Consider the following 45,724-nt stretch of genomic DNA (forward strand, 5'->3'; position numbering starts at 1 on the left):
CGTGGTACCTGCGACAGAAGCGGTTAACTTCGCCCGCGTGTTAGCGCTGGCGGAGAAATATGATGCGCTCTACGCCGCCTTAGGCCTCCACCCGATAGCGATTGAACGGCATAGCGCAGAGAGTCTTGAACGGCTTGAAGCCTGCCTGGCGAAACGCGACGCTAAGCTGGTCGCGGTTGGGGAGATCGGTCTCGATCTCTATCGGGAAGATCCGCAGTTTGCGCGTCAGGTTTCTGTATTTGAGGCGCAGATGCGGCTGGCGAAACGCTACGATTTGCCGGCGATCCTCCATTCCAGACGCACTCACGACAAGCTGGCGATGCTGCTGAAAAAGCACGCTTTACCGCGAACCGGCGTAGTGCACGGTTTTGCCGGTAGCCTTCAGCAGGCGGAGCGGTTTGTGCAGCTGGGCTACAAGATTGGCGTTGGCGGTACCATTACCTATCCGCGCGCCAGTAAGACCCGCGGTGTGATCGCGCAGCTGCCGCTTTCGGCGCTGCTGCTGGAGACCGATGCGCCGGATATGCCGTTGAACGGTTTCCAGGGGCAGCCGAACAGGCCGGAACGGGCGGCTCGCGTCTTCTCCACCTTATGTGAGCTACGCTCTGAGCCCGCGGAAGAGATAGCGAATACCCTGATTGATAATACAAATGCGCTTTTTGCGCTTCCGTAGCGCTTTGCTGAGTGACCTGTGTCTCATTCCTGCCTTTTTATCTCATTGTTTTGCTTAAAATGTGTGAGCTGAAATGAGCATGATGGTTTCATGCCGTTATAATCGCGGGGTTTTAAGGCTGAACTCTCAATACACAGGGACTCTGTATGCAAATTATCATGGGACTTATCGGCATGGTGGTGCTGTTAGCCATCGCTGTGCTCCTCTCCAGTAATCGAAAAGCCATCAACCTGCGTACCGTCCTCGGCGCCTGGATTATCCAGGTGGGGATCGGCGCGTTAATTCTCTACGTGCCGGCCGGGCGCACCGCGCTGCTGGCCATGTCGAACGGCGTTGCCAACGTGATTGCTTACGGCAATGAAGGGATCGGTTTTATCTTTGGCGGGCTGGTTTCCGACAAGATGTTTGAAGTCTTCGGCGGCGGCGGGTTTGTTTTTGCCCTGCGCGTCCTGCCGGTCATCGTCTTCTTCTCGTCGCTGATCGCCGTGCTTTATTACCTCGGCATCATGCAGTTTGTTATCCGCATTCTCGGCGGGGCGCTGCGGGCGGTACTGAAAACCTCGCGCACGGAATCGCTCTCTGCCACGGCGAACATCTTCGTTGGCCAGACCGAAGCGCCGCTGGTGGTGCGTCCATATATCGCCACTATGACCCGTTCCGAGCTCTTCGCGGTGATGTGCGGGGGCCTGGCCTCGGTCGCGGGCTCCGTTCTGGCCGGTTACGCGCAGATGGGCGTACCGCTGGAATACCTGATTGCCGCTTCGTTTATGGCGGCGCCGGGCGGCCTGCTGTTCGCGAAGATTATCGTGCCCGAAACCGAGCAGCCCCGGGACAACCCGGCGATGGACAAAAACGACGCCGATCCGCAGGCGCCGGCGAACGTGCTGGATGCCGCCGCGTCCGGCGCGGCTTCCGGGATGCAGCTGGCGCTTAACGTCGGGGCGATGCTGCTGGCGTTTATCGCGCTGATTGCCCTGGTTAACGGTATTCTCTCCGGCGTGGGCGGCTGGTTTAACCATCCGGATCTGTCGCTGCAAATGATCCTCGGCTGGGTCTTCTCGCCGCTGGCGTGGGTGATTGGCGTTCCGTGGAATGAGGCCACCGTTGCCGGCTCGTTTATCGGCCAGAAGCTGATTATCAACGAGTTTGTGGCCTACATGAATTTCGGTGAATACCTGAAAGCCGACGCCGAGGTCGCAGCCGCCGGTTTGCAGGTGATTTCAACCCACACCAAGGCCATCATCTCGTTTGCCCTGTGCGGTTTTGCCAATCTGTCATCCATTGCGATTCTGATTGGCGGACTGGGCGGCATGGCGCCTAATCGCCGCCAGGAAATTGCCCAGCTGGGCATGCGGGCCGTGGCGGCGGGGACGCTGTCTAATCTGATGAGCGCCACGATAGCGGGCGTCTTCCTCGCGCTATAGCGCCGTCGTTAATCACGACCCTACCCCGCGGCACCGCCGCCGCGGGGAACTCTCCTCTGCGTGTTAAAATCCTATCATTTAATAATTATCTCTTTATCAATAACTCATGATGCATCTGGCATTTTTTCGCACAAAATGTCCGCGCTGATATCGAGGTTTACCGCACGGGTATGTTACAATAATAACATTTCCTCGATGCTGAGATTCCTGATTATGCTTAAAGAGAGTCTGGCCTTCGGGGAGCATGCACAGGGATTTATTATGTGATTCATATCACTCTACAGTAATGCAAATTAGTAATTAGTTTTCATTAACTGTGATGTATATCGAAGTGTAACGGCGAGGGGATGTTACAATAGTAACAGACTCGCAAGGTGAACCAACTTTAATACGGCAATACGCCGTCGGAGTATGAAATGACTGATTTAACGGCAAGCAGCCTGCGCGCGTTGAAACTGATGGACCTGACCACCCTGAACGATGACGACACCAATGAAAAAGTGATCGCGCTGTGCCACCAGGCCAAAACGCCGGTAGGGAATACTGCCGCAGTATGCATCTACCCGCGCTTTATCCCGATCGCGCGTAAAACGCTGAACGAGCAGGGTACCCCGGATATCCGGATCGCGACGGTGACCAATTTCCCGCACGGTAACGATGATATTGCTATTGCGCTGGCGGAAACCCGCGCGGCGATAGCTTACGGCGCAGACGAAGTTGACGTCGTATTCCCTTACCGCGCGCTGATTGCCGGCAACGAACAGGTGGGTTTTGACCTGGTGAAAGCCTGTAAAGAAGCCTGCGCGGCGGCAAACGTGCTGCTGAAAGTGATTATCGAAACCGGTGAGCTGAAAGAAGAAGCGCTGATTCGTAAAGCATCTGAAATCGCCATCAAAGCCGGTGCCGATTTTATCAAAACGTCTACCGGTAAAGTTCCGGTCAATGCGACCCCGGAAAGCGCGCGCATCATGCTGGAAGTCATCCGCGATATGGGCGTTCAGCAGAGCGTCGGCTTCAAACCGGCGGGCGGCGTGCGTAGCGCAGAAGACGCGCAAAAGTTCCTCGCTATTGCCGATGAACTGTTCGGTGCCGACTGGGCCGACTCTCGTCACTACCGCTTTGGCGCTTCCAGCCTGCTGGCAAGCCTGCTGAAAGCGCTGGGTCACGGCGATGGTAAGAGCGCCAGCAGCTACTAATACGTAATTTGCCTGACCTCAAGGCCGGATGCTGTCCGGCCTGTGGTTGGCCTTTGACTCTTTCCTCGGGAGGTTATCTTGTTTCTCGCACAAGAAATTATTCGTAAAAAACGTGATGGTCATGCGCTGAGCGATGAAGAGATTCGTTTTTTCATCAACGGCATCCGCGACAACACCATCTCAGAAGGGCAGATCGCCGCGCTGGCGATGACCATTTTTTTCCACGATATGTCTATGCCGGAACGCGTTTCGCTGACCATGGCGATGCGGGATTCAGGGACCGTTCTCGACTGGAAGAGTCTTAATCTCAATGGCCCGATCGTCGATAAACACTCTACCGGCGGCGTAGGCGATGTGACCTCGCTGATGCTGGGGCCGATGGTCGCGGCCTGCGGCGGCTATGTCCCGATGATCTCGGGGCGCGGTCTCGGGCACACCGGCGGTACGCTCGACAAGCTGGAAGCGATTCCTGGGTTCGATATTTTCCCGGACGATAGCCGCTTCCGTGAAATCATTAAAGATGTCGGCGTCGCGATTATCGGGCAGACCAGCTCTCTGGCGCCGGCGGACAAACGTTTTTACGCCACGCGCGATATCACCGCAACGGTGGACTCTATCCCGCTGATCACCGCCTCCATTCTCGCCAAGAAGCTGGCGGAAGGCCTGGACGCGCTGGTGATGGATGTCAAAGTCGGCAGCGGCGCCTTTATGCCTACTTATGAGCTTTCCGCCGCGCTGGCCGAAGCGATCGTCGGGGTATCCAACGGCGCCGGCGTGCGGACGACCGCGCTGTTAACCGATATGAACCAGGTGCTGGCTTCCAGCGCCGGTAATGCGGTGGAAGTGCGTGAAGCCGTGCAGTTCCTCACCGGCGAGTACCGCAATCCGCGGCTGCTTGAGGTGACGATGGCGCTGTGCGTCGAGATGCTGATTTCCGGCAAGCTGGCGCAGAATGACGCCGACGCGCGGGCGAAGCTACAGGCGGTGCTGGATAACGGTAAAGCCGCAGAAGTCTTCGGCCGGATGGTGGCGGCGCAAAAAGGGCCGAACGACTTCGTGGAAAACTACGATAAGTATCTGCCGGCCGCGATGCTGAGCAAAGCCGTCTATGCCGAAGGCGAAGGGTTTGTCGCCGAAATGGACACCCGCGCGCTGGGCATGGCGGTGGTATCAATGGGCGGCGGTCGCCGTCAGGCATCGGATCTGATTGATTACAGCGTCGGTTTCACCGACGTGGTTCGCCTCGGCGCGCGTATCGACGCGCAGCAGCCGCTGGCGGTTATCCATGCTAAAGATGAAAACAGCTGGCAGGAAGCGGCCAAAGCCGTGAAAGCGGCCATTAAACTTGACGATAAAGCGCCTGAAATGACGCCGACGGTCTATCGTCGTATCACCGAATAGTTATATACTGATCTGATCGCTTTTTTGCAGCGCAAAAGGTACGGAGAATAATATGAAACGTGCATTTATTATGGTGCTGGACTCATTCGGCATCGGTGCGACTGAAGACGCCGATCGCTTTGGCGACGTCGGTTCAGACACCATGGGCCATATTGCAGAAGCCTGTGCCAAAGGCGAGGCTGACAACGGCCGCAAAGGCCCGCTCAATCTACCGAATCTGACCCGTCTGGGGCTGGTTAAAGCCCATGAGGGTTCTACCGGTAAAATTGCCGCCGGTATGGACGGCAGCGCGGACGTTATCGGCGCCTACGCATGGGCGCATGAGCTCTCTTCCGGTAAAGACACCCCGTCAGGCCACTGGGAAATCGCCGGCGTGCCGGTTCTGTTTGACTGGGGCTACTTCCCCGAGCATGAAAACAGCTTCCCGCAGGAACTTCTGGATAAACTGGTTAAGCGCGCAAACCTTCCGGGCTACCTCGGCAACTGCCACTCTTCCGGTACCGTTATCCTCGACCAGCTGGGCGAAGAGCATATGAAAACCGGCAAGCCGATTTTCTATACCTCCGCTGACTCGGTATTCCAGATTGCCTGTCATGAAGAGACCTTTGGTCTCGATAAGCTGTACGAGCTGTGTGAAATCGCGCGTGAAGAGCTGACCGAAGGCGGCTACAACATCGGTCGCGTTATCGCGCGTCCGTTTATCGGCGACAAAGCCGGCAACTTCCAGCGCACCGGTAACCGCCACGATTTGGCCGTTGAGCCGCCGGCGCCGACGGTGCTGCAGAAGCTGGTCGACGAGAAAAAGGGCCAGGTTGTATCGGTGGGTAAAATCGCCGATATCTACGCCAACTGCGGTATTACCAAAAAGGTGAAGGCGACCGGCCTGGATGCGCTGTTTGACGCCACCATCAAAGAGATGAAAGAAGCGGGAGACGAGACCATCGTCTTCACCAACTTCGTGGACTTCGACTCTTCCTGGGGCCACCGCCGCGACGTTGCAGGCTATGCCGCAGGGCTGGAGCTGTTCGATCGCCGTCTGCCGGAGCTGATGGAACTGGTCGGGGAAGATGACATTCTGATCCTGACCGCCGACCACGGCTGCGACCCGACCTGGACCGGTACCGACCATACCCGCGAGCACATTCCGGTGCTGATCTATGGCCCGAAAGTGAAGCCGGGTTCGCTGGGTCACCGCGAAACCTTCGCCGATATCGGCCAGACCTTGGCAACGTACTTCGGTACGTCTCCGATGGAATACGGCAAAAACATGCTGTGATTATTTGCCCGGTGAGCCTCGCTCGCCGGGCCTTTTTTGTCGACCTGATTAGGCATAGCCGCCATCAGGTAAAACATTCAGAAGGATTTAACGATGGCTACTCCACACATTAACGCAGAAATGGGCGATTTCGCTGACGTTGTGCTGATGCCTGGCGACCCGCTGCGCGCGAAGCACATTGCAGAAACGTTCCTTGAAGATGTCCGCGAAGTGAATAACGTGCGCGGTATGCTGGGCTTCACCGGTACCTACAAAGGCCGCAAAATTTCCGTTATGGGTCACGGCATGGGGATCCCATCCTGCTCCATTTACGCAAAAGAGCTGATCACCGACTTCGGCGTCAAAAAAATCATTCGCGTCGGCTCCTGCGGCGCGGTGCGTATGGACGTTAAGCTGCGCGACGTGGTTATCGGCATGGGTGCCTGCACCGACTCTAAAGTTAACCGTATGCGTTTTAAGGACCACGACTTTGCGGCGATTGCCGACTTTGGCATGGTGCGTAACGCGGTTGACGCGGCAAAAGCGCTGGGCGTTGACGCTCGCGTGGGCAACATTTTCTCCGCTGACCTGTTCTATGCGCCGGACGGCGGCGAAATGTTCGACGTGATGGAAAAATACGGCATCCTGGGCGTGGAAATGGAAGCGGCCGGCATCTACGGCGTCGCGGCGGAATTTGGTGCGAAAGCGCTGACCATCTGCACGGTCTCCGACCACATCCGTACCCACGAGCAGACCAGCTCCGCTGAACGTCAGACGACCTTCAACGACATGATTAAAATCGCGCTGGAATCCGTTCTGCTGGGCGATAAAGAGTAATCATCTCTTTGGCCCTCTCCCTATGGGAGAGGGCCGGGGTGACCGCACGTTAGCGTACCGCGCCGGCAATCCATGCCGAGAGCTCCCGCAGCGCTTTCTCCTGCTCCGGGAAATCCACGAGTAATGCATCGCACTCCTGCTGCAGCATATCCGCGCGGTAGAGGCATCCCTGCAGCCTGGCGGCCAGCGCTTCCAGCGGCGCCGGGTTGAGGCTGTCGGTAAAAATCTGCGTGCGCGTGATATGGCCTTTTTCGACGTCGAAATGGAGCTCTACGCCGCCCCAGGTAAAACGTTCATCCAGCAGATGGCTGAAGGCCGGAGCCTGGCCAAAGTTCCACTCCCAGCTGCTCTGGCGGGCAAAGGTCGCGGCAAAATTCGGCAGGTCCGGCATTTTCTCCGGAGAGATCACTTCGGCCTCCACGCGCTCGCCGTAATGGGCGAAGAACGCCTCCTGAATCGCCTCGCAAACCTGCTGATGGGTAATGCCCGGCAGCAGCTCGACCAGATTGGCTACCCGTCCGCGCACGGAGGTAATGCCTTTGGCCTGCAGCTTCTTCTTATCGGGATTGAGGTAGTTGGCCAGGCGGCTTAAATCGGCGTTCAGCAGCAGCGTACCGTGGTGAAAGCCGCGATCCATCGTTTCGCGATAGGCGGAACCGGAGACCTTGCGGTCGCCTTCGGCGGTTTTGACCACCAGATCGTTGCGGCCCGAGGCTTCCGCCGCTACGCCCAGCGCATTCAGCGCCGTCAACACGATATTTGTGGAAACGGTTTTATCGTACTCCGGTTTGCCGGCCATAAAGGTAAAGCAGGTATTGCCCAGATCGTGGAATACCGCGCCGCCGCCGCTGCTGCGACGGGCCAGGCGCACGTTATCTTCTTCCATACGTCGGGTGTTGCACTCTTTCCACGGGTTCTGCGCGCGGCCAATGACCACCGTATCGGCATTGCGCCAGAGAAACAGCACCCGTTGAGTCGCGGGCATCTGGCGAAAAATAGACTCCTCAACCGCCAGATTGAACCAGGGGTCGTAAGAGTCGGAGAGCAGCAGGCGCAGCGTGGTCATGGCGATTTCCTTATTCTGATTCATCTTTATCTTCATCCTGCACCGGCTTATTGGCGGTGAGCAGGAAAGGCGATTGCTGCCAGCGGGTACGTTTACCCTGCAGCAGGGTGCGCGTCAGGACGACACCGATGGCCAGAGATAGCAGCAGCATCAGACGCAGGATATTGGTGGTATTATCGACCTGCTGCGCTTCGGTGGCCAGGGTATGGGTATCCAGCGTCAGGCGCAGGTAGCCGAGCGGGCCGTTTTTACCCTGAACAGGTTCGACGATTTGCTGGTTGAAGTAGCCGCCGGCTTTTTTACCGTCCAGCGCCAGCCGATCGCGTACCTCGACGCTTTCGCCGGAACGCGCCACCAGGTCGCCCTGTTCGTCATATACGCCGGCGTCGAGGATCCGGCTTTTATGGGTAAGCTGATCCAGCAGCTGGCTAATCCGCTTTTCGTCGGGCGTTTCGCTACGCATCAGCGGCGCCAGGTTGAGCGTGACCTGCTGGGCGAGCGTGCGGGCCAGCTCTTCCAGCTGCGGATTGCGCTGCTTCTGGCTGTTCTGGCTGAACCATGAGGCCCCCTGCATCAGGGCGACGAGGAGCGCGAGACAGATCAGAACAATCACCGCGCGATGCAGCCGGAATTTAAGTTTTGCGCGTACCATATTCCACCTTTGAAAATTTGCAGCTTAATGTTGCCAGAAGCGCTGGTTACAAGGTAGCCTCATGCGTTATTTTCCTCGCCTGAATGAAGTTATGTGGAGCCGTGATGCCAAACAGTTTGACCTGGTGCGACCTGCCTGAAGATGTTTCCCAGTGGCCTGGATTGCCGCTTTCCCTGAGCGGTGATGAGGTCATGCCGTTGGATTATCACGCCGGACGCAGCGGCTGGCTGCTGTATGGCCGCGGTCTTAACAAGCGTCGCCTGACCGAGTGGCAGCGCGAACTGGGGGCGGCCCTGGTGATTGTTGCCTCCTGGGCGGTTGACGACTATCAGGTGATTCGGCTGGCTGGTTCTTTAACGCTACGGGCGACCCGTCTGGCCCATGAGGCCGGTTTTGACGTCGCGCCGCTGGGTAAAATCCCGCATTTACGTACGCCGGGGCTGCTGGTCATGGATATGGACTCGACGGCGATTCAGATTGAGTGCATTGATGAAATCGCCAAACTGGCCGGTACCGGCGAGCTGGTCTCTGAAGTGACCGAGCGCGCGATGCGCGGCGAACTTGATTTTACCGCCAGCCTGCGCCAGCGGGTGGCGACGCTGAAAGATGCCGATGCCAATATTCTGCTGCAGGTGCGGGAAACGCTGCCGCTGATGCCGGGCCTGACCCAGCTGGTGCTGAAGCTGGAAACGCTCGGCTGGAAAGTGGCGATCGCCTCCGGCGGCTTCACCTTCTTTGCCGAGTATCTGCGCGACAAGCTGCATCTCGACGCGGTGGTCGCCAACGAACTGGAGATCATGGACGGTAAGCTGACCGGCAACGTTATCGGCGATATCGTCGATGCGAAATACAAAGCCAATACGCTGCGTAAACTGGCGGAAAAGTATGAGATCCCGCCGGCGCAAACCGTCGCCATTGGCGATGGCGCAAACGATCTGCCGATGATTAAAGCGGCAGGACTCGGCATCGCCTATCATGCTAAGCCCAAAGTTAATGAACTGGCGGAAGTGACAATCCGCCACGCTGACCTGATGGGAGTATTCTGTATTCTCTCCGGCAGCATGAATCAAAAGTAAGAGGTTAACGTGGCGAAAGCTCCAAAACGCGCATTTGTCTGTAATGAATGCGGTGCGGATTATCCGCGCTGGCAGGGGCAGTGCAGCGCCTGTCATGCCTGGAATACCATAACCGAGATGCGTATTGCCGCTTCGCCCCAGGTGGCAAGAAACGAACGTCTGTCAGGATATGCCGGTAATGCCGGCGTATCGAAAGTGCAGAAGCTCTCCGATATCAGCCTCGAAGCGCTGCCGCGCTTTTCGACCGGCTTTAAAGAGTTTGACCGCGTGCTCGGCGGCGGCGTGGTGCCGGGGAGCGCGATTCTGATCGGCGGCAACCCCGGCGCGGGTAAGTCGACTCTGCTGCTGCAAACCCTGTGTAAGCTCGCCGAAGGTATGAAAACGCTCTACGTCACCGGGGAAGAGTCGCTTCAGCAGGTGGCGATGCGCGCTCACCGTTTAGGCCTGCCGACGGCTAACCTCAATATGCTGTCAGAAACCAGCATTGAGCAGATTTGCCAGATTGCCGATGAAGAAAAGCCGCAGTTGATGGTTATCGACTCCATCCAGGTGATGCATATGGCCGACGTACAGTCGTCGCCGGGCAGCGTGGCCCAGGTGCGCGAAACGGCGGCCTATTTAACGCGCTTTGCCAAGACGCGCGGCGTGGCTATCGTCATGGTCGGCCACGTGACCAAAGACGGCTCGCTGGCCGGGCCGAAAGTGCTGGAGCACTGTATCGACTGCTCCGTGCTGCTCGACGGCGACGCCGATTCTCGTTTCCGCACCCTGCGCAGTCATAAAAACCGCTTCGGCGCGGTCAACGAGCTGGGCGTATTCGCCATGACCGAGCAGGGGCTACGTGAAGTGAGCAACCCCTCGGCTATCTTTCTGAGCCGCGGTGACGAAGTGACTTCCGGCAGTTCGGTGATGGTGGTCTGGGAAGGCACGCGACCGCTGCTGGTGGAGATCCAGGCGCTGGTCGATCACTCGATGATGTCCAACCCGCGCCGCGTGGCGGTGGGGCTGGAGCAGAACCGTCTGGCGATCCTGCTGGCGGTTCTGCATCGTCACGGCGGTCTGCAAATGGCCGACCAGGACGTCTTCGTCAACGTCGTTGGTGGGGTGAAGGTCACCGAAACCAGCGCCGATCTGGCGCTGCTGCTGGCGATGGTTTCCAGCCTGCGCGACCGTCCGCTGCCCCAGGACCTGGTGGTTTTCGGCGAAGTGGGTCTGGCAGGCGAGATTCGCCCGGTGCCGAGCGGCCAGGAGCGTATTTCAGAAGCGGCTAAGCATGGTTTTCGTCGGGCGATTGTTCCGGCAGCCAATGTGCCGAAAAAAGTGCCGGAAGGGATGCAAATCTTTGGCGTGAAAAAGCTTGCGGACGCACTTAGCGTCTTTGACGACTTATAATAAGTTAAAAGGAGACTCGCGATGTCGTCATTTGACTATTTAAAAAGCGCCATTAAGCAGAAGGGGTGTACGCTACAGCAGGTAGCTGACGCCAGCGGGATGACAAAAGGCTATCTGAGCCAGCTGCTGAACGCGAAAATTAAAAGCCCCAGCGCGCAGAAGCTGGAAGCGCTGCACCGGTTTCTCGGGCTGGAGTTTCCGCGTCGGCAAAAAAGCGTTGGCGTGGTATTTGGTAAGTTTTACCCGCTGCATACCGGCCACATCTATTTGATTCAGCGCGCCTGTAGCCAGGTCGATGAGCTGCACATCATTATGGGCTACGACGATCCCCGCGACCGCGAGCTGTTTGAAAAGAGCGCGATGTCGCAGCAGCCGACCGTGCCCGATCGCCTGCGCTGGCTGCTGCAGACCTTCAAGTACCAGAAAAATATCCGCATCCACGCCTTCAATGAAGAGGGAATGGAACCTTATCCGCACGGCTGGGACGTCTGGAGCCGCGGGATTCGCGCCTTTATGAACGAGAAGGGCATTGAGCCTAACTGGATCTACACCTCGGAAGAGGGCGACGCGCCGCAGTATCTGGATCATCTGGGAATTGAAACCGTACTCATCGATCCTAAACGCACCTTTATGAACATCAGCGGCGGGCAGATTCGTGAAAACCCGTTCCGCTATTGGGAATATATTCCTACCGAAGTGAAGCCGTTTTTCGTGCGCACGGTGGCGATCCTGGGCGGTGAATCGAGCGGTAAGTCGACGCTGGTGAATAAGCTATCCAATATCTTTAATACCACCAGCGCCTGGGAGTATGGCCGCGACTACGTCTTTTCGCACCTCGGCGGCGATGAGATGGCGCTGCAATATTCCGACTACGACAAGATTGCCCTCGGCCACGCGCAGTATATTGATTTCGCGGTGAAGTATGCCAATAAGGTGGCGTTCATCGACACGGACTTTGTCAGCACCCAGGCGTTCTGTCTCAAGTACGAAGGGCGGGAACACCCCTTTGTGCAGGCGCTGATCGACGAGTATCGTTTTGACCTGGTCATCCTGCTGGAAAACAACACGCCGTGGGTGGCCGATGGTTTGCGTAGCCTTGGCAGCTCGGTGGACCGCAAAGAGTTTCAGACGCTGCTGGTGTCGTTGCTCAAGGAGAACGAGATAGATTTTGTGCATGTGAAAGAGGCCGACTACGATGCCCGCTTCCTGCGCTGCGTGGAGCTGGTGAAAGAGATGATGGGCGAGCAGGGATAGGCCTTCTGCGGCCTGATGCCGCATGAATGCCTGCGCCTGGCTACAGCCCTCTCCCGGCGGGAGAGGGGGCAAACACGAAAAAGGGCAACCTGCGTTGCCCTTTTGCTTTTATTTCGCGATACGTTTGTACTTAATACGCTTCGGCTCCAGCGCATCGGCGCCGAGGGTGCGTTTCTTGTACTCTTCGTATTCGGTAAAGTTACCTTCGAAGAACTCCACCTTACCTTCATCCTGGTAGTCCAGAATGTGGGTCGCGATGCGGTCGAGGAACCAGCGGTCGTGCGAGATAACCATCGCGCAGCCCGGGAACTCCAGCAGGGCGTTTTCCAGCGCGCGCAGGGTTTCGATATCCAGGTCGTTGGTGGGTTCATCGAGCAGCAGGACGTTACCGCCCACCTGCAGCAGCTTCGCCAGGTGCAGACGACCGCGCTCACCGCCGGACAGCTCGCCAACGCGCTTGCCCTGGTCAACGCCTTTGAAGTTAAAGCGGCCCACGTAGGCGCGGCTCGGCATCTCGGTGTTGCCAATCTTCATGATATCCAGCCCGCCGGAAACTTCTTCCCATACGGTTTTGCTGTTGTCCATCGCGTCGCGGAACTGATCGACGGAGGCCAGCTTGACGGTTTCACCCAGGGTGATTGAACCGGCATCAGGCTGTTCCTGACCGGACATCATGCGGAACAGGGTGGATTTACCCGCGCCGTTCGGGCCGATGATGCCGACGATAGCGCCTTTCGGTACCGAGAAGCTCAGGTCGTCAATCAGCAGACGGTCGCCGTAGGACTTACGCAGGTTGCTGACTTCCACGACTTTATCCCCCAGACGTGCGCCTGGCGGAATAAACAGTTCGTTAGTCTCGTTACGCTTCTGGTACTCGACGTTGTTAAGCTCTTCAAAGCGCGCCAGACGGGCTTTGCCCTTAGACTGACGGCCTTTCGCGCCCTGACGGACCCACTCCAGCTCTTTCTCGATTGACTTACGGCGCGCCGCTTCCTGAGAAGCTTCCTGCGCCAGACGCTGATCTTTCTGCTCCAGCCAGGAGGAGTAGTTGCCTTCCCACGGAATACCTTCGCCGCGGTCAAGCTCAAGGATCCAGCCGGCGACGTTATCGAGGAAGTAGCGGTCGTGGGTAATTGCCACGACGGTGCCTTCGAAATCGTGCAGGAAGCGTTCCAGCCACGCGACGGACTCTGCATCCAGGTGGTTAGTCGGTTCGTCGAGCAGCAGCATGTCTGGTTTTTCCAGCAGCAGGCGGCACAGCGCGACGCGGCGGCGCTCACCGCCGGACAGGTTGGCGATTTTCGCGTCCCAGTCCGGCAGACGCAGGGCATCCGCCGCACGCTCAAGCTGGACGTTCAGGTTATGGCCATCGTGCGCCTGGATAATCTCTTCGAACTTGCCCTGCTGAGCGGCGAGCTTGTCGAAGTCGGCATCCGGCTCCGCGTATTTGGCGTACACCTCGTCGAGACCTTTCAGGGCGTTGACCACTTCGGCCACCGCTTCTTCAACCGACTCACGTACGGTCTGCTCCGGATTGAGCTGCGGCTCCTGCGGCAGATAGCCGATTTTCAGGCCCGGCTGCGGACGGGCTTCGCCTTCGATATCGGTATCGATGCCGGCCATGATGCGCAGCAGGGTAGACTTACCGGCGCCGTTCAGACCGAGAACGCCGATTTTTGCGCCAGGGAAAAAGCTCAGGGAGATATTTTTCAGAATATGACGTTTCGGCGGAACCACTTTGCCGACACGATGCATGGTATAAACGAATTGAGCCACGTTGGACTTCGCCTCTTTTATATACTCTTCATCCCTCAGGCTCGCTTGATGCAGCCAGAATGATTTTGAGTAGGGTAGTGAATAGTTTTCAAAGGCGAAGTGTAGCCTTTTTCGCGCTTTAATCCCAGCGAGGCGATGGGATTCACAAAAGCGTAAAAAAATGTCCGGGACGTGGCGCGATTCGCGTTGTCTGATTAGCATATCTACGTAATACCTGAAATTTTTGCCCGCGGCATGATGCTGCTGTGGTGTATCTGAATAGAGGAAGAGCTTGTGGAAAAAGCCAAAACTGTGACGTGGCGTCTTCTGGCCGCCGGCGTAAGTCTGCTGACGTTAAGCCAACTGGCGCATGCGGATTCACTGGATGAACAGCGCAGCCGCTATGCTCAAATTAAACAGGCGTGGGACAGTCGACAAATGGACGTCGTCAACCAGCTGATGCCCACCCTGACGACCTATCCGCTCTATCCTTATCTCCAGTACCGGCAGATTACCGACGATCTGATGAACCAGCCGGCGCTGGTGGTGACCAACTTTATCGCTGCCAACCCGACGCTGCCCCCCGCGCGCTCGCTGAAATCACGGTTCGTCAATGAACTGGCGCGCCGTAGCGACTGGCGCGGCCTGCTGGCCTTCAGCCCGGATAAGCCGACCGGCACCGAGGCGCAGTGCAATTACTACTATGCGAAGTGGAACGTCGGCCAGGCTCAGGAGGCCTGGGACGGCGCCAAAGCGCTGTGGCTGAGCGGCAAAAGTCAGCCAAACGCCTGTGACCAGCTGTTTGGCGCCTGGCGCGCCTCCGGCCAGCAGGATCCGCTGGCCTACCTTGAACGCATTCGCCTGGCGATGAAAGCGGGCAATACCAGCCTGGTGCGGGTCCTGGCCCAGCAGATGCCTGCTGATTATCAAACGATTTCGACGGCGGTCATCGCGCTGGCTAACGATCCCAATAGCGTGATGACGTTCGCCCGGACAACCGGCGCGACGGATTTTACCCGCCAGATGGCGGCGGTCGCGTTTGCCAGCGTTGCGCGGCAGGATGTGGAAAATGCGCGCCTGATGATCCCCTCATTAGCGCAGGCGCAGCAGCTCAATGAAGATCAGATTCAGGAGCTGCGGGACATCGTCGCCTGGCGCCTGATGGGCAGCGACGTGACCGAAGAGCAGGCCATCTGGCGCGACGATGCCATCATGCGTTCGCAATCCACCTCGCTGGTGGAGCGCCGGGTTCGTATGGCGCTGGGCCTTGGGGACCGCCGGGGCCTGAACACCTGGCTGGCGCGCTTGCCGATGGAGGCGAAAGAGAAGGACGAATGGCGCTACTGGCAGGCCGATCTGCTGCTGGAGCGCGGGCGCGATGACGAAGCGAAAGATATTCTCCGCTCGCTGATGCAGCAGCGCGGCTTCTATCCGATGGTCGCCGCGCAGCGCCTTGGCGAGGAGTACAGGTTCCGCATCGATAAAGCGCCAGCGAACCTCGATCCGGCGCTGACCTCGGGGCAGGAAATGGCGCGGGTGCGCGAACTGATGTACTGGAATATGGATAACACCGCCCGCAGCGAGTGGGCCAATCTGGTCACCAGCAAGACCAAAGACCAGCAGGCGCAGCTGGCTCGTTACGCGTTTAATCAGAACTGGTGGGATCTCAGCGTCCAGGCCACCATCGCCGGTAAATTGTGGGATCAGCTGGAAGAGCGTTTCCCGCTGGCCTATAACGACCTCTTTACCCGCTATATCAGCGGTAAAGATATTCCGCAAAGCTACGCGATGGCCATTGCGCGTCAGGAGAGCGCCTGGAACCCGAAAGCCGGTTCACCGGTTGGCGCCCGCGGTCTGATGCAGATTATGCCGGGGACGGCAACGCATACGGTGAGCATGTTCAGTATTCCCGGCTATAGCGGTCCATCGCAGCTGCTCGATCCGGAAATGAACATCAACATTGGTACCAGCTATCTGCAATATGTTTACCAGCAGTTTGGCAATAACCGTATCTTCGCCTCCGCGGCCTATAACGCCGGTCCCGGGCGGGTGCGCACGTGGCGGGGCAACAGCGGTGGCCGCATTGACGCGGTGGCGTTTATTGAGAGCATTCCGTTCTCTGAAACGCGCGGCTACGTCAAAAACGTTTTGTCCTATGACGCCTACTATCGCTATTTTATGGGCCAGAAAGAGACGCTGCTGAGCGATGCGGAGTGGAAGCTGCGCTATTAATATCGCCGTCGTCGGGCAACATCGTATGTCGCGATGTTGCCCGAAATCCGTAGAGTCCGGACAGAAGTATGTTATGCTTTGTACTCGTTAGTGAGTACATTCGACAGGTGGCGTAACATGACCCAACAATCCCCCTATTCAGCGGCGGTGGCCGAACAGCGTCATCAGGAGTGGCTGCGTTTTGTTGCCCTCCTGCAGCAGGCGTACGCCGACGATCTCCATCTGCCGCTTTTACAGCTCATGCTGACGCCCGACGAGCGCGAGGCGCTCGGCACGCGGGTGCGTATTATTGAAGAGCTGCTGCGCGGCGAGATGAGCCAGCGCGAGCTGAAAAACGAGCTCGGCGCCGGGATCGCCACCATTACCCGCGGTTCGAACAGCCTGAAGTCAGCCCCGCCGGAGCTGCGTCTGTGGCTGGAGCAGGCGTTGATTAACGTTAACGATAAATAGCGTTATGAAACGGGCTTAGCGCCAGCACGACGGCCTGATGATAAACGCTGCTGCGCGTCAGTTTTCCGGCCGTAAATACGCCGATAGCGCCCTCTTTACGGCCAATTTCATCGATGCCGGTATACTGAGACATCACCGGCCCCAGCGCTTCTCCTGCCTGGACTTTTTCAAGAATGACCTGCGGCAGCGGCAGGGTCGCCGAGCGCGCTTCGCCGCGCAGGCTGCCGTCCTCGATCGTCACCCAGCTAAAGGTGCTGCCCTCATCGATGCCGGCTTCAATAGCGACCCAGAAGTCAGCATTGGGCTGCGCGCGACGCGCGTTAGCCACGCGGTTTCGTGCGCCAGCGCGCGTTTCGTCGCTGCCGAAAGGCTGTTCCGGCACGCCGCTCTCGACGGAGACGGACTCAATGTGGCAGGATCCTTCGCCGAAGATCTCGTTAAAAGCCTGCAGAATTGCCTGAATTTTGGCGGGATTAGTGGTAGCTGAGACAACATGGTGCATAATCAAAACAACTCAGAAATACTAAACATCATCGCAGTATACTCCAAATCATTCTTGTTGCAGGCGGCTATGCTTGTAGCTTAATGGTTAAGAGCTCATAACGGATAATAAAGCATGTTACAGGTATACCTTGTTCGCCACGGTGAAACGCAGTGGAACGCCGAGCGACGTATTCAGGGCCAGTCCGACAGTCCGCTTACCGCCCACGGTGAGCGTCAGGCCTGGCAGGTAGGCGAGCGCGCCAGAACGCTGGGGATTACGCATATTATCGCCAGCGATTTAGGCCGGACGCGGCGTACCGCAGAAATCATCGCTGAAGCCTGCGGATGCAGCGTCATGACCGATTCACGCTTGCGTGAGCTGGATATGGGCGTGCTGGAAAAGCGCCATATCGACTCGCTGAGCGAAGAAGAAGAGGGCTGGCGTCGACAGCTGGTTAATGGTACGCCCGACGGGCGCATCCCGCAGGGAGAGTCAATGCAGGAGCTGAGCGACCGTATGCACGCGGCGCTGACCTCTTGTCTGGAGCTGCCCGCAGGTAGCCGGCCGCTGCTGGTGAGCCACGGCATGGCGCTGGGGTGTCTGGTGAGTACGATTCTTGGCTTGCCCGCCTATGCGGAGCGTCGCCTGCGTCTGCGCAACTGCTCTATCTCTCGCGTTGACTATCAGCAAAGCCCCTGGCTGGCGTCGGGATGGGTCGTGGAAACCGCGGGGGATGTCTCGCATCTTGATGCCCCCGCGATGGATGAGCTACAGCGTTAACGACGAATCGGAATCAGGTATTCGCAGCGCAGCTGAATAGGCGGTTCCTGATTCCGGTTTTCATCTTCCGGGAAGAAGCGTTCGATATCCAGGCCCTTACGACGAGTGAGATTGAGCATCGGCATGCAGGTGCCGTAAACCGTCAGAATAAATTCCTGTAGCCCGGTGCCCAATCCTTCGTAGGTAAACATCACGTATTCGCCGCCTTCCAGCGTCACCGGGTGGGCGTTGTGCAGATGGCCGTTAGCCAGCTCCGGCGTCAGCGCGGTGGTGTAAAACACCTCCTGCTCATCGTCTTTATCGAGGCTCGGACGCGGCTCATGCAGGCCGTACAGCGTCGGAGGAATCGACGGCGTATTGGCGAGGAATTCACGCCAGAACTGCACGCGCATCTGATTACGGAAATCGGAGATCTCTTCCAGCTTGCAGGTATAGCTCTGGGTCACGCCGACCAGCTGAGTGGTGTTCAGCGTGACGAATTCGTACTGCGGCATGGTGAACTCGCCCAGACGCAGCGGAGGACGCATACCGTAAGAGCTCCAGTCGGGGGAGCGTCGGTAAAGGGCTGGCGTCAACGAGAACTGTTTTTTAAATGCGCGAGTAAAAGTCTGCTGCGAGTCAAAGCGATACTGCAGCGCAATATCGAGAATTGGACGCGCGGTCAGGCGTAGGGCAACCGCTGACTTAGATAAGCGACGGGCGCGAATATAGGCACCAATGGCATGGCCGGTCACGTCCTTGAACATTCTTTGCAGATGCCACTTGGAATAGCCCGCCTTCGCTGCCACATTGTCCAGTGAGAGTGGCTGATCCAGGTGACCTTCCAGCCAGCTAAGGAGATCGCGAATAATCCCTGCTTGATCCATAAAATATCCCCATCCTTAAACTCAGGTGCCTGATACTAAAGGTAGCGGATAATAGCATTTTTTGATGTTTTAGCATTCAGTGTTTTTTTTGCTTTTAAATGCGATTCTTCCAGAAGTATCGGTGGTAATTTTGTAAAGCTGTGATCTATAAAACTTTTCTGCTTAATGTGTGATAATCACTCAGCTAAATTTTTAAGAATGGTAACAATATGAAATACAAGAAGTTAGTGGCAGGTATGCTTTTACTGGCGGGGTCTCAGATGGCGCAGGCGGAGCAAATTGGCTCTGTGGATACCGTGTTTAAGTTCCTTGGGCCGGATCATAAAATTGTCGTAGAGGCCTTTGACGACCCGGATGTACAAAACGTGACGTGCTACATCAGCCGGGCGAAAACCGGGGGAATTAAAGGCGGGTTAGGGCTGGCGGAAGATACCTCTGATGCCGCGATCTCCTGTCAGCAGGTGGGGCCGATTGAGCTGACGGATAAAATCAAAAACGGTAAAACGCAGGGCGATGTCGTGTTCCAGAAACGCACCTCGCTGGTATTTAAAAAGCTGCAGGTGGTGCGCTTTTACGATGCCAAACGCAATGCGCTGGTCTATCTGACCTATTCGGATAAAATCGTCGATGGCTCGCCGAAGAACGCGATTAGCGCGGTGCCGATTATGCCATGGAATAAATAACAGGGAACGCCGATGCAACAACCGCGGATCTGGTTGGTGGAAGATGAGATGAGCATCGCCGATACGCTCGTCTACCAGCTGCAGCAGGAAGGATTTATCGTTACGGCGTTCGAGCGCGGACTGCCGGCGCTCGATGCGGCACATCACCACCAACCCGACCTGGCGATTCTCGACGTCGGGCTGCCGGATATCAGCGGGTTTGAGCTCTGTCGGCGGCTGCTTGCCCGCTACCCGGCGCTGCCGGTGCTGTTCCTGACGGCCCGCAGCGAAGAGGTGGATAAGCTGCTTGGCCTGGAAATCGGCGCTGATGACTATATTGCCAAGCCATTTTCCCCTCGTGAAGTTTGCGCCAGAGTTCGCACCGTTCTGCGGCGGCTGCAGAAGTTCGCCGCCCCTCCACCGCTCTTGCGCGTGGGGGAGTTCACATTGAACGACGCCGCGGCTCGGGTCACCTGGTGCGGTCAGAGCCTGAATCTGACCCGCTATGAGTTTTTATTATTAAAAACGTTACTGCACTCTCCGGGGCGCATTTTTTCCCGCCAGCTGCTGATGGAGCAGGTATGGGGCGATGCGAACGAGAGCTTCGATCGTACCGTGGATACTCATATCAAAACGCTGCGCGCTAAGCTGCGAGAAGTGAACCCTGACATCTCCCCCATCAATACGCACCGCGGCATGGGATACAGCCTTGGAGGCTTCTGATGCGCATCGGTATGCGGCTGCTGATGGGCTACTTTTTGATTGTGGCGATCGCGGCCTGGTTTGTGCTTTCCATCTTCGTTCAGGAGATTAAACCCGGGGTCCGGCGGGCAACCGAAGGGACGCTGATTGATACGGCTACCCTGCTTGCCGAGCTGGCCCGCGAGGATTTACTCTCCGCCGATCCCCAGCACGGGCGCCTGGCCCAGGCTTTTCAAACGCTGCATCGCCAGCCGATCAACGCCAACATTGCCGGCATTAATAAAGTTCGCAATGAATATCACGTCTATATGACCGATGCGCAGGGCAAGGTGGTGTTTGATTCTGCGGGCAGTGCGCTGGGGCAAGACTACTCGCGCTGGAACGATGTCTGGCTCACTTTACGCGGGCAATACGGCGCGCGCAGCACGCGCAGCGATCCGAACGATGATAACAGCTCGGTGATGTATATTGCCGCGCCGGTGACTGACAGCGGCCGAATCATTGGCGTGCTAAGCGTCGGGAAACCCAACCTGGCCATGGCGCCGGTCATTAAACGCAGCGAGCGGCGTATTCTGTGGGCCGGCGGGGCGCTGCTGGGGATCGCGCTCCTGATAGGCGCTGCGATGGTATGGTGGATTAACTTTTCCATCGGCAAGCTGGTTCGCTACGCGGACTCCGTGACCGCCGATCGTCCGGTTCCGCTGCCGAATCTGGGCGGCAGCGAACTGCGTAAGCTGGCGCAGGCGCTGGAGAGTATGCGCCTTAAGCTTGAAGGTAAAAACGCTATTGAAAACTATATTTATGCGCTGACCCATGAGCTGAAGAGCCCGCTGGCGGCGATTCGCGGCGCGGCAGAAATTCTCCGTGAGGCTCCTCCGCCTGAGGTCGCCGCCCGTTTTACCCGTAATATTCTGGCGCAGAACGCGCGAATGCAGTCGCTGGTGGAAAATTTGCTCCAGCAGGCCCGGCTGGAGAACCGGCTGGAGATCGCCCGACGTCCCGTCCCCGTCGCTGAGCTATTTCATCGCCTGGCCGAGGAGCGCGAGATCGCGCTGGCGGCGAAAAAAGTGACGCTGCGCTGGCAGGATACGCCTCTGATGGTTGAAGGCGATCGGGAGCTTCTGGCGCAGGCGTTGGGTAATCTCCTTGATAATGCTATCGATTTCACGCCTTCCGCAGGTGAAATCCTGCTTGGGGCGGAAGAGCGTGATGGCGGCGTGCTGTTAACCGTATGCGATACGGGATGCGGCATTCCCGACTACGCCCTGGGGCGTATTTTTGAACGTTTCTATTCTCTGCCTCGTGAAAATGGGCAAAAAAGCAGTGGCCTGGGGCTGGCGTTTGTTCGTGAAGTCGCGCGCCTGCATCAGGGGGACATCCAGCTGGTTAACCGCCCTGAAGGCGGCGCGTGCGCTTTGCTGACACTTCACGCTCACTTCACATAGCTTCAAACTCTCCCCACACGGCCCCTTTAAGGTGAGCGCATCACTAAGGAGAGGGCTATGTTGAAATCACCACTATTCTGGAAAATGAGCACCCTGCTGGGGTGCATTTTACTGTTGTCGATCCCGCTGATGCTGGTCCGGCAGCTGATCGTTGAACGCGCGGACTATCGTAGCGACGTGGTTGACGCGCTGGAGAGCAGCACCAGCGGATCGCAGAAACTGGCCGGACCGCTGATTGCCATTCCGGTAACCGAGACGCTAACGCGGGTTGAGGGAACTAAAACGGTAGAATATCAAACCCAGTGGGTACACTACTGGCTGCCGGAGACGCTGGCGGTCACCGGTAATCAGGATGTTGAATCACGGCGAATCGGTATCTATGAGGGGCAGATCTGGCACAATAATCTCAGCGTCAAAGCGCATTTTGATCCTTCGCGCATCAAGGCGCTCAGGAAGCAGACGATTACGCTGGGCAGACCGTTTCTGGTTGTCAGCGTCAGAGATGCGCGCGGTATTGGCGAGATTAAGTCACCAGAGCTCAATGGCGAGAGGCTACCCGTTGAGCCTGGGCCGGGTCTCGACGATAGCGGGGAGGGCATTCATATGCCGATGCCGCTGTTACTCCCTGAACAAAAAGCGCTGGATATTGAATTCACGCTCAATCTGAATGGCAGCGGCAGTTTCTCGGTGGTTCCGCTTGGGCGCAACAGTACCTTACAGCTTGCCGGCAACTGGCCGCACCCGGGTTTCCTTGGCGACTTTTTACCTGCAAAGCGGGAAGTCAGCCCAACAGGCTATAGCGCCCAGTGGCAAAGCACCTGGTTTGCCAACAATATGGCGAAGTTTTTTGTTGAGGGTCGGCAGATTGAGTGGCGTCAGTTGCCCGCTTTCAACGTGAATGTCACCACGTCCGCCGATCAATATCAGCTGACCGATCGGGCGACAAAATATGCCGTTCTGTTGATAACGCTGACGTTTATGGCATTTTTTGTTTTTGAAAGCTTAACGCGGTATCGCATGCACCCCATGCAGTATCTGCTGGTGGGGCTGTCGCTGGTCATGTTCTATCTGGTGCTGCTGGCGCTGTCCGAACATATCGGTTTTACGGCATCGTGGATTGCCGCCAGCCTGCTAGGCGCGCTCATCAACGGGGTGTATCTTCAGGCAGTATTGAATGGTTGGCGTAACAGTTTACTGTTCGTCTGCGCGCTACTGCTGCTGGACGGCGTTATGTGGATGCTGTTGCGATCGGAAGATAGCGCATTGCTGCTGGGGACCGGCGTATTGCTGCTGGCGTTAAGTGCGCTGATGTTCCTGACCCGCCACGTTGACTGGTACGCGTTATCTCTGCCGAAGGCAAAAGGTGAGCTGCCGGACGCTGGTCAGGATGACGATAAGCTCAGGATCTGGAAATAAAAAAAACGGCGCGAATTGCGCCGTTTTTACGTTATGACAGCAAGAAAAATGGTGTTATTCCTGCAGGTCGCCACAGAAGCGGTACCCCTCGCCATGGATGGTGGCGATAATTTCCGGGGTGTCCGGAGTGGATTCAAAATGCTTACGAATGCGACGGATGGTCACGTCCACGGTACGGTCGTGCGGCTTCAGCTCACGGCCGGTCATTTTCTTCAGCAGTTCCGCACGCGACTGGATTTTGCCCGGATTTTCGCAGAAGTGCAGCATGGCGCGGAATTCACTGCGCGGCAGCTTATACTGCTCACCATTGGGGCTTACCAGCGAGCGGCTATTGATATCCAGCTCCCAGCCGTTGAACTTGTAGCTTTCCACGCTACGGCGCTCTTCGCTCACGGTACCCAGGTTCATGGTACGGGAGAGCAGGTTGCGCGCGCGGATCGTCAGTTCACGTGGGTTGAACGGTTTAGTGATATAATCATCGGCGCCAATTTCGAGGCCAAGGATTTTATCCACTTCGTTATCGCGGCCGGTGAGGAACATCAGCGCGACGTCCGCCTGCTCACGCAGTTCGCGTGCTAACAGGAGACCATTTTTACCCGGCAGGTTGATATCCATGATCACCAGGTTGATATCATTTTCAGACAGGATCTGATGCATTTCCGCGCCATCGGTCGCTTCGAATACATCATAACCTTCTGCTTCGAAAATACTTTTTAACGTGTTGCGTGTTACCAACTCGTCTTCAACGATAAGAATGTGCGGGGTCTGCATGTTTGCTACCTAAATTGCCAACTAAATCGAAACAGGAAGTACCAAAGTCCCTGACCTGCCTGGTGCATGTCGCAAATTAACATGCCCGGCGTAACATGACTAAAGTACGTAATTGCGTTCTTGATGCACTTTCCATCAACGTCAACAACATCATTAGCTTGGTCGTGGGTACTTTCCCTCTGGACCCGACGGTGTCAAAAACGGCTGTCATCCTAACCATTTTAACAGCAACATAACAGGCTAAGTGAGGCATGACACCCAATAAAACTACGCTTCGTTGACATATATCAAGTTCAATTGTAGCACGTTAACAGTCTTGTGAAATCATTGCATCTAAACGGGATTCATCTTCACAATTCATACTTCGCTCAATTAGTTGCAATGAGAAAATAATAAACGCGGTGAATCCAAAGCCTCAAAACGTACTCGGACGTAAATTTCATTGCCAAACATACGGATAAAGCCGTTCTGTTAACATACTCTGTGTCATGGTGCCTTGGGAATAGTTTAGTTTTTTTTATGGGTGATAAAGCTCAAATTTAGTGATTTTTGTTGCAAATTTGTAAATTCACGGCGCGTAAAATGAGGGAAAAAATCGTTATTCCCACCGCCTAAAAGGTAAAAGAGAAACCGAATGCGTTTATCAATTGTATTAGTGTCCCCGGCTCGGGCGGAAAACGTCGGGGCGGCAGCCAGAGCGATGAAAACCATGGGGTTTAGCGACATGCGTATCGTCGATAGCGAGGCGCATTTGCAGCCCGCCGCGCGCTGGGTCGCGCACGGTTCTGGCGATATCCTCGATAATATCAACACTTATGCCACGCTGGAGCAGGCGCTGCACGATGTTGATTTTACCGTGGCCACGACCGCCCGCAGCCGGGCGCGTTTCCACTACTACGCGACGCCGCAGCAGCTCCTGCCGCTGCTGGAAGAAAAAGCGCAGTGGATGCATCATGCCGCGCTGGTGTTTGGTCGGGAAGATTCTGGTCTGACGAATGAAGAGCTGGCCCTTGCCGATGTGTTGACCGGTGTGCCGATGGCGGCTGACTATCCTTCGCTAAACCTGGGGCAGTCGGTGATGGTCTATTGCTACCAGCTGACCTCATTGCTGCAGCGGGCCCCGTCAACCTCCGCCGACGCAGATGATAATCAGCTGCAGGCGTTACGCCTGCGAACGCGCGCTCTGCTTAACCGCCTCGGCGCGGGTGACGATGTAAAACTGTCCGACTGGCTGGAGCAGCGGATAGGACTTTTGCAGCAGCGAGACACCGCCATGCTGCATCGTTTACTGCACGATATTGAAAAAAACCTCCCAGGGTAAAATGCTGTCATATTATTTTCATATGGTCTTATGTGCTAATTATTTGCGTCTGGATGCGTAAATACGGATGAATTGTCAGGTTGCTATGGCGTATTGGCCAGGTGTGAAAAAAAGGGCTAAAAGTAGAAATTCGTTGACTTAAGTCGACAGATACTTTAACCAATATAGGCACAGGACACAGACAGATAAAAATTACAGAGTACACAACATCCATGAATCGCATCGGCATGATCACCACGATTATCACCACCACTATTACCACAGGTAACGGTGCGGGCTGACGCGTACAGGAAACACAGAAAAAAGCCCGCACCTGAACAGTGCGGGCTTTTTTTTCGATAAAAAATCAAGGGGTCATAACCATGCGTGTGTTGAAGTTCGGCGGTACATCAGTGGCAAATGCAGAACGTTTTCTGCGTGTTGCCGATATTCTGGAGAGTAATGCCAGGCAGGGGCAGGTAGCGACCGTACTGTCTGCCCCGGCGAAGATCACTAACCATCTGGTTGCGATGATCGAAAAAACCATTGGCGGGCAGGATGCGCTGACCAATATCGCTGATGCCGAACGCATTTTCGCCGAACTTCTGCAAGGCCTCGCCGATGCCCAGCCGGGCTTTCCGCACGCTCAGTTGAAAATGTTTGTCGAGCAGGAGTTTGCGCAAATCAAACACGTCCTGCACGGTATTAGCCTGCTCGGACAGTGCCCGGATAGCGTCAATGCGTCTCTGATCTGCCGGGGAGAAAAGCTCTCCATCGCTATTATGGCCGGCTTACTGGAAGCGCGCGGTCATAACGTCACGGTGATTAATCCGGTTGAAAAACTGCTTGCCGTTGGCCATTACCTCGAATCCACCGTGGATATCGCCGAGTCGACCCGCCGCATTGCCGCCAGCCAGATCCCGGCTGACCATATGGTGCTGATGGCGGGCTTTACCGCCGGTAACGAAAAGGGCGAACTGGTGGTGCTGGGCCGTAACGGCTCTGACTACTCCGCAGCGGTGCTGGCCGCCTGCCTGCGCGCCGACTGCTGTGAAATCTGGACCGACGTTGACGGCGTTTATACCTGCGACCCGCGTCAGGTGCCGGATGCGCGTTTGCTGAAGTCGATGTCCTATCAGGAAGCGATGGAGCTCTCCTACTTCGGCGCTAAAGTTTTGCACCCGCGTACTATAGCCCCCATCGCCCAGTTCCAGATCCCCTGTTTAATCAAAAATACCGGTAATCCGCAGGCGCCGGGTACGCTTATCGGCGGCAGCAGCGATGAAGACGATCTGCCGGTGAAAGGTATCTCTAATCTCAACAATATGGCGATGTTCAACGTCTCCGGGCCGGGGATGAAGGGGATGGTTGGCATGGCGGCGCGCGTGTTCGCCACTATGTCCCGCGCGGGAATCTCCGTTGTTCTTATCACCCAGTCCTCTTCCGAATACAGCATCAGCTTCTGCGTGCCGCAGAGCGATTGCGCTCGGGCGAAGCGGGTAATGGAAGATGAATTTTATCTGGAGCTGAAAGAGGGGCTGCTTGAGCCGCTGTCGATCATGGAACGTCTGGCGATTATTTCGGTTGTCGGCGATGGTATGCGCACCCTGCGTGGGATTTCCGCTAAATTCTTCGCTGCGCTGGCGCGCGCCAATATCAACATTGTGGCGATTGCCCAGGGTTCTTCCGAGCGCTCTATCTCCGTTGTCGTGAGCAACGATGATGCGACCACCGGCGTTCGCGTGACCCACCAGATGCTGTTCAATACCGATCAGGTGATTGAAGTGTTTGTCATTGGCATCGGCGGCGTCGGCGGCGCGCTGATCGAACAGATCAAGCGCCAGCAGAGCTGGTTGAAGAGTAAACATATCGACCTCCGCGTTTGCGGGGTGGCTAACTCGCGCGCCTTGCTGACCAACGTACACGGCCTGAACCTTGAAAACTGGCGTGATGAGCTGGCGGAAGCCAAAGAGGCGTTCAACCTGGGACGACTTATTCGTCTGGTGAAAGAGTACCATCTGCTGAACCCGGTGATTGTCGACTGTACCTCCAGCCAGGCGGTGGCCGATCAGTACGCCGATTTCCTGCGCGAAGGTTTCCACGTGGTGACGCCGAACAAAAAGGCCAATACCTCATCGCTGGATTACTATCATCAGCTGCGTCATGCCGCGAGCAGCTCACGACGTAAGTTTTTATACGATACCAACGTCGGCGCGGGGCTGCCGGTAATCGAAAACCTGCAAAATTTGCTGAACGCCGGTGATGAGCTGCTGCGCTTCTCCGGTATTCTGTCCGGCTCGCTGTCATTTATCTTCGGTAAGCTGGACGAAGGCGTAAGCTTCTCCGCGGCGACGAAGCTGGCGCGTGAAATGGGCTATACCGAACCGGATCCGCGCGACGATCTTTCCGGCGTGGATGTCGCGCGTAAGCTGCTAATCCTCGCGCGTGAAACCGGGCGTGAACTGGAGCTGTCTGACATTATCGTAGAGCCGGCGCTACCGGCGGGTTTTGACGCCAGCGGCGATGTCGACAGCTTTATGGCACGCCTGCCTTCTCTGGATGACGAGTTTGCCTCGCGGGTCTCAAAAGCGCGCGATGAAGGTAAGGTCTTGCGCTATGTCGGTAATATCGAAGAGGATGGCACCTGCCGCGTGAAAATCGCCGCGGTTGATGGCAACGATCCGCTGTTTAAAGTGAAAAACGGCGAGAATGCGCTGGCGTTCTACAGCCACTATTACCAGCCGCTGCCGCTGGTGCTGCGCGGTTATGGTGCGGGTAACGATGTGACGGCGGCTGGCGTTTTCGCCGACCTGCTGCGTACCCTGTCATGGAAGTTAGGAGTTTAAGATGGTCAAAGTATATGCCCCGGCTTCCAGTGCTAATATGAGCGTCGGGTTTGACGTGCTGGGCGCGGCGGTAACGCCGGTTGACGGCACGCTGCTGGGGGACAATGTCTCGGTTGAGGCGGCGACGAGCTTTAGCCTGCAAAACGTGGGTCGCTTCGCCAGCAAACTGCCGACGGCGCCGCAGGAAAATATCGTCTATCAATGCTGGGAGCGTTTTTGCCAGGAGATTGGCAAGACGGTACCGGTGGCGATGACCCTGGAAAAAAACATGCCGATTGGTTCCGGCCTGGGTTCCAGCGCCTGTTCCGTCGTCGCCGCGCTGGTCGCGATGAACGAGTTCTGCGGCAAGCCGCTCAATGAGAGCCGGATGCTGGCGCTGATGGGCGAGATGGAAGGGCGGATTTCCGGCAGTATCCATTACGATAACGTCGCGCCGTGCTATCTGGGCGGGATACAATTGATGCTTGAGGAAAATGGCATCATCAGCCAGCAGATTCCGGCCTTCGACGAGTGGCTGTGGGTGCTGGCCTATCCGGGTATTAAGGTCTCCACCGCGGAAGCGCGGGCAATTTTGCCGGCGCAGTATCGCCGTCAGGACTGTATTGCCCACGGTCGTCATCTGGCGGGCTTTATTCACGCCTGCTATTCCCGCCAGCCTCAGCTGGCGGCGAAGTTGATGAAAGATGTTATTGCCGAACCGTATCGTACCAAACTACTGCCGGGCTTCAGCGAAGCGCGTCAGGCAGCAATGGAAATTGGCGCGCAGGCGTGCGGCATTTCCGGTTCCGGTCCAACGTTGTTTGCACTATGCGATAAACCGGAAACCGCGCAGCGCGTCGCCGACTGGCTGGCTACGCACTATCTGCAAAATCAGGAAGGCTTCGTTCATATTTGCCGGCTGGACACGGCGGGCGCTCGAGTAGTGGGATAACCAATGAAACTCTATAACTTAAAAGATCATAACGAACAGGTCAGCTTTGCGCAGGCCGTCACGCAGGGGCTTGGCAAGCATCAGGGGCTGTTCTTCCCGCACGATCTGCCGGAATTCAGCCTGACTGAAATCGACGAGATGCTGCAGCAGGACTTTGTGTCGCGTAGCGCAAAAATCCTGTCGGCATTTATCGGCGATGAGATTCCGCAGGGCGTTCTGCAAGAGCGCATCGGCAATGCCTTTACCTTCCCGGCTCCGGTCAGCAAAGTGCAGGACGACGTCGGCTGCCTCGAACTGTTCCACGGCCCGACTCTGGCGTTTAAAGACTTCGGCGGCCGCTTTATGGCGCAGATGCTCACCCATATCGCAGGCGACAAACCGGTCACTATTCTGACGGCCACCTCCGGCGACACCGGCGCGGCGGTTGCGCACGCGTTTTATGGCCTGCCAAACGTCAAAGTGGTCATTCTCTATCCGCGCGGCAAAATCAGCCCGCTGCAGGAAAAGCTGTTCTGCACCCTCGGCGGCAACATTGAAACTGTGGCAATCGACGGCGACTTTGACGCCTGCCAGGCGCTGGTTAAACAGGCCTTTGATGATGAAGAGCTGAAAGCTGCGCTGGGTCTTAACTCGGCTAACTCAATCAATATCAGCCGCCTGCTGGCGCAGATTTGCTATTACTTTGAAGCCGTGGCTCAGCTGCCTCAGGAAGCCCGTAACCAGCTGGTTATCTCGGTACCCAGCGGTAACTTTGGCGATCTGACCGCCGGCCTGCTGGCCAAATCTCTGGGTCTGCCAATCAAACGCTTTATTGCGGCGACTAACGCTAACGACACCGTGCCGCGCTTCCTGCAGGACGGTAACTGGTCGCCGAAAGCAACCCAGGCCACGCTGTCTAACGCCATGGACGTCAGCCAGCCGAACAACTGGCCGCGCGTGGAAGAGCTGTTCCGTCGTAAAATCTGGCGCCTGAACGAGCTGGGCTACGCGGCGGTGGATGATGAAACCACCAAAGAGACCATGCGTGAGCTGAAGGCTATCGGCTATACCTCAGAACCGCATGCGGCGATTGCTTATCGCGCGCTGCGCGACCAGCTGCAGGCGGGCGAGTACGGCCTGTTCCTCGGCACGGCTCATCCGGCGAAGTTTAAAGAGAGCGTGGAAGAGATTCTGCAAGAGACGCTGCCGCTGCCGAAAGAGCTGGCCGATCGCGCCGATCTGCCGCTGCTGTCGCATAATCTGCCGGCCGATTTTGCCGCGCTGCGTAAGCTGATGATGGGCTAAGTCTGAATCAGCGCTTCCCTGCTGCGTGATTGGCGGCAGGGAAGCGGTTTTTTTACTGCTCGTGGCGTTTAAAGACCAGCTCTCCGTTGCCCGAAGCGTCGGCGTCAAAGAAATAACCTTCGCTATCAAAGCGGGTCAGCTGCTCCGGCTTCGTTAAGCGATTCTCAATGATGTAACGACTCATCAAGCCGCGCGCTTTTTTAGCGTAGAAGCTGATCACTTTAAACTTGCCGTTTTTCTCATCAAGGAATACCGGCTTAATCAGCTGGCCCTCAAGCCGTTTGGGTTTCACCGACCTGAAGTACTCATCAGAGGCCAGATTTACCACGATATCGTCGCCCTGGGCTTTCAACGCCTGATTCAGCTTATCGGTAATAACGTCTCCCCAATACTGATACAGATCTTTGCCTTTCGCGTTCTCAAGCTTAATCCCCATCTCCAGACGATAGGGCTGCATCAGATCCAGCGGGCGCAGAACGCCGTACAGGCCGGAAAGCATCCGCAGATGCTGCTGGGCAAAATCGAAATCGGCTTCGCTAAAGGTCTCTGCCCGCAGGCCGGTATAGACATCGCCCTTAAACGCCAGGATTGCCTGACGGGCGTTGTCCGGGGTGAAATCTGGCTGCCAGTCGTGAAAGCGGGTCGCGTTCAGGTCAGCCAGCTTGTCGCTGATGCCCATCAGTTTACCAATCTGCGGTGCCGACAGCTGACGGGCAATGCCGATAAGCTCCTGAGAGTGTTCCAGTAGCTCTGGCTGGGTATAACGCGTCGTTGCCAGCGGGCTTTGATAATCGAGCGTTTTTGCAGGTGAAATCAGAATGAGCATATCCAGTCCTTACAGGAAATTTTTGACGACTTTAGCAAAAAAACGTCATGAGAGGATCGATAGCTGCGATTGCCGCGCTATTCGCGCGGCAGGTTGTCCCATGTTCCCGGTACCAGCTGCTGATGAATTTCAGGGTAGCGGGTGACGTCAAATTCCGGCCGCTGGCCCAGCTTCCGCTGTCGCAGATAATCGCTGGCAATGATGCGCACCGTCGGCGACAGCAGCAGGATAGCCGTCAGGTTAGTTATCGCCATCAGCGCCATGATGATATCCGCCATCTGCCAGACCACCGGTAGGCTGACCATCGCGCCGGTGGCGACCATACACAGCGTAAGCAGACGCAGCAGCCAGATGTTACGCAGGCTATCCATGCGGAGAAAAATGAGATTATTTTCGGCATAGATATAGTTTGCGACGATCGAACTGAAGGCGAACAGCAGCACGATAAAAGCGACAAAGCTGGAACCCCAGTCGCCGACGAGGTTGCTCATCGAATGCTGGATGGCCTGAATGCCATTTGCCGCTTCTTCGTTGCCGTCTCGCGGCGCCAGCATGATGATCACGGCGCTGGCGGTACAGATCACGATGGTATCAATAAAGACGCCAATCATTTGTACGATCCCCTGCGCCGCGGGATGAGGGGGCCAGGAGGCGGCAGCGGCGGCGGAATTTGGCGTCGAACCCATACCCGCTTCATTGGAAAACATCCCGCGCTGAAAGCCGCTGGTGAGCGCCTGGCTGATGGTGTAGCCCACCGCGCCCGCAGCGGCCTCTTGCCAGCCGAAAGCGCAGCGGAAAATGATTTCAAAAATCGTCGGCAGGGCGGTGATATGCCACAGGCCAATAACCAGGCTGGTCAGCACCCACAGTAAAGCCATAAGCGGCACGAGCCACTGCATCAGCCGCGCTACTCCGCGAATCCCGCGAACGATGACCAGCAGGGTCAGCGCCGCCAGCACGCCGCCGGTGATAACATCGGGTAAACGAAACGCATACTCCATGGCATGGGCAACGGAGTTGGCTTGTACGGTATTAAAGATGACGCCGTAGGCCAGCAGGAGAAGAATGGAAAACAGCACGCCCATCCAGCGCATGTCGAGTCCCCGGGCCATATACCAGGCCGGGCCACCGCGAAAGTGCCCGCGGGAGTCGCGCTCTTTATAAAGCTGCGCGAGAGAACATTCGGCGAAACTGCTGGCCATGCCGAGCAGCGCCGAGACCCACATCCAGAAAACGGCGCCGGGGCCACCTGCGGCAATGGCCAGCGCCACGCCTGCCATATTGCCGCTGCCCACGCGCGCCGCCAGGCTCATACAGAGCGCCTGAAAAGAGGTTAACCCGCCGGGCTGCGGCTGAAGGCTCTTTTTCAGACTTCTGCTAAACTGGCGGATATAACGGAACTGTATAAATTTTGTTCGCCAGGTAAACCAGACGCCAGCGCCCAGTAACAGATAAATCATTACCGAGCCCCAGAGTATTTCATTGATAAACGACAGAAAATCAGGCATCAAGCATCCTCTTGCCCATATCGGTGCGCGAGTGTAAGCGCTACCAATCCAGTGACAATCCTTTAGTGTTCAGGGAATTAATTGGCCCAGTTTATCACACTCTGCGCTCATGCATTGTAGGCGGTTGCGCTGCCCCGGCAGCGTGTTATCATCTTGGCAGACCGGTTACATCCCCTTAACTGCTGTTTAAGAGAAACACTATCATGACGGATAAATTGACTTCTCTGCGTCAGTACACCACTGTCGTAGCTGATACCGGAGATATCGCGGCAATGAAGCTGTATCAGCCTCAGGACGCCACGACTAACCCTTCTTTGATTCTCGGCGCGGCTCAGATCCCTGAGTACCGTAAGCTGATTGATGACGCCGTTGCGTGGGCTCGCGGCCAGAGCAGCGACCGCGCGCAGCAGATTATCGATGCTTCCGATAAGCTGGCGGTGAACATTGGTCTCGAAATTCTTAAGCTGATCCCTGGCCGTATTTCCACCGAAGTTGATGCTCGCCTGTCCTATGACACCGAGGCTTCTATCGCCAAAGCTAAGCGCCTCATCAAACTGTACAACGATGCTGGCATCGGCAACGATCGCATTCTGATTAAACTGGCTTCTACCTGGCAGGGCATTCGCGCCGCTGAGCAGCTGGAAAAAGAAGGCATCAACTGTAACCTGACGCTGCTGTTCTCCTTCGCTCAGGCGCGTGCCTGTGCAGAAGCGGGCGTATTCCTGATTTCTCCGTTCGTTGGCCGTATCCTCGACTGGTACAAAGCCAACACCGATAAGAAAGAGTACGCGCCGGCAGAAGATCCGGGCGTGGTGTCCGTAAGCGAAATCTACGAATACTACAAACAGCACGGTTACGAAACGGTGGTTATGGGCGCAAGCTTCCGTAACCTCGGCGAGATCCTCGAACTGGCCGGCTGTGACCGTCTGACTATCGCTCCTGCGCTGCTGAAAGAGCTGGCGGAAAGCGAAGGCGCCATCGAACGCAAACTGGCCTTCAGCGGCGAAGTTAAAGCGCGTCCGGCGCGTATCACCGAATCTGAATTCCTGTGGCAGCACAACCAGGATCCGATGGCGGTAGATAAACTGGCGGAAGGTATCCGCAAGTTTGCGATCGACCAGGAAAAACTGGAAAAAATGATCGGCGATCTGCTGTAATACCCCATGTGGCCGGCGCCCGTCGGCCACATTAAACTGTCTGCCTTGCTCCCCTCGGTGTATTATTCTGTCTATTAATACTGTTTGAACGGAATAATCATGAACACCTTACGAATCGGCTTAGTTTCCATTTCCGATCGCGCCTCCAGCGGCGTCTATCAGGATAAAGGCATTCCCGCGCTTGAAGCGTGGCTGGCCCGTGCGCTCTCCACGCCTTTCGAATTGCAAACCCGCTTGATCCCGGATGAACAGGTTATTATCGAGCAAACCCTCTGTGAACTGGTCGATGAAATGGGCTGCCACCTGGTCCTGACGACCGGCGGCACGGGCCCGGCCCGCCGTGATGTCACCCCGGATGCGACGCTGGCGATTGCCGATCGGGTGATGCCCGGCTTTGGTGAGCAAATGCGCCAGGTGAGCCTGCACTTTGTGCCGACGGCCATTCTGTCTCGTCAGGTTGGCGTTATCCGCAAGCAGGCGCTGATCCTTAACCTGCCCGGGCAGCCAAAGGCGATTGAGGAAACGCTGGAAGGCGTGAAAGATGCGGAAGGTAACGTGCTGGTGCACGGCGTTTTCGCGAGTGTACCGTATTGTGTACAGCTGCTTGAGGGGCCTTATGTGGAAACAAACGGCGAAGTAGTAGCAGCTTTCCGTCCTAAAAGCGCCAGGCGTGAAACATTATCCTGAATTTACCGTATTCCTGATATAACCTGCATCACCAGTGGTGTGTTGTTTTATTTACGATATAGTGTTTTTTACTTTACACCGTGCGTAGAATATCTTCATACCTCTGGATGATTGCCCGTTATGTCACACTACACCCGACCTCTGAATCGACAGGATTATAAAACGCTGACGCTGGCCGCCCTCGGCGGCGCGCTGGAGTTTTACGATTTCATTATCTTTGTCTTCTTCGCCGCCGTTGTCGGCGAGCTATTTTTCCCGGCCGATATTCCGGAATGGCTGCGCCAGGTGCAGACCTTCGGCATTTTTGCGGCGGGCTATTTAGCTCGTCCTCTTGGCGGCATCATTATGGCCCATTTTGGCGATCTGGTCGGGCGTAAGAAGATGTTTACCCTGAGTATTTTACTGATGGCGCTGCCTACGCTGGCGATTGGCCTGCTGCCCACCTACGCGTCGGTAGGCATCGTGGCGCCGCTTTTGCTGCTGCTTATGCGCATTCTGCAAGGGGCGGCGATTGGCGGTGAAGTCCCCGGCGCCTGGGTCTTTGTGGCGGAGCATGTACCGGAAAAAAGAATAGGTATCGCCTGCGGTACGCTGACCGCTGGCCTGACGGTGGGGATATTGCTGGGGTCGGTCGTCGCGACGCTGATTAATACTCATCTGACTCCTCAGGGTATCCACGATGGCGGCTGGCGTATTCCGTTCCTGTTAGGCGGCGCGTTTGGTCTTGTCGCCATGTATCTGCGCCGTTGGCTCCAGGAGACGCCGATTTTCCTCGAAATGCAGCAGCGTAAAGCATTAGCGCAGGAGCTGCCGGTTAAAGCCGTCGCGCTGAAGCATCAGAAAGCGGTGGTGGTCTCAATGCTGCTGACCTGGCTTTTATCCGCCGGCGTGGTGGTGGTGATCCTGATGTCGCCGGTCTGGCTGCAAAAGCACTACGGTTTTGCCCCCGCAACCACCCTGCAGGCGAACAGTATTGCCACCATCATGCTGTGTATCGGCTGCCTGCTGGCAGGGCTGGCCGCTGACCGTTTTGGCGCCAGCCGCACGTTTATTGTCGGCAGCGTATTCCTCGCGGCGGCAAGCTGGGCGTTCTATCATCTTTCCGGCGATAGCCCGCAGCGCCTGTTCCTGCTTTACGGCGCGGTGGGGCTGTGCGTCGGCGTGGTCGGGGCGGTTCCGTATGTGATGGTGCGCGCGTTCCCGGCTGAAGTGCGTTTTACCGGTATCTCATTCTCTTATAACGTCTCTTACGCCATCTTTGGCGGTCTGACGCCGATTGCGGTGACCATGCTGATGGGCGTTTCGCCGATGGCGCCCGCGTGGTACGTGCTGGCACTGTCGTTGATGGGATTGGGGCTGGGGATCTGGCTGCGCCAGGGGCTGGAACAACAGGTCGCTGCGCCGAAAGCTGAACTGCAGCGCCTGCCGTAAATCGATAGGGCTCACGTCGCCGCTCGCGAACGGGCGGCGACGTTAATTAATGCTTTTCGCCGATTGGCAGAACGGTGCGGCCAAACTGCTCGTTCAGCACTTCACCCATCGCCAGATAGATGGCGCTAGCGCCACAGACCAGACCGACCCAGCCCGCAATCTTAACGATGCCTTCGTTATCAGCCAGGTGACCAATCGCCAGCAGCGCGAACAGCACGGTCAGACTGAGGAAAACAAACTGCAGCATACGCGCGGCTTTCAGGGTGCCAAAGAACATAAACAGGGTAAAAACGCCCCATAGTCCCAGGTACATACCGAGGAAGTGCGCGTTGGGTGCTTCTGCAAGGCCCATTTTCGGCATCAGAAGAATGGCAACCAGCGTCAGCCAAAAAGCGCCGTAAGACGTAAATGCGGTTAAGCCAAAAGTGTTGCCTTTTTTAAATTCCAGCAGGCCGGCAAAAATCTGCGCAATGCCGCCGTAAAAAATGCCCATCGCCAGGATAGCTACATCAAACGCGAACAGGCCGCTATTTGCCAGGTTAAGCAGAATAGTGGTCATGCCGAAGCCCATAAGGCCCAGCGGTGCCGGATTAGCCAACTTAGTGTTGCCCATAATTCCTCAAAATAATGATTAGAAAGGGAAGCATTCCCCGCCTCTCAGCGACGGGGCGCGGCATAATAATTAGGTGCTGCGAAACTGTCTATGATCTGGCGGGGTATTTTTCACCAATTTCATTTTTCACCTGATGAAGTCTGGTCATTTGCCGTAAACAGGCAATATGCAGTACGGCCGGGATGGTCACGCGATAAGCGCTGCCGCTCACGGCTTTGACGCCATTAAACGCGGCGCCGAGGGGGCCGCCAAGCCCCGCGCCGCGAACCAGACCGTGGCCGATGACGCTAACCGCGGCGTGCGTGCGCAGGATCTTCGCCAGCCGGATTTCCAGAAGGTGGGTGACGCCCTGCGCCAGCTTATTTGTCTGCAGCAGATGGGGAAGTAACGCTTTATGCTCGTTGACCCGGCACTCAACGGCAGTGAAGAAGTCAGCTTTCTGCCGATCGTCCATCTTCTTCCAGCTGTGTTCCAGGAAGTGCTCCAGAAGATGCAGTTCTATTTCCGGCGTAGAGGTGTGCTTATCGGCTTTGATTTTTAGCCGCTTGCAGACATCCAGCAAAATTTCCCGGTAGAACTTTCCGTGACGACGCAGCGTGTTGGCGATGCTGTCGCCGCCAAAGTGCTGGAGCTCGCCGGCAATGAGCTGCCAGTTGCGACGATAGCGTTCGGGATGCCCTGCCATCGCCTGGAAAGTTTGATTACGCAATAGCGTGCTTGAAAGACGCGGCTTTCCATTTTCGTTGTGAGTCAGAATTCGGGTGAATGCTTCCAGATGCTCTTCGCTACAGCGATGAAGAAAAGAGAGGTCTTCATCATCCAGATAATTAATTTTCATAAATACCAGATAAGGTGAACAGTGATATTAATCGTCGCCAATGATTTTTAGCGAGGCCATGTCGGAAGAGTTAATCGTGTGGCCAGAAAAAGCGATTTTTTTTACGCAGCGCTTGTTATCGTTGTCGCTATTAATGTTAATCCAGTCGGTGGTTGCCCCCTGTTTGATGGTTGACGGAACGTTGAGGCTCTGGCTGGCGCTATTGCTGGCTTTAAAGTACACCGTCGCGCCTGACAGCTGGACATCGCCGCGATCGGCAGTGAGCTGGATACGCTTAATCACCCGGCATACCGGTAGCTTCAGCGTGAGATCGTTAGTCTCATTTCGCGGCATGGCGACAATCCCTAAAATTTTATGATCGTTAGCGGATGCTGACGTTATTAAGGCGGCGCTTAAAAATAACCCTGCTGATATATGAATCAGTGATTTCATGAGGATTTCCTGAATATTGGATGTGTCATAGCGGGGGCGTATTTTATCACCGGAGCTTTATTGTCTTTAGCACGTAATCATTGCGGATTATGTCAATTGTTTTATGAATATATTTAACTTTAATTATTATTGTTAATTATGTTTTGTGCGTTTTTAGGCCCGCTTTCCGGACCGCTTATGAGGCCTGCTCGCCACCCGACGGCGCGGGCAGGGCAAAAATTTTTTTGTATCCCCCCTTGATGCCGCGGTGGGCGACCCCATCTTGTAGTCAACCGCAGTGAATGAACCTGAAAAAAAATGATGTCTGGGTAGTTGAAACCGCACGTTTCGCCCTTATTACAGGTTCACAACCACATGTTGACTGAATTTTTAGTGGAGACGTTTAGATGGGTAAAATTATTGGTATCGACCTGGGTACTACCAACTCTTGTGTAGCGATTATGGATGGCACTACTGCACGCGTGCTGGAGAACGCCGAAGGCGATCGCACCACGCCTTCTATCATTGCCTATACCCAGGATGGTGAAACTCTGGTTGGTCAGCCGGCTAAACGTCAGGCAGTGACAAACCCGCAAAATACCCTGTTTGCGATTAAACGCCTGATTGGCCGCCGCTTCCAGGACGAAGAAGTCCAGCGTGACGTTTCTATCATGCCGTACAAAATCGTTGCCGCAGACAATGGCGACGCATGGCTTGATGTGAAAGGCACCAAAACCGCACCGCCGCAGATCTCTGCCGAAGTGCTGAAGAAAATGAAGAAAACGGCTGAAGATTACCTGGGTGAACCGGTAACTGAAGCGGTTATCACCGTACCTGCTTACTTTAACGATGCTCAGCGTCAGGCAACCAAAGACGCCGGCCGTATTGCAGGTCTGGAAGTCAAACGTATCATCAACGAACCGACTGCCGCTGCGCTGGCTTACGGTCTGGATAAAGAAGTCGGCAACCGCACTATCGCGGTGTACGACCTCGGTGGTGGTACCTTCGATATCTCCATTATCGAAATCGACGAAGTTGACGGCGAAAAGACCTTCGAAGTTCTGGCGACCAACGGTGATACCCATCTGGGCGGTGAAGACTTCGATACCCGTCTGATCAACTACCTCGTTGACGAGTTTAAGAAAGATCAGGGCATTGACCTGCGTAACGACCCGCTGGCGATGCAGCGCCTGAAAGAAGCCGCTGAGAAAGCGAAGATTGAACTCTCTTCCGCTCAGCAGACCGACGTGAATCTGCCGTACATCACCGCAGATGCCACCGGTCCGAAACATATGAACATCAAAGTGACCCGTGCGAAACTGGAAAGCCTGGTAGAAGATCTGGTTAACCGTTCCATCGAGCCGCTGAAAGTTGCTCTGCAGGATGCTGGCCTGTCCGTATCCGATATCCAGGACGTTATCCTGGTCGGCGGTCAGACCCGTATGCCGATGGTGCAGAAAAAAGTTGCTGAGTTCTTCGGTAAAGAGCCGCGTAAAGACGTTAACCCGGACGAAGCCGTTGCCATTGGCGCTGCTGTTCAGGGCGGCGTCCTGACGGGGGAAGTGAAAGACGTTCTGCTGCTGGACGTTACCCCGCTGTCTCTGGGTATCGAAACCATGGGCGGCGTGATGACTGCGCTGATCAATAAGAACACCACCATCCCGACCAAGCACAGCCAGGTGTTCTCAACTGCGGAAGACAACCAGTCTGCGGTAACCATCCATGTTATTCAGGGTGAGCGTAAACGCGCATCGGATAACAAATCTCTGGGTCAGTTCAACCTGGATGGTATCAACCCGGCACCGCGCGGTATGCCTCAGATCGAAGTGACTTTCGACATCGATGCTGACGGTATCCTGCATGTGTCCGCGAAAGACAAAAACAGCGGTAAAGAGCAGAAGATCACCATCAAAGCCTCTTCTGGTCTGAACGAAGAAGAAATTCAGAAAATGGTACGCGATGCTGAAGCTAACGCAGAAGCTGACCGTAAGTTTGAAGAACTGGTACAGACCCGTAACCAGGGTGACCACCTGCTGCACAGCACGCGTAAGCAGGTTGAGGAAGCAGGCGATAAACTGCCGGCTGACGATAAAACCGCTATCGAGTCTGCGCTGACTGCGCTGGAAACTTCGCTGAAAGGTGAAGATAAAGCCGATATTGAAGCGAAAATGCAGGCGCTGGCCCAGGCTTCCCAGAAGCTGATGGAAATCGCTCAGCAGCAGCACGCTCAGCAGCAGGCTGGCGGCGCTGACGCTTCCGAGAGCAACGCGAAGGACGACGATGTTGTTGACGCTGAGTTCGAAGAAGTGAAAGACAAAAAATAATCGCCCTTTGAACGGGTAAAACACTGGCACGGGCGAAGAGGTTTCCTCTCCGCCCGTGCACGCATGTTAAGGGGCTGAAAAACACCAATGGCAAAGCAAGACTATTACGAGATTTTAGGCGTTTCCAGAACAGCGGAAGAGCGTGAAATCAAAAAGGCGTATAAGCGCCTGGCCATGAAGTATCACCCGGACCGTAACCAGGGTGATAAAGAGGCTGAAGCTAAATTTAAAGAAATCAAAGAAGCGTATGAAATCCTGACCGATGCCCAGAAGCGTGCAGCCTACGATCAGTACGGTCACGCCGCGTTTGAGCAGGGCGGCATGGGTGGCGGCGGCGGTGGTTTTGGCGGCGGCGCGGATTTCAGCGATATCTTTGGCGATGTTTTCGGCGATATTTTTGGCGGCGGACGCGGTCGCCAGCGCGCAGCGCGCGGCTCGGACCTGCGCTATAACATGGATCTGACGCTCGAAGAAGCCGTTCGCGGCGTAACCAAAGAGATCCGTATCCCGACTCTGGAAGAGTGCGACGTTTGCCACGGCAGCGGAGCCAAAGCGGGTAGCCAGCCGCAGACTTGCCCAACCTGTCACGGTGCGGGCCAGGTCCAGATGCGCCAGGGTTTCTTCGCCGTTCAGCAGACCTGTCCGCATTGCCAGGGGCGCGGTACGCTGATTAAAGATCCGTGCAATAAATGCCACGGTCATGGTCGCGTTGAGAAAACCAAAACGCTGTCGGTTAAAATCCCGGCGGGCGTCGATACCGGCGACCGTATTCGTCTGGCAGGTGAAGGTGAAGCGGGCGAGCATGGCGCACCGGCTGGCGATCTGTATGTACAGGTTCAGGTTAAGCAGCACGCCATATTCGAGCGTGAAGGAAATAATCTGTACTGCGAAGTCCCGATTAACTTCACCATGGCCGCTCTCGGCGGAGAAATTGAGGTTCCGACGCTGGACGGTCGTGTAAATCTTAAAGTGCCGGGCGAGACGCAGACAGGTAAGCTGTTCCGGATGCGCGGTAAAGGCGTGAAATCCGTGCGCGGCGGTGCGCAGGGCGATCTGCTGTGCCGCGTGGTGGTTGAAACACCGGTTGGCCTTAACGATAAACAAAAGCAGCTGCTGAAAGATCTTCAGGAGAGCTTTGGTGGGCCAACGGGTGAGAAGAACAGTCCGCGCTCTAAAAGTTTCTTCGATGGCGTGAAGAAGTTTTTCGATGATTTGACGCGCTAATTGCTATTCATTTCCTGACTTTCTTCAAGCCTGGGCCTTCGTGCCCAGGCTTTTTTCTATCAGGCTTCTACACTATTTAAATTAACCTATTATTTATCAGGGCTAACAATTGATTTATTTTGAGTATTATCTATATTGCTTTTTTCATTTTTAGAGGCCTACAGCGGATGGGATCGAAAGGTGCCAATAAGGATTTTGATTATAATTTAATCAAGACTCTTGACGCTGTTATTTCGGCTGGAAATGCTGCTAAAGCAGCCAAAAAACTTGGAATTACCCCTTCTGCCGTGTCATTGGCGCTCCGCCGTTTACAAGGGTATTATCAGGAAGAGTTGTTTGTTCGTGGTAAGGATGGTCTGTTACCTACCGCGAAGGCGATTGAAATCTATCAAAATTTCCGTCAGGTGATGGAATTGGTAGAGAGCACATTTATTTCCGACAAAAAAGATAACGCTGACGCCAGGATGACTATTTTAGGCGGAGATATCGTTGAGACTTACTACCTCTCTCAGCTTTATGCAGACGATATCTTTGAGCGCGTGTTACTTAATCATTATTCATCACGAAACCTTTCCCGCGAGGTGCTGGCTGATTTACTACTCACTGCGGAATGCGATCTTCTGATTAGCAGCGAGCCGTTGAATATCCCGGGAATTGATAATCAGCTTATCGACAGCTTCAGGAGCTTTGTTTGCATTTTCGCCAGCAACCATATCCTGAGTACCTTACCTCATATCTCATTACATCATTTCTATTTTTCTCGTCACGCGATGTATCAACTGGGTAGGTATTCACCGATGATTATAAATGATAAAGGCCTTTTTAAAGATAATTTTTATTATAAAGGATCGCGCATTATCGGCTATCGCAGCGATTCACTCAATGGGATGTTAAGTATGATTGAACGCACCTCATTAATCGCATTAATGCCGTTAAAGCTGGCACTTTTTTATAAAAATCAGCGCAAATATGATATTAAGTTTGTTCAGCCGCCACCTGAACTTACGTTCAAATCTATACAGATTTATGCATCATGGGACAAAAATAGTAAAAATATATCCATCATTAACGAAGTTGTCTCCCGGTTACACACGCTGTCATCATTTCGTCGCTGAGGAGTATCTTTTCAAACACTATATCAAATATGGTTTGGTTTGATACTCTTTGATTATTTTAAAATAGTCAACCTACCTACACTCTGGTGGTGCCTTTTTATATGAGTTAATCAAGGAGTGTACTATGTCTATTCCCAACCATCTCGAAACCACGGAAGTCGTTTTGCTGGAAGTCGAAATATTGTTCACCATTATTGCTACCGGCGCCTGGGGGGGATTTGTTAGCTATCTTATCCGCCGTGATAGGCAAGAGGGTGACGATCATTCCCATAAGGGAATCATGCACTGTTTGACCCAGGTGGTGGTTTCCTGTTTTACCAGTTTTTTGCTCAGCGCTGTAGCGATTGAAAAAGAGCTTAGTTTTAATATGGTGCTACTCGCCGCCGGTCTTGGCGGAGTATTCGCAGGGCCGATTTTAAAAATTCTTGGCGAGAAAATTAAAAAAGCGCTGGATGACGCAAAAATACATTAACTACATATTTAATGTATATAGATCATGATAAAAGGCTCATCCCTGAGTCTTTTATTAGCTATAATTAAATAATCGTGTTATTTGACTCTGGCTTTCATCCAGCCAAAAATGAACTCTTCATTTTGTCTATTTTTTTCAGTGATATCCAGGTAGTAGGCGCCCTGGCTACAGTTGAGCGCTTTGACTAATACCTCCTCCCCCTGCTTACCCCGTAAGGTCAGAAAATGCTTGAGGGCCGCGAGCGTTCGGGGGCCAATCTTGCCATCGGTTTTGATATCCTGGTAGCTTCTTTCTTCCCGATTTAGTGCATTTAGCCAGCGCTGTAGCCACACGCAGGGATAGTGGGGGCCAATATTGACTGCGGCATCGCAGAGTTCAAAGGAAATGGGCCAGGAGAGTGTTGATATCTGCTCGAAGCCGGGTTTAATCCAATAATCTTCTTCGAGAATAGAAAATGCTTCAGTTCGCGTCAGGTTGATCATCTCACCGGTATAACCATGGGCCCGGGCTGTCGCCTCAGTGATTCCCCAGTTGGTTGCACCACCTTTATCTTTCGGGTTCAGGCTGTAACCACCTTCCATCGCCAAAATGCCATCAATGATTGGGTTCATTTTTTCTCTCCTTGAATTAATGAATATGCAAATACATCACTGTACCGAGGGTGACAGAAAAGACCGTGGTTAATGCTGCCAGCGTCTTTCTGAAAACCTGTCGTTTGTTTTCTTTCTTCTTGCTTTCCATTGCTTTAATAGGGATCTCTTTATTAACTTGAATGCCTTGTCTTGGGATGGTGATAAAGAGATCGTTTATTCCAAGCGACTTCAGATCTCGTCTGATCAGGTAGAGTATTTGCGTTAAATTTGCATCATTGACAAAATGGCTACGACTTCCCCATAACTCTGTGGTTATTTTTTGGCGCTCAATAATATCCATATCAGCATTTTCGATGATGAAGCTAAGACACTTCGCCCTCATTGCCGTCATTTTAATGACCTTTGAGTTGGAAGCGGTTCTCAGTTCATACTTTCCTTCATTATAAACGCAATTGTCGTTGATGAGATAAGTTTTCATATTGTCGTCCTTTAGATATGATCCTGTTTGCTTGCGTTAAATATATTGTACGAGAATTGTCTTAATCTATTACTTGTCATCCGTATTATTGTAATGTCATTTGATGGTGAGAGCTTAATCACATAATCTCATGTAAGTTAAATGATATTTAACTAGGTGATTAATGATATTTACTATGCTGCTGATGTTTTAATCCCGTTTTGATGAGATGCGTTTACCTGCTGATGAGCCGGAGATTATTACTATCATTTTAGCCTCATAAATTAGCGTGAAGTCTGTATCGAAAACGTGATGTTTTGTGATTAGCCATCGCCTCGTAAGGATTGGATTATTGGCCCGGCAGAACGAACTGCGACAATTTTTCAAACTTAAAAGGAAATTAAAAATGGCTACCAGCAAATTGATTCAAGGCGATACGCTGACCGAAACCAGCAACGCCGCAGACGGCTTTAACCCGGCAACAGAAGTGAGCGCATACAGCTATACCTCCGCTCGCGTCGCTAAACCGGTCTATAACAAATACAAAGCTTCCACCACCAAACCCAAAGTCTTCGGCTACTACACCGACTGGTCACAGTACGATGGTCGTCTGCAGGGCGATGATTCAAAAGATAACCGCGGTCGCGGCTACGACCTGGCCAACGTTTCTCCTACCGCCTACGACAAAATCATCGTCGGTTTCGTCGGCGTGACCGGCTTCCACAAAGTAGACAACCTGTGGCGCGACGTGGTTGCCGAAGGTGCCGATCAGTGCGGAAAAGTGAAGTACGAGCCCACCTTCCTCGACCCGTGGGGCGACTTCCAGTCTTACGTTAACGTTGGCCATACCGTCAGCGGCTGGGATGTCGATCCGAAGACCGTGACCCAGAGTAATACTAAGGGCCTGCTCGGCGGCCTGCGCGATCTGCAGGCCAAAGCGAAGCAGCAGGGCCACGACCTGGTGCTGTCCATGAGCATCGGCGGCTGGAGTATGAGTAACGGTTTCCATGAAACCGCCGCGTCTGACGCCTCGCGTAAGGTCTTTGCCAAAGGCGTGGTAAAACTATTCAAGCAGTTCCCGATGTTCAGCGAAGTGGACATTGACTGGGAATATCCGAACGCCGAAGGCGCTGGCAACCCGTACGGCCCGGAAGACGGCGAGAACTACGCCCTGCTGATTGGCGAACTGCGTAAGCAGCTGGACGCCGCAGGCCTGAGCAACGTCAAAATCTCCATTGCCAGCTCCGCAGTGGTCAAGACGCTCGGCTACTCCAACGTCAATGCGCTGCTGAAAGCGGGCCTTTACGGTATCAACGTCATGACCTATGACTTCTTCGGTACCCCGTGGGCGGAGAGCGTGACCCACCACACCAACCTGAAGGCGCTGGAAGAAGGCGGCTGGGGGGTGGATACCGTTGTCGGCCATCTGCTGTCCGAAGGCTTCCCGGCAGAGCGCATCAACATTGGTTACGCTGCCTACACCCGTAACGAGCGCAACGCGGAGCTGGAATCCCTGTCCCCGCTGAAAGGCACCTATAACCCGGGCACCGGTACCACCGTCGGCTCCTTCGAATCGGGTACCACCGAATGGTACGACATCATTTATAACTACCTGGATCTGGAAAACCAGAAAGGCCGTAACGGCTTCAACGTCTACACCGACAAGGTTGCCGACGCGGACTACCTCTACAACCCTGACAGCAAACTGTTCATGTCCCTGGATACGCCGCGCACGGTGAAAGCCAAGGGCGAATACGCCGCCAGCCTCGGCCTGGGCGCGCTGTTCACCTGGACAATCGACCAGGACAACGGCGTGCTGGTTAACGCCGCCCGTGAAGGTCTGGGCTATGAAATGGCGTCTGAAGTTATCGATATGGAGCCGTTCTATTTCGAAGGCATCAACGTCGACCCGGCGGAT

43 protein-coding genes and 1 other annotated feature (1 of these 44 cut by a window edge) are annotated in these 45,724 nt (G+C 55.2%); of the genes, 30 read left to right on the forward strand and 13 right to left on the reverse strand.

The window, feature by feature from the left end; all coding sequences use genetic code 11:
* The 6 genes from F8562_RS16910 to deoD form a co-directional block, all read left to right on the forward strand.
* Nucleotides 1-673, forward strand: partial view of a metal-dependent hydrolase gene (locus F8562_RS16910; protein ID WP_014227829.1) — the 3' portion only. The gene continues 107 nt to the left of window position 1, outside the view; only the last 673 of its 780 coding nucleotides appear in the window; its start codon lies off the left edge, out of view; it ends in the stop codon at nt 671-673.
* A gap of 146 nt (nt 674-819) precedes the next feature.
* Complete coding sequence (locus F8562_RS16915; RefSeq protein ID WP_014837350.1) at nt 820-2,097, forward strand: NupC/NupG family nucleoside CNT transporter; 1,278 nt, start codon at nt 820-822, stop codon at nt 2,095-2,097.
* A 416-nt stretch (nt 2,098-2,513) separates the two neighbouring features.
* Complete coding sequence (gene deoC / locus F8562_RS16920; protein ID WP_014837351.1) at nt 2,514-3,293, forward strand: deoxyribose-phosphate aldolase; 780 nt, start codon at nt 2,514-2,516, stop codon at nt 3,291-3,293.
* 78 nt (nt 3,294-3,371) lie between these two features.
* Nucleotides 3,372-4,694: a thymidine phosphorylase gene (deoA, locus tag F8562_RS16925; protein ID WP_014227832.1), complete on the forward strand. Its 1,323-nt coding sequence runs from the start codon at nt 3,372-3,374 to the stop codon at nt 4,692-4,694.
* A gap of 52 nt (nt 4,695-4,746) precedes the next feature.
* On the forward strand, nt 4,747-5,970 hold the full coding sequence (deoB, locus tag F8562_RS16930; protein WP_014837353.1) for a phosphopentomutase: 1,224 nt from the start codon (nt 4,747-4,749) through the stop codon (nt 5,968-5,970).
* A 93-nt stretch (nt 5,971-6,063) separates the two neighbouring features.
* On the forward strand, nt 6,064-6,786 hold the full coding sequence (gene deoD / locus F8562_RS16935; protein WP_004098401.1) for a purine-nucleoside phosphorylase: 723 nt from the start codon (nt 6,064-6,066) through the stop codon (nt 6,784-6,786).
* Between the two features lie 49 nt (nt 6,787-6,835).
* On the opposite strand, the gene lplA is transcribed toward deoD, so the two are convergent.
* Complete coding sequence (gene lplA, locus F8562_RS16940) at nt 6,836-7,852, reverse strand: lipoate--protein ligase LplA (RefSeq protein WP_042934273.1); 1,017 nt, start codon at nt 7,850-7,852, stop codon at nt 6,836-6,838.
* Between the two features lie 10 nt (nt 7,853-7,862).
* Entirely contained in the window at nt 7,863-8,504 is a 642-nt protein-coding gene (locus F8562_RS16945; protein WP_014227835.1) for a YtjB family periplasmic protein, read from the reverse strand.
* A gap of 104 nt (nt 8,505-8,608) precedes the next feature.
* Here F8562_RS16945 and serB point away from each other — a divergent pair, with 104 nt between their 5' ends.
* Genes serB through nadR form a run of 3 tightly spaced genes read left to right on the forward strand, consistent with a single transcriptional unit; the run spans nt 8,609 to nt 12,226 of the window.
* Nucleotides 8,609-9,580, forward strand: coding sequence for a phosphoserine phosphatase (gene serB / locus F8562_RS16950; protein WP_014227836.1), 972 nt, complete (start codon nt 8,609-8,611; stop codon nt 9,578-9,580).
* Between the two features lie 9 nt (nt 9,581-9,589).
* A complete protein-coding gene (radA, locus tag F8562_RS16955; protein WP_004098408.1) occupies nt 9,590-10,972 on the forward strand; it encodes a DNA repair protein RadA in 1,383 nt (460 codons plus the stop codon).
* Nucleotides 10,973-10,993: 21 nt separating this feature from the next.
* Entirely contained in the window at nt 10,994-12,226 is a 1,233-nt protein-coding gene (gene nadR / locus F8562_RS16960; protein ID WP_004098414.1) for a multifunctional transcriptional regulator/nicotinamide-nucleotide adenylyltransferase/ribosylnicotinamide kinase NadR, read from the forward strand.
* A gap of 108 nt (nt 12,227-12,334) precedes the next feature.
* On the opposite strand, the gene ettA is transcribed toward nadR, so the two are convergent.
* Entirely contained in the window at nt 12,335-14,002 is a 1,668-nt protein-coding gene (gene ettA, locus F8562_RS16965) for an energy-dependent translational throttle protein EttA (protein WP_014227837.1), read from the reverse strand.
* A gap of 273 nt (nt 14,003-14,275) precedes the next feature.
* On the opposite strand from ettA, the gene sltY reads away from it, so the two are divergent.
* Both sltY and trpR read left to right on the forward strand, forming a co-directional pair.
* Nucleotides 14,276-16,213 carry a murein transglycosylase gene (gene sltY, locus F8562_RS16970; protein WP_014837356.1) on the forward strand — a complete coding sequence of 646 codons (1,938 nt, stop codon included), beginning with the start codon at nt 14,276-14,278 and terminating at the stop codon, nt 16,211-16,213.
* A gap of 117 nt (nt 16,214-16,330) precedes the next feature.
* Nucleotides 16,331-16,663: a trp operon repressor gene (trpR, locus tag F8562_RS16975; protein ID WP_004098417.1), complete on the forward strand. Its 333-nt coding sequence runs from the start codon at nt 16,331-16,333 to the stop codon at nt 16,661-16,663.
* On the opposite strand, the gene yjjX is transcribed toward trpR, so the two are convergent.
* Nucleotides 16,650-17,165: an inosine/xanthosine triphosphatase gene (gene yjjX / locus F8562_RS16980; protein ID WP_014837357.1), complete on the reverse strand. Its 516-nt coding sequence runs from the start codon at nt 17,163-17,165 to the stop codon at nt 16,650-16,652. The genes trpR and yjjX overlap by 14 nt on opposite strands.
* A 114-nt stretch (nt 17,166-17,279) precedes the next feature.
* Between yjjX and gpmB the strand changes: the two genes are divergently transcribed.
* Entirely contained in the window at nt 17,280-17,927 is a 648-nt protein-coding gene (gpmB, locus tag F8562_RS16985; protein ID WP_014227840.1) for a 2,3-diphosphoglycerate-dependent phosphoglycerate mutase GpmB, read from the forward strand.
* Here the strand turns inward: gpmB and robA are convergent.
* Nucleotides 17,924-18,793 carry an MDR efflux pump AcrAB transcriptional activator RobA gene (gene robA, locus F8562_RS16990; RefSeq protein ID WP_014227841.1) on the reverse strand — a complete coding sequence of 290 codons (870 nt, stop codon included), beginning with the start codon at nt 18,791-18,793 and terminating at the stop codon, nt 17,924-17,926. The genes gpmB and robA overlap by 4 nt on opposite strands.
* A gap of 209 nt (nt 18,794-19,002) precedes the next feature.
* Here robA and creA point away from each other — a divergent pair, with 209 nt between their 5' ends.
* Genes creA through creD form a run of 4 tightly spaced genes read left to right on the forward strand, consistent with a single transcriptional unit; the run spans nt 19,003 to nt 23,018 of the window.
* Nucleotides 19,003-19,476, forward strand: a complete 474-nt coding sequence (gene creA, locus F8562_RS16995) for a protein CreA (RefSeq protein ID WP_004098425.1) — start codon at nt 19,003-19,005, stop codon at nt 19,474-19,476.
* A gap of 12 nt (nt 19,477-19,488) precedes the next feature.
* The gene (creB, locus tag F8562_RS17000; RefSeq protein WP_004098427.1) at nt 19,489-20,178 is read left to right on the forward strand and encodes a two-component system response regulator CreB; all 690 of its coding nucleotides are present in this window, start codon (nt 19,489-19,491) and stop codon (nt 20,176-20,178) included.
* Complete coding sequence (gene creC, locus F8562_RS17005; protein ID WP_014227844.1) at nt 20,178-21,602, forward strand: two-component system sensor histidine kinase CreC; 1,425 nt, start codon at nt 20,178-20,180, stop codon at nt 21,600-21,602. The genes creB and creC overlap by 1 nt, the downstream gene beginning before the upstream one ends.
* 57 nt (nt 21,603-21,659) lie before the next feature.
* The gene (gene creD, locus F8562_RS17010; RefSeq protein WP_014837359.1) at nt 21,660-23,018 is read left to right on the forward strand and encodes a cell envelope integrity protein CreD; all 1,359 of its coding nucleotides are present in this window, start codon (nt 21,660-21,662) and stop codon (nt 23,016-23,018) included.
* Between the two features lie 54 nt (nt 23,019-23,072).
* Here the strand turns inward: creD and arcA are convergent, their stop codons facing one another.
* Nucleotides 23,073-23,789 carry a two-component system response regulator ArcA gene (gene arcA, locus F8562_RS17015; protein ID WP_002887843.1) on the reverse strand — a complete coding sequence of 239 codons (717 nt, stop codon included), beginning with the start codon at nt 23,787-23,789 and terminating at the stop codon, nt 23,073-23,075.
* A 95-nt stretch (nt 23,790-23,884) separates the two neighbouring features.
* Between arcA and yjjY the strand changes: the two genes are divergently transcribed.
* The 6 genes from yjjY (at nt 23,885) to thrC (ending at nt 30,150) form a co-directional block, all read left to right on the forward strand.
* Nucleotides 23,885-24,025 (forward strand): protein YjjY, encoded by a 141-nt coding sequence (gene yjjY / locus F8562_RS17020; protein WP_001541509.1) that lies wholly within the window; start codon nt 23,885-23,887, stop codon nt 24,023-24,025.
* A gap of 398 nt (nt 24,026-24,423) precedes the next feature.
* A complete protein-coding gene (locus F8562_RS17025) occupies nt 24,424-25,110 on the forward strand; it encodes a tRNA/rRNA methyltransferase (RefSeq protein WP_014227846.1) in 687 nt (228 codons plus the stop codon).
* Nucleotides 25,111-25,322: 212 nt separating this feature from the next.
* Nucleotides 25,323-25,391, forward strand: coding sequence for a thr operon leader peptide (gene thrL, locus F8562_RS17030; protein WP_004222578.1), 69 nt, complete (start codon nt 25,323-25,325; stop codon nt 25,389-25,391).
* Nucleotides 25,330-25,447 (forward strand) — a sequence feature (Thr leader region). It overlaps the preceding gene by 62 nt.
* 25 nt (nt 25,448-25,472) lie before the next feature.
* A complete protein-coding gene (gene thrA / locus F8562_RS17035) occupies nt 25,473-27,935 on the forward strand; it encodes a bifunctional aspartate kinase/homoserine dehydrogenase I (protein WP_032692979.1) in 2,463 nt (820 codons plus the stop codon).
* 1 nt (nt 27,936) lies between these two features.
* Complete coding sequence (gene thrB / locus F8562_RS17040) at nt 27,937-28,866, forward strand: homoserine kinase (RefSeq protein WP_038424053.1); 930 nt, start codon at nt 27,937-27,939, stop codon at nt 28,864-28,866.
* 3 nt (nt 28,867-28,869) lie between these two features.
* A complete protein-coding gene (thrC, locus tag F8562_RS17045; protein ID WP_004098452.1) occupies nt 28,870-30,150 on the forward strand; it encodes a threonine synthase in 1,281 nt (426 codons plus the stop codon).
* 52 nt (nt 30,151-30,202) lie between these two features.
* Here thrC and yaaA read toward each other — a convergent pair whose 3' ends face one another.
* Nucleotides 30,203-30,976, reverse strand: a complete 774-nt coding sequence (yaaA, locus tag F8562_RS17050; protein WP_004098454.1) for a peroxide stress protein YaaA — start codon at nt 30,974-30,976, stop codon at nt 30,203-30,205.
* A 77-nt stretch (nt 30,977-31,053) separates the two neighbouring features.
* Nucleotides 31,054-32,484: an alanine/glycine:cation symporter family protein gene (locus tag F8562_RS17055; RefSeq protein ID WP_014837362.1), complete on the reverse strand. Its 1,431-nt coding sequence runs from the start codon at nt 32,482-32,484 to the stop codon at nt 31,054-31,056.
* Between the two features lie 203 nt (nt 32,485-32,687).
* Here F8562_RS17055 and tal point away from each other — a divergent pair, with 203 nt between their 5' ends.
* The 3 genes from tal to F8562_RS17070 all read left to right on the forward strand — a co-directional run bounded on the left by tal (nt 32,688) and on the right by F8562_RS17070 (nt 35,759).
* The gene (gene tal, locus F8562_RS17060) at nt 32,688-33,641 is read left to right on the forward strand and encodes a transaldolase (protein WP_004098458.1); all 954 of its coding nucleotides are present in this window, start codon (nt 32,688-32,690) and stop codon (nt 33,639-33,641) included.
* A gap of 99 nt (nt 33,642-33,740) precedes the next feature.
* Nucleotides 33,741-34,328, forward strand: a complete 588-nt coding sequence (gene mog, locus F8562_RS17065; protein WP_004098459.1) for a molybdopterin adenylyltransferase — start codon at nt 33,741-33,743, stop codon at nt 34,326-34,328.
* A gap of 120 nt (nt 34,329-34,448) precedes the next feature.
* Nucleotides 34,449-35,759 carry an MFS transporter gene (locus F8562_RS17070; protein WP_014837363.1) on the forward strand — a complete coding sequence of 437 codons (1,311 nt, stop codon included), beginning with the start codon at nt 34,449-34,451 and terminating at the stop codon, nt 35,757-35,759.
* Nucleotides 35,760-35,805: 46 nt separating this feature from the next.
* Here F8562_RS17070 and satP read toward each other — a convergent pair whose 3' ends face one another.
* The 3 genes from satP to F8562_RS17085 all read right to left on the reverse strand — a co-directional run bounded on the left by satP (nt 35,806) and on the right by F8562_RS17085 (nt 37,642).
* Complete coding sequence (gene satP, locus F8562_RS17075; RefSeq protein ID WP_014227851.1) at nt 35,806-36,372, reverse strand: acetate uptake transporter; 567 nt, start codon at nt 36,370-36,372, stop codon at nt 35,806-35,808.
* Between the two features lie 88 nt (nt 36,373-36,460).
* The gene (msyB, locus tag F8562_RS17080; RefSeq protein WP_014227852.1) at nt 36,461-37,210 is read right to left on the reverse strand and encodes an acidic protein MsyB; all 750 of its coding nucleotides are present in this window, start codon (nt 37,208-37,210) and stop codon (nt 36,461-36,463) included.
* Between the two features lie 27 nt (nt 37,211-37,237).
* Nucleotides 37,238-37,642 (reverse strand): DUF2541 family protein, encoded by a 405-nt coding sequence (locus F8562_RS17085; protein ID WP_014227853.1) that lies wholly within the window; start codon nt 37,640-37,642, stop codon nt 37,238-37,240.
* Between the two features lie 386 nt (nt 37,643-38,028).
* Between F8562_RS17085 and dnaK the strand changes: the two genes are divergently transcribed.
* The 4 genes from dnaK to F8562_RS17105 all read left to right on the forward strand — a co-directional run bounded on the left by dnaK (nt 38,029) and on the right by F8562_RS17105 (nt 42,756).
* Nucleotides 38,029-39,945, forward strand: a complete 1,917-nt coding sequence (gene dnaK, locus F8562_RS17090; RefSeq protein ID WP_004128758.1) for a molecular chaperone DnaK — start codon at nt 38,029-38,031, stop codon at nt 39,943-39,945.
* A gap of 87 nt (nt 39,946-40,032) precedes the next feature.
* On the forward strand, nt 40,033-41,169 hold the full coding sequence (gene dnaJ / locus F8562_RS17095; protein WP_014837364.1) for a molecular chaperone DnaJ: 1,137 nt from the start codon (nt 40,033-40,035) through the stop codon (nt 41,167-41,169).
* A gap of 167 nt (nt 41,170-41,336) precedes the next feature.
* Nucleotides 41,337-42,284 carry a LysR family transcriptional regulator gene (locus tag F8562_RS17100; protein ID WP_042933979.1) on the forward strand — a complete coding sequence of 316 codons (948 nt, stop codon included), beginning with the start codon at nt 41,337-41,339 and terminating at the stop codon, nt 42,282-42,284.
* Between the two features lie 124 nt (nt 42,285-42,408).
* Nucleotides 42,409-42,756, forward strand: coding sequence for a phage holin family protein (locus F8562_RS17105; RefSeq protein WP_014227856.1), 348 nt, complete (start codon nt 42,409-42,411; stop codon nt 42,754-42,756).
* Between the two features lie 77 nt (nt 42,757-42,833).
* Here the strand turns inward: F8562_RS17105 and F8562_RS17110 are convergent, their stop codons facing one another.
* Both F8562_RS17110 and F8562_RS17115 read right to left on the reverse strand, forming a co-directional pair.
* Nucleotides 42,834-43,367, reverse strand: coding sequence for a glycoside hydrolase family 108 protein (locus F8562_RS17110; protein WP_014227857.1), 534 nt, complete (start codon nt 43,365-43,367; stop codon nt 42,834-42,836).
* 16 nt (nt 43,368-43,383) lie between these two features.
* Nucleotides 43,384-43,827: a winged helix-turn-helix domain-containing protein gene (locus tag F8562_RS17115; RefSeq protein WP_014227858.1), complete on the reverse strand. Its 444-nt coding sequence runs from the start codon at nt 43,825-43,827 to the stop codon at nt 43,384-43,386.
* A gap of 385 nt (nt 43,828-44,212) precedes the next feature.
* Between F8562_RS17115 and F8562_RS17120 the strand changes: the two genes are divergently transcribed.
* A partial coding sequence (locus F8562_RS17120) for a glycoside hydrolase family 18 protein (protein WP_151891927.1) occupies nt 44,213-45,724 on the forward strand: 1,512 nt, incomplete at its 3' end.

It is taken from the genome of Klebsiella sp. RCJ4 (assembly GCF_009025755.1).
GTDB lineage: Bacteria > Pseudomonadota > Gammaproteobacteria > Enterobacterales > Enterobacteriaceae > Klebsiella > Klebsiella michiganensis.

Excerpts from the sequence above, each read along its gene's own strand:
- lplA (WP_042934273.1), bottom strand. The coding sequence starts at position 7,852 with ATGACCACGCTGCGCCTGCTGCTCTCCGACTCTTACGACCCCTGGTTC.
- F8562_RS17025 (WP_014227846.1), top strand. The coding sequence starts at position 24,424 with ATGCGTTTATCAATTGTATTAGTGTCCCCGGCTCGGGCGGAAAACGTC.
- arcA (WP_002887843.1), bottom strand. The coding sequence starts at position 23,789 with ATGCAGACCCCGCACATTCTTATCGTTGAAGACGAGTTGGTAACACGC.
- dnaK (WP_004128758.1), top strand. The coding sequence starts at position 38,029 with ATGGGTAAAATTATTGGTATCGACCTGGGTACTACCAACTCTTGTGTA.
- yjjX (WP_014837357.1), bottom strand. The coding sequence starts at position 17,165 with ATGCACCATGTTGTCTCAGCTACCACTAATCCCGCCAAAATTCAGGCA.
- tal (WP_004098458.1), top strand. The coding sequence starts at position 32,688 with ATGACGGATAAATTGACTTCTCTGCGTCAGTACACCACTGTCGTAGCT.
- F8562_RS17085 (WP_014227853.1), bottom strand. The coding sequence starts at position 37,642 with ATGAAATCACTGATTCATATATCAGCAGGGTTATTTTTAAGCGCCGCC.
- F8562_RS17110 (WP_014227857.1), bottom strand. The coding sequence starts at position 43,367 with ATGAACCCAATCATTGATGGCATTTTGGCGATGGAAGGTGGTTACAGC.
- F8562_RS17115 (WP_014227858.1), bottom strand. The coding sequence starts at position 43,827 with ATGAAAACTTATCTCATCAACGACAATTGCGTTTATAATGAAGGAAAG.
- creA (WP_004098425.1), top strand. The coding sequence starts at position 19,003 with ATGAAATACAAGAAGTTAGTGGCAGGTATGCTTTTACTGGCGGGGTCT.
- mog (WP_004098459.1), top strand. The coding sequence starts at position 33,741 with ATGAACACCTTACGAATCGGCTTAGTTTCCATTTCCGATCGCGCCTCC.
- creB (WP_004098427.1), top strand. The coding sequence starts at position 19,489 with ATGCAACAACCGCGGATCTGGTTGGTGGAAGATGAGATGAGCATCGCC.
- thrB (WP_038424053.1), top strand. The coding sequence starts at position 27,937 with ATGGTCAAAGTATATGCCCCGGCTTCCAGTGCTAATATGAGCGTCGGG.
- trpR (WP_004098417.1), top strand. The coding sequence starts at position 16,331 with ATGACCCAACAATCCCCCTATTCAGCGGCGGTGGCCGAACAGCGTCAT.
- thrC (WP_004098452.1), top strand. The coding sequence starts at position 28,870 with ATGAAACTCTATAACTTAAAAGATCATAACGAACAGGTCAGCTTTGCG.
- msyB (WP_014227852.1), bottom strand. The coding sequence starts at position 37,210 with ATGAAAATTAATTATCTGGATGATGAAGACCTCTCTTTTCTTCATCGC.
- F8562_RS16945 (WP_014227835.1), bottom strand. The coding sequence starts at position 8,504 with ATGGTACGCGCAAAACTTAAATTCCGGCTGCATCGCGCGGTGATTGTT.
- F8562_RS17055 (WP_014837362.1), bottom strand. The coding sequence starts at position 32,484 with ATGCCTGATTTTCTGTCGTTTATCAATGAAATACTCTGGGGCTCGGTA.
- thrA (WP_032692979.1), top strand. The coding sequence starts at position 25,473 with ATGCGTGTGTTGAAGTTCGGCGGTACATCAGTGGCAAATGCAGAACGT.
- nadR (WP_004098414.1), top strand. The coding sequence starts at position 10,994 with ATGTCGTCATTTGACTATTTAAAAAGCGCCATTAAGCAGAAGGGGTGT.
- creC (WP_014227844.1), top strand. The coding sequence starts at position 20,178 with ATGCGCATCGGTATGCGGCTGCTGATGGGCTACTTTTTGATTGTGGCG.
- gpmB (WP_014227840.1), top strand. The coding sequence starts at position 17,280 with ATGTTACAGGTATACCTTGTTCGCCACGGTGAAACGCAGTGGAACGCC.
- yaaA (WP_004098454.1), bottom strand. The coding sequence starts at position 30,976 with ATGCTCATTCTGATTTCACCTGCAAAAACGCTCGATTATCAAAGCCCG.
- F8562_RS17105 (WP_014227856.1), top strand. The coding sequence starts at position 42,409 with ATGTCTATTCCCAACCATCTCGAAACCACGGAAGTCGTTTTGCTGGAA.
- deoB (WP_014837353.1), top strand. The coding sequence starts at position 4,747 with ATGAAACGTGCATTTATTATGGTGCTGGACTCATTCGGCATCGGTGCG.
- satP (WP_014227851.1), bottom strand. The coding sequence starts at position 36,372 with ATGGGCAACACTAAGTTGGCTAATCCGGCACCGCTGGGCCTTATGGGC.
- yjjY (WP_001541509.1), top strand. The coding sequence starts at position 23,885 with ATGACTAAAGTACGTAATTGCGTTCTTGATGCACTTTCCATCAACGTC.
- dnaJ (WP_014837364.1), top strand. The coding sequence starts at position 40,033 with ATGGCAAAGCAAGACTATTACGAGATTTTAGGCGTTTCCAGAACAGCG.
- F8562_RS17070 (WP_014837363.1), top strand. The coding sequence starts at position 34,449 with ATGTCACACTACACCCGACCTCTGAATCGACAGGATTATAAAACGCTG.
- serB (WP_014227836.1), top strand. The coding sequence starts at position 8,609 with ATGCCAAACAGTTTGACCTGGTGCGACCTGCCTGAAGATGTTTCCCAG.
- F8562_RS16915 (WP_014837350.1), top strand. The coding sequence starts at position 820 with ATGCAAATTATCATGGGACTTATCGGCATGGTGGTGCTGTTAGCCATC.
- deoC (WP_014837351.1), top strand. The coding sequence starts at position 2,514 with ATGACTGATTTAACGGCAAGCAGCCTGCGCGCGTTGAAACTGATGGAC.
- creD (WP_014837359.1), top strand. The coding sequence starts at position 21,660 with ATGTTGAAATCACCACTATTCTGGAAAATGAGCACCCTGCTGGGGTGC.
- F8562_RS17100 (WP_042933979.1), top strand. The coding sequence starts at position 41,337 with ATGGGATCGAAAGGTGCCAATAAGGATTTTGATTATAATTTAATCAAG.
- deoD (WP_004098401.1), top strand. The coding sequence starts at position 6,064 with ATGGCTACTCCACACATTAACGCAGAAATGGGCGATTTCGCTGACGTT.
- robA (WP_014227841.1), bottom strand. The coding sequence starts at position 18,793 with ATGGATCAAGCAGGGATTATTCGCGATCTCCTTAGCTGGCTGGAAGGT.